The organism is Belnapia arida (assembly GCF_016773205.1).
Classification (GTDB): Bacteria; Pseudomonadota; Alphaproteobacteria; order Acetobacterales; family Acetobacteraceae; genus Belnapia; species Belnapia arida.
The window spans coordinates 1-51,399 of the sequence record NZ_JAETWB010000027.1; the positions used below are offsets into that span (position 1 = coordinate 1).

At 71.6% G+C, this 51,399-nt stretch carries 38 protein-coding genes and 1 other RNA gene; 30 read left to right on the top strand and 9 right to left on the bottom strand.

Features of this window, described 5'->3' with window-relative positions; translation table 11 throughout:
- Together JMJ56_RS34205 and JMJ56_RS25940 are read left to right on the top strand one after the other, a co-directional pair.
- The coding region (locus JMJ56_RS34205; protein ID WP_236038587.1) for a hypothetical protein at nt 1-255 on the top strand (255 nt) is incomplete at its 5' end.
- Nucleotides 252-2,609, top strand: a complete 2,358-nt coding sequence (locus JMJ56_RS25940) for an ATP-binding protein (protein WP_202834661.1) — start codon at nt 252-254, stop codon at nt 2,607-2,609. The genes JMJ56_RS34205 and JMJ56_RS25940, both read left to right, overlap by 4 nt.
- A gap of 24 nt (nt 2,610-2,633) precedes the next feature.
- Here the strand turns inward: JMJ56_RS25940 and JMJ56_RS25945 are convergent, their stop codons facing one another.
- Entirely contained in the window at nt 2,634-3,596 is a 963-nt protein-coding gene (locus tag JMJ56_RS25945) for a hypothetical protein (protein ID WP_202834662.1), read from the bottom strand.
- 446 nt (nt 3,597-4,042) lie between these two features.
- Here JMJ56_RS25945 and JMJ56_RS25950 point away from each other — a divergent pair, with 446 nt between their 5' ends.
- A complete protein-coding gene (locus tag JMJ56_RS25950; protein ID WP_202834663.1) occupies nt 4,043-4,351 on the top strand; it encodes a hypothetical protein in 309 nt (102 codons plus the stop codon).
- 119 nt (nt 4,352-4,470) lie between these two features.
- On the opposite strand, the gene JMJ56_RS25955 is transcribed toward JMJ56_RS25950, so the two are convergent.
- From JMJ56_RS25955 to JMJ56_RS25970, 4 genes are all read right to left on the bottom strand, one after another.
- Complete coding sequence (locus JMJ56_RS25955; RefSeq protein ID WP_202834664.1) at nt 4,471-5,007, bottom strand: EF-hand domain-containing protein; 537 nt, start codon at nt 5,005-5,007, stop codon at nt 4,471-4,473.
- A gap of 85 nt (nt 5,008-5,092) precedes the next feature.
- A complete protein-coding gene (locus JMJ56_RS25960; protein ID WP_202834665.1) occupies nt 5,093-6,493 on the bottom strand; it encodes a M20/M25/M40 family metallo-hydrolase in 1,401 nt (466 codons plus the stop codon).
- 176 nt (nt 6,494-6,669) lie between these two features.
- Nucleotides 6,670-9,495: an AsmA family protein gene (locus JMJ56_RS25965; RefSeq protein ID WP_202834666.1), complete on the bottom strand. Its 2,826-nt coding sequence runs from the start codon at nt 9,493-9,495 to the stop codon at nt 6,670-6,672.
- Entirely contained in the window at nt 9,495-13,133 is a 3,639-nt protein-coding gene (locus JMJ56_RS25970) for a hydantoinase B/oxoprolinase family protein (protein ID WP_236038589.1), read from the bottom strand. Before JMJ56_RS25970 ends, JMJ56_RS25965 begins: the two co-directional genes overlap by 1 nt.
- Nucleotides 13,134-13,233: 100 nt before the next feature.
- Here JMJ56_RS25970 and JMJ56_RS25975 point away from each other — a divergent pair, with 100 nt between their 5' ends.
- From JMJ56_RS25975 to JMJ56_RS26095, 25 genes are all read left to right on the top strand, one after another.
- Nucleotides 13,234-13,743 (top strand): winged helix DNA-binding protein, encoded by a 510-nt coding sequence (locus JMJ56_RS25975; RefSeq protein ID WP_202834667.1) that lies wholly within the window; start codon nt 13,234-13,236, stop codon nt 13,741-13,743.
- A 529-nt stretch (nt 13,744-14,272) separates the two neighbouring features.
- Nucleotides 14,273-15,076: a TerB family tellurite resistance protein gene (locus JMJ56_RS25980; protein ID WP_202834694.1), complete on the top strand. Its 804-nt coding sequence runs from the start codon at nt 14,273-14,275 to the stop codon at nt 15,074-15,076.
- A 47-nt stretch (nt 15,077-15,123) separates the two neighbouring features.
- Nucleotides 15,124-15,768 carry an N-acetylmuramoyl-L-alanine amidase gene (locus JMJ56_RS25985; protein WP_202834668.1) on the top strand — a complete coding sequence of 215 codons (645 nt, stop codon included), beginning with the start codon at nt 15,124-15,126 and terminating at the stop codon, nt 15,766-15,768.
- A 35-nt stretch (nt 15,769-15,803) separates the two neighbouring features.
- Nucleotides 15,804-16,230, top strand: an RNA gene (gene rnpB, locus JMJ56_RS25990) — RNase P RNA component class A.
- 402 nt (nt 16,231-16,632) lie between these two features.
- Nucleotides 16,633-17,070 carry a division/cell wall cluster transcriptional repressor MraZ gene (locus JMJ56_RS25995; protein WP_202834669.1) on the top strand — a complete coding sequence of 146 codons (438 nt, stop codon included), beginning with the start codon at nt 16,633-16,635 and terminating at the stop codon, nt 17,068-17,070.
- Nucleotides 17,067-18,047, top strand: a complete 981-nt coding sequence (rsmH, locus tag JMJ56_RS26000; protein WP_202834670.1) for a 16S rRNA (cytosine(1402)-N(4))-methyltransferase RsmH — start codon at nt 17,067-17,069, stop codon at nt 18,045-18,047. Before JMJ56_RS25995 ends, rsmH begins: the two co-directional genes overlap by 4 nt.
- Complete coding sequence (ftsL, locus tag JMJ56_RS26005; protein WP_202834671.1) at nt 18,044-19,111, top strand: cell division protein FtsL; 1,068 nt, start codon at nt 18,044-18,046, stop codon at nt 19,109-19,111. Before rsmH ends, ftsL begins: the two co-directional genes overlap by 4 nt.
- Nucleotides 19,108-21,270, top strand: coding sequence for a peptidoglycan D,D-transpeptidase FtsI family protein (locus JMJ56_RS26010; RefSeq protein ID WP_202834672.1), 2,163 nt, complete (start codon nt 19,108-19,110; stop codon nt 21,268-21,270). The genes ftsL and JMJ56_RS26010 overlap by 4 nt, the downstream gene beginning before the upstream one ends.
- Nucleotides 21,257-22,717 carry a UDP-N-acetylmuramoyl-L-alanyl-D-glutamate--2,6-diaminopimelate ligase gene (locus JMJ56_RS26015; protein ID WP_407927954.1) on the top strand — a complete coding sequence of 487 codons (1,461 nt, stop codon included), beginning with the start codon at nt 21,257-21,259 and terminating at the stop codon, nt 22,715-22,717. Before JMJ56_RS26010 ends, JMJ56_RS26015 begins: the two co-directional genes overlap by 14 nt.
- Nucleotides 22,714-24,081 carry a UDP-N-acetylmuramoyl-tripeptide--D-alanyl-D-alanine ligase gene (locus JMJ56_RS26020; protein ID WP_202834673.1) on the top strand — a complete coding sequence of 456 codons (1,368 nt, stop codon included), beginning with the start codon at nt 22,714-22,716 and terminating at the stop codon, nt 24,079-24,081. The genes JMJ56_RS26015 and JMJ56_RS26020 overlap by 4 nt, the downstream gene beginning before the upstream one ends.
- Nucleotides 24,078-25,166, top strand: a complete 1,089-nt coding sequence (mraY, locus tag JMJ56_RS26025; protein WP_202834674.1) for a phospho-N-acetylmuramoyl-pentapeptide-transferase — start codon at nt 24,078-24,080, stop codon at nt 25,164-25,166. Before JMJ56_RS26020 ends, mraY begins: the two co-directional genes overlap by 4 nt.
- On the top strand, nt 25,163-26,533 hold the full coding sequence (gene murD, locus JMJ56_RS26030; RefSeq protein WP_202834675.1) for a UDP-N-acetylmuramoyl-L-alanine--D-glutamate ligase: 1,371 nt from the start codon (nt 25,163-25,165) through the stop codon (nt 26,531-26,533). Before mraY ends, murD begins: the two co-directional genes overlap by 4 nt.
- Nucleotides 26,530-27,714, top strand: a complete 1,185-nt coding sequence (locus tag JMJ56_RS26035; protein WP_202834696.1) for an FtsW/RodA/SpoVE family cell cycle protein — start codon at nt 26,530-26,532, stop codon at nt 27,712-27,714. Before murD ends, JMJ56_RS26035 begins: the two co-directional genes overlap by 4 nt.
- Nucleotides 27,711-28,838, top strand: a complete 1,128-nt coding sequence (murG, locus tag JMJ56_RS26040) for an undecaprenyldiphospho-muramoylpentapeptide beta-N-acetylglucosaminyltransferase (RefSeq protein WP_202834676.1) — start codon at nt 27,711-27,713, stop codon at nt 28,836-28,838. The genes JMJ56_RS26035 and murG overlap by 4 nt, the downstream gene beginning before the upstream one ends.
- Nucleotides 28,838-30,274, top strand: a complete 1,437-nt coding sequence (gene murC, locus JMJ56_RS26045; protein ID WP_202834677.1) for a UDP-N-acetylmuramate--L-alanine ligase — start codon at nt 28,838-28,840, stop codon at nt 30,272-30,274. The genes murG and murC overlap by 1 nt, the downstream gene beginning before the upstream one ends.
- On the top strand, nt 30,271-31,164 hold the full coding sequence (gene murB, locus JMJ56_RS26050) for a UDP-N-acetylmuramate dehydrogenase (RefSeq protein ID WP_202834678.1): 894 nt from the start codon (nt 30,271-30,273) through the stop codon (nt 31,162-31,164). Before murC ends, murB begins: the two co-directional genes overlap by 4 nt.
- On the top strand, nt 31,161-32,084 hold the full coding sequence (locus tag JMJ56_RS26055) for a D-alanine--D-alanine ligase (RefSeq protein ID WP_202834679.1): 924 nt from the start codon (nt 31,161-31,163) through the stop codon (nt 32,082-32,084). The genes murB and JMJ56_RS26055 overlap by 4 nt, the downstream gene beginning before the upstream one ends.
- Nucleotides 32,074-32,973: a cell division protein FtsQ/DivIB gene (locus JMJ56_RS26060; protein WP_202834680.1), complete on the top strand. Its 900-nt coding sequence runs from the start codon at nt 32,074-32,076 to the stop codon at nt 32,971-32,973. The genes JMJ56_RS26055 and JMJ56_RS26060 overlap by 11 nt, the downstream gene beginning before the upstream one ends.
- Nucleotides 32,970-34,265 carry a cell division protein FtsA gene (gene ftsA, locus JMJ56_RS26065; RefSeq protein WP_202834681.1) on the top strand — a complete coding sequence of 432 codons (1,296 nt, stop codon included), beginning with the start codon at nt 32,970-32,972 and terminating at the stop codon, nt 34,263-34,265. Before JMJ56_RS26060 ends, ftsA begins: the two co-directional genes overlap by 4 nt.
- A 112-nt stretch (nt 34,266-34,377) precedes the next feature.
- Nucleotides 34,378-35,904: a cell division protein FtsZ gene (gene ftsZ, locus JMJ56_RS26070; RefSeq protein WP_202834682.1), complete on the top strand. Its 1,527-nt coding sequence runs from the start codon at nt 34,378-34,380 to the stop codon at nt 35,902-35,904.
- A 257-nt stretch (nt 35,905-36,161) separates the two neighbouring features.
- The gene (lpxC, locus tag JMJ56_RS26075) at nt 36,162-37,136 is read left to right on the top strand and encodes a UDP-3-O-acyl-N-acetylglucosamine deacetylase (protein WP_202834683.1); all 975 of its coding nucleotides are present in this window, start codon (nt 36,162-36,164) and stop codon (nt 37,134-37,136) included.
- Between the two features lie 75 nt (nt 37,137-37,211).
- Nucleotides 37,212-38,081, top strand: coding sequence for an outer membrane protein assembly factor BamD (locus JMJ56_RS26080; protein ID WP_202834684.1), 870 nt, complete (start codon nt 37,212-37,214; stop codon nt 38,079-38,081).
- Nucleotides 38,082-38,088: 7 nt separating this feature from the next.
- The gene (gene recN / locus JMJ56_RS26085; RefSeq protein WP_202834685.1) at nt 38,089-39,768 is read left to right on the top strand and encodes a DNA repair protein RecN; all 1,680 of its coding nucleotides are present in this window, start codon (nt 38,089-38,091) and stop codon (nt 39,766-39,768) included.
- Between the two features lie 2 nt (nt 39,769-39,770).
- Nucleotides 39,771-41,924: an NAD-dependent DNA ligase LigA gene (gene ligA, locus JMJ56_RS26090; RefSeq protein WP_407927955.1), complete on the top strand. Its 2,154-nt coding sequence runs from the start codon at nt 39,771-39,773 to the stop codon at nt 41,922-41,924.
- 58 nt (nt 41,925-41,982) lie between these two features.
- A complete protein-coding gene (locus JMJ56_RS26095) occupies nt 41,983-42,693 on the top strand; it encodes a hypothetical protein (protein ID WP_202834687.1) in 711 nt (236 codons plus the stop codon).
- Here the strand turns inward: JMJ56_RS26095 and JMJ56_RS26100 are convergent.
- Nucleotides 42,606-44,378, bottom strand: a complete 1,773-nt coding sequence (locus JMJ56_RS26100) for an aminopeptidase P family protein (RefSeq protein ID WP_202834688.1) — start codon at nt 44,376-44,378, stop codon at nt 42,606-42,608. The genes JMJ56_RS26095 and JMJ56_RS26100 overlap by 88 nt on opposite strands.
- A 173-nt stretch (nt 44,379-44,551) precedes the next feature.
- Between JMJ56_RS26100 and JMJ56_RS26105 the strand changes: the two genes are divergently transcribed.
- Complete coding sequence (locus JMJ56_RS26105; protein ID WP_202834689.1) at nt 44,552-44,830, top strand: DUF1127 domain-containing protein; 279 nt, start codon at nt 44,552-44,554, stop codon at nt 44,828-44,830.
- Between the two features lie 14 nt (nt 44,831-44,844).
- Here the strand turns inward: JMJ56_RS26105 and JMJ56_RS26110 are convergent, their stop codons facing one another.
- Entirely contained in the window at nt 44,845-45,732 is an 888-nt protein-coding gene (locus JMJ56_RS26110; RefSeq protein WP_202834690.1) for a 50S ribosomal protein L11 methyltransferase, read from the bottom strand.
- Nucleotides 45,732-47,951, bottom strand: coding sequence for an ATP-dependent helicase (locus JMJ56_RS26115; RefSeq protein WP_202834691.1), 2,220 nt, complete (start codon nt 47,949-47,951; stop codon nt 45,732-45,734). Before JMJ56_RS26115 ends, JMJ56_RS26110 begins: the two co-directional genes overlap by 1 nt.
- Nucleotides 47,952-48,224: 273 nt before the next feature.
- Between JMJ56_RS26115 and JMJ56_RS26120 the strand changes: the two genes are divergently transcribed.
- Complete coding sequence (locus JMJ56_RS26120) at nt 48,225-50,432, top strand: carbohydrate-binding domain-containing protein (RefSeq protein ID WP_202834692.1); 2,208 nt, start codon at nt 48,225-48,227, stop codon at nt 50,430-50,432.
- Between the two features lie 179 nt (nt 50,433-50,611).
- Here JMJ56_RS26120 and JMJ56_RS26125 read toward each other — a convergent pair whose 3' ends face one another.
- The gene (locus JMJ56_RS26125) at nt 50,612-51,316 is read right to left on the bottom strand and encodes a hypothetical protein (protein WP_236038593.1); all 705 of its coding nucleotides are present in this window, start codon (nt 51,314-51,316) and stop codon (nt 50,612-50,614) included.
- Nucleotides 51,317-51,399 lie beyond the last annotated feature (83 nt).

Genomic DNA, 51,399 nt, shown 5'->3' on the forward strand with positions numbered 1-51,399 from the left:
GTTACCTTGTGCCCGAAACCGAAGAGTGCCTTCACACGGCAAGGGTCACAGGTTCAATCCCTGTCGCACCCACCATCACCCGCTCTGGCAGCCCCATCCATTTCAGATCGTTTCACGGCGCTGATGCGCTGGCATAATAACCGCGGTATCCTTGAGCGTCTTGCCAGCCTGACGGGAGAGAGGAGCATGTCCATCGCAGAGGTGCCGTTGCCGCATCCGATGCGGCGTGACGTCATGGCGCCGAAGCCGGCATGACGCTGTCCACCCGCATCCTGCTGGTCATCGCCATCTGCCTGCTGCCGATCATCGCCCTCCAGGGGGCGTTCAGCTGGTCGCAATGGTCGCAGCGCAAGGCGCAGCTCGACACCGTCGCCATCCGCCAGGCCGAGCTGCTGGGCGGCACCATCTCCGGCATCGCCGAGGGGGCGCGCATCCTGCTCGGCGCCGCGGCGGAGTACCGGCAGGTGCGCATCTTCGGGGCGGACTGCAACGCGCGGCTCTCGGCCCTTCGCCAGTACGCCCTCGGCTATGCCTTCATCGCCTTGGTGGACGAGACAGGGCGCGTCCGCTGCGCCTCGGACCCGGCCCTGCTCGGCCTGGCGGAGCCGCCGGCCTGGGCGGAGGAGGCGCGGGCGGCCCGCAACTTCACCGCCGGGCGTTTCACCCGGCTGCCGCAGGTGCCGGGCGGCGTGCTGCCCTTCTTTCTGCCGGCCGTCGGGCCGGGAGATGCCCACCCGACGGTGCTGGTCGCCGCCCTCGACCTCGACTGGCTGGCCCGCAGCCTCTCCGGACTGAAGCGCAGCAGCGCCGCGCTGCTGACCAATGGCGTGCTCACCATCGCCGATGCGAATGGCGTGATCCTGGCGCGCGACCAGCGGCACGAGGAGTTCGTCGGCGCCCGCTTCCCGCCCGCCGCGCTGACCTTGCTGGGGGAGACGCGGCCGGGCACGCTGCGCATCCGCAGCATCGACGGCACCAACCGGCTGGTCGGCTTCGTGCCGCCGACGGCGGCGAGCCACAACCTCGCCGCCGTGGTCGGCTTCGCCGAGGCGGAGCTGATGGCGGATGTCGAGCGGAGCCTGCTGCAAAGCGCCTTGATGGTAGCGTCCGTGGCGCTCGTCGTCTTCCTGATGACGCGGCTGGTGGCGCGGCGCTTCATCGAGGCGCCGACGCGGGCCTTGCTTGCCGTGGCACATCGCTGGGGCCAGGGCGAGCTGGCGGCGCGGGCGCCGGAGCGCGACCGGCGCTCCGAATTCGGCAAGATCGCCGCGGCCTGGAATGCCATGGCGGCGCAGCTCCAGCGGCGCGAGGAGGAGCTGCGGCATCATGCCGATGCGCTGGAGGCGCGGGTCGAGGAGCGGACGCGGGAGCTGATGCGGACCAATGACCGGCTCAGCACCGAGATCGAGGAGCGGCGCCAGGCCGAGGCGGCGCTGCTCCAGGCGCAGAAGGTCCAGGCGGTGGGCCAGCTGGCGGGCGGCATCGCGCATGACTTCAACAACGTGCTTCAGGCGGTGCTCGGCGGCACCAGCCTGATCCGCCGGCGGGCGGAGGACCCGTCTGCCATCCGCCGCCTCACCGACATGGTGGAGGAGGCGGCGCGGCGCGGCGAGGCGGTGACGCGGCGGCTGCTCGCCTTCTCCCGGCGGGAGGAGCTGCGGGCCGTGCCGCTCGACCTCGGGCGGCTGCTGGCCGACCTGCGGGACGTGCTGGCGGCGACGCTCGGCGGGCGCATCCGCGTGGTGGCGGAGGCGGCGCCGGGCCTGCCCCCGGTGCTGGCCGACCGCAGCCAGTTCGAGACGGTGCTGCTCAACCTCGCCACCAATGCACGGGACGCCATGCCGGATGGCGGCACGCTGACGCTGCGGGCCGCGGCTGCCGTCATCGGGCCCGAGGGCGGCGCCAACGGGCTGGCGGCGGGCGACTACGTCCATCTGCTGGTGGAGGATACCGGCGAGGGAATGGACCAGGCGACGCTCGCCCATGCCACCGAGCCCTTCTTCACCACCAAGCCGCTGGGCCAGGGCACCGGCCTCGGCCTCGCCATGGCCAACAGCTTCGCCCAGGGCTCGCGCGGGGCGCTGGCGATCGAGAGCGAGGTGGGGCGGGGCACGCGCGTCTCGCTCTGGCTGCCGGTGACGCGGGCGGAGACGGCAGTGGAGCGGGTGGAGATGGCCGCCGCGGCCGGAGGCCCCTCCCCCGTCCGGGCCGGGCACCGGCCGCGGGTGCTGCTGGTGGATGACGAGCCGCTGGTGCGCCGGCTGCTGGCCGGCGAGCTGGCCGATGCGGGCTATGAGGTGGTGGAGGCGGCGGATGGGGCGCTGGCGCTCGGCCAGCTGTCGCGGGGCGAGTCCTTCCAGCTGCTCGTCACCGACCTGGCGATGCCGGGGATCGACGGCGTCAGCCTGATCAAGGAGGCACAGGAACGCCATCCCGGCCTGCCGGCGATCCTGGTGACGGGCTATGCCGGGGATGCAGCCAACCTGGCGGTGGGCGCGGTGGTCGGCGGGCCCTTCGCATTGATGCGGAAGCCGGTTTCCGGGGCGCGGCTGCTCGATCAGATGGCGGCGCTGCTTCCCGGGACACGGCTGCCGGCCAGGGTGGGATAGCGGGCTGGCCGCCCGCTCCGGACCCTATCGCAGCGAGGCGCAGCCCTGGCGGACATGGGCCATCTCCTGCGCGGTGAGGCTGGCGCCCTGCTGGAAGCGGAAGACGGCGTCGCTGCATCGCCGGTCGATCGGCAACGGCACGCGGACGGGGTGGCGCGCCGTCGCGGCGACGGCCACGGGCGGCGTTTCGGGCGGCAACGCCCCGGGGGCCGGCAAAGGCACGGGCTCGGCCAACGCAACCGGGCGAGGCTCGGCAAGTATGACCGGGCGAGGCTCGGCGAGCGCGACCGTGCGGGGCTCGGGCAGCGCCGGGGTGGCGACCTCCAGGGGGCCAGGCTCCTCAACCACGCGGGCGGCCTCGGCGACGACGCCGAAGCCGGTGCCCGGGCTGGGCAGTGCGGCGACCGGCTCCTGCGGCATCAGCAGCGCGGTGACGAAGCCGAGGCCGAAGATGCCGAGCACGCCGCAACCGACCATCCCGGCGCGCAGGACCCGCGCGGCGGGCGGCAGCATGCGAGGGCGCCAAGCGCGGCGGTCCGGCCCGGGCTCCGGCAACAGGCCGTCCAGCGCCTCCCAGGTCACGCTGGCCTGCAGGATGCGGCGCAGCACGCCAACCCACCGGCCGCGATCGGCGATGGTCAGCACCTGGTCATAGGTGAAGGCATCCTCGATCCGCGCATGCAGGCTGCCGAGTTCCTGCGGCGTGACCTCGCACTGGATGACCGGCAGGTAGCCACGGCACTGCGCGGAGAAGTCGACGGCGTTCAGCAGGCGGCGAAGATGCGCCTCGGCCTGCGGGGTGCGCATGGGCAGCAGGTCGACCAGGGCGACGCCGATCTCGGCATGGGCGAGGACGAAGCAGCCGCCGCCGACCGTCCCAGGGGCGGCACCCCTTACCTCGCCGGCGCGGCAGCGGCCGATCAACACCCAGTCGGGCGGCAGTGCGGCCTCGAAGGCGGGCTGGAAATCGAGCAGCTTGGGCTGCATGACCGCGGAGCCATCCGTCGCGGGCAAGGCAGCGCCTTCGGCCGGTCCATCTGGGCGCACAGCAACCTCTCAGGCATGGGCGGGGCAACCCCGAAAGGCGGCCCGCGCCAAGTGTTTAGGAGCGGAGACGGTGGCACGGAAGGCGAATAAGCCCTCTTCGCCAAAGCGTGTAGCAAGCCCGCGCTCCGGGGTGGGAGGCATGTCGGCAAAAGGGCCGCCGGTCAAGCATTCAAGGCGTTGCGGCTTGTCCTTGCCGGCTTGCTCCATGCCGGTATCGACCGATTGATGACTATGCCCCGTTCCTCCAGAAAAACACCTCTTGCCGGGCGCCGACGATCGTCGCCATGGTCTATGCCATGAGGGCAGGAACACGACACGGCGCATTGATGCACTGGCGGTGCGCGCTTCTCAACATATGCGCGATCCTGGGCGCCCTGTATACCGTCGTGCGCGAAGGTTGGGACCTCAATGCCGATGGGGTGATGAGCCTGCAGGAGCTGGCGCTGATCTTCGTCCGGCTGCTGGCCTTCCCGGTGCATGTGCTGATGCAGCTGATGCCGGCCTCGCTGCTCGGGCTGTTCGGCTTGCCGCCGGACGCCCCCTGGCCCTCTTCCGCCCTGCTCGCCGTCGGGCTCAGCCTGCCGCTCTGGGGCATCTTCGTCATCGGCGGGCTAATGGTTGAGGCCTGGCTGGAGCTGTCGGCGGAGGGTGCCGACAAGGGACAGGGGCCGGTGCGGGGAATGCCGCGGGTCTAGGGCTTCCCGCAAAACCGCTTCGCGGCTTTGCGGGGCCCCGAGTTGGCGCCTGCGTCCTGGGCCTCAGGCCCGGCACGGCTTTCCGCAGCGAAGCCCTGCAACGATACCGGGCCAAGCCCTTAGCGGGCCGGCGGCGGAGCCTCGGGCCTGTCTCCGTGCGCGCCGTGATGCGGGCCACGATGGTGGTGATGCGGGCGGAGCGGCAGTTCGTCCATGGTGATGCCGTTGTCGCCATTGGCGTCGATGGCGCGGAAGCGGGCCTCGGCCAGTGGGCGGACCTCGTCGAGCGTCACCCGGCCGTCGCGGTTGGCGTCCGCGGCGCGGAACATCATCGCCACAATGCGGGCCTGCATCGGGCCCATCTCGCGCGGCGGCGGGGCCGGCGGCGCGCCTGCGGCGGGGGGCGGCGGCATCAGCCGGGCGGAGGTCGCCTCCTCCAGCGCCAGGGCGCCGTCCTTGTTGCGATCGGCCTCGGCGAAACGGGCCTGGACGAAGGACCAGCCTTCCTCCTGCGTGATGCGGCCGTCGCCATTGGCGTCGATGCGGGCGAACATGCCGGGGGGGCCGCCCGGGGGCGGGGGCGTGGGCTGCGCGAGGGCCGGCAGGGCGACGGCGGCCAGCGCGGTCCCCAGCAGTGCCGAACGGATCGTCCTCATGGGTGCTCCTTCAGGCCGTGTGTGGCCTGAGGGAGCTTCGCCGCGCCCTGTAACCCGCGCATGACGGCAGGAGTGAGGAAACGTATCATTTGCGGCCGGGCGTGCCATCTTCGCCCAGGTCCCACCACATTCCGGCGAAGGCGAGCAGGCCCTCGCGGGCGGGGGCGATCAGCAGGTGCTCGTCCGGCCCGTGCTGCTTGCAGCCGTTGTAGCTGTGCGGCACCCAGACCAGCGGCACGCCGAGATGGTCGACGAAGACATCGCCCGGCAGGCCGCCGGAGCTGTTGGGAATGATCTGCACGGCCTTGCCGAGCGAGCGCTCCATGCTCGACTGCGCCCAGCGGACCCAGGGGTGGTCGGGGGCGGTGCGGCTGGCGGCCATGCGGATGCCCGCATTCTCGATCCGCACCTGCTGCAGGCCATGGGCATCGAGATGATGGCGGAGCGCGGCCTCGAAGCCGGCGGTATCCGAATCCACGGTGTAGCGGATCTGGCAATGGGCACGGGCGTCGGGGGCGACGGCGTTGACCGGGTTCTCCGGCCGGCCGCTGAGCATCGCGAGGACGATCAGGCTGTTCCAGCCATAGATTTTCTCAGCGGGCGTCAGGCCAGGCTCGCCCCAACCCTCGTCGATGGTCGCCGCCCCTTCCCCGCCGCCGACCGGGCAGCCTTCCAGCACGCCGCGCACGGAAGCGGGGACGCCGTTGCGGGGCAGCCAATCGCGCACCAGGATCTTGCCGTTGCGGTCCATGATGGTGGAGAGGGCATGGGCCAGGATGATCGCCGGGTCGGTGGTCAGCCCGCCCCAATGGCCGGAATGCACGCCCCCCTCGCGCAGCCTGACCAGCAGGTCGAAGTGGTAGGTGCCGCGGGTGCCGGTGGCGATGGTCGGCACCAGGGGATCGACGCGGGGGCCGTCGGAGGCGATCAACGCATCGGCGGCCAGCGCCTCGGCATGCGCCGCGACGAACTCGCGGAGGCCCTTGCTGCCGCGCTCCTCGGCCATCTCCAGCACGAGCTTGACGTTGAAGCCGAGGCGGCCGCCGCGTTCGGCGAGCACCGCCTCCAGCGCGGCCAGGTTGAGGGCGTGCTGGCCCTTGTTGTCGGCGGTGCCGCGGCCGTACCAGCGGTCGCCCTCCTCGGTCAGGCCCCAGGGTGCGAGGCCCGGGCGCCACTGGTCCTCGAGGCCGCGGACGGTGTCCCCATGGCCGTAGAGCAGGATGGTGGGGCGGGCGGGGTCTTCGATCCGCTCGGCGGTCAGGATGGGGCCGAAGCCGGGGAGCGGGTTCGCGTGGATGGTGGCGGCGAAGCCCATGCGCTCCAGCCAGGGGCGGATGGCCTCGGCGAGATAGGTCTCGAGGGCCGCCTCGGCGCCGGGCTCCTGCGAGGTGGAGGGATACTCCACCAGCCGGGCGAGCAGCGACCGGAAGCCGCCCTCGTCGAAGAAGCGGGCCGCGCGGGTCAGGGCGCCGTCACGGGATGGCATGGCAGGTCCTCGGCAAGGATCGGGGCAAGGGTCGGGGTACAGTGTGGCCGAGGATGCAGGCTTCGGACAAATTCCCCAAGCGGGTGATGCCACGGTGAGTCGGGTGGGGCCGATGCTGGGAGCTTCCGCGTCGATCTAAAAATAAACAGGACTTCCTGCCTGGATCGTCAAGCCACCTAGCGACTTGCCCGCCACAGGAGGAAGGGCGCCAGTTCCGGCAGGCGGCGGGGCTCCGTCAGCGGGCCGGTGAGGCGGAGCGCGATCTCGGGTGCCTCGGCGACGGGGCGGGTGGCGAGGCGGAGGTCGAGGGCGCTGCGGGCGAGGTCGATCGTGCCGCTTGCCGTGGCGGCGGCGCCGCCTTCGGTGGCGAGGTTGGCGCCGGCGAGGGTGATGCGGCCTTCGGCGAGGGAGGCCTTGGCTTCCAGCCGCTCGAAGGCGGTGGCGCCGGCGGCGAGGGCAGCGCGGAGGGCCCCCTGGTCGGGGCCGGTCGGGGCTAGGCTGTCCTGCAGGGCGGCGAGGTCGGCGCCGACCAGCACGCCGTCCTGCATGGCCAGCGCGAGGTTGCCCGCGAGCGTCGCGGTGAGCGCCGCCGCGCTATGTCCGGTGGCGTGCAGGGCGGCCTCGGCCGTCACCTGGCCGGCACCGAGATCGAGGGGGAGTCCGAAGAGCGGCTCGCCGATCGTGGCGCCGTCGAGCCTGGCCTCAAGGGCGAGGCGGGGCGGACTCGCCATTCCCTCCGCCAGCAGGTTGCCCCGGAGCGTGCCGCCGGCGAGCCGCGCCTGCACACCGTCGAGGCGGAGGGTGCCGGAGTCCAGCTTCAGCGTGCCGGAGAAGGCCTCCAGCGGGGTCCAGCCGAGGGGTTCGAGCCGGCCGGCCTCCACCGCGAGGTCGGCGTCGAGCAGGCCGAGGCGGTCGAAGCCGACGGGATCGCTGCCGCGCAGCGCGGGCGTCGGCAAGGGCAGGCGTTCGGCGGCGAGACGGCCGGTGAGGCGGGGGCGCGGCCTGGCCAGGGCCAGGGCGAGCTGGCTGCGCAGGCGGAGCGTGCCGGCGACGAGGTCCAGGCGATCGGCGGTGAGCGTGGGTGTGCTGCCAAGCTGGCCGGCGAGGCTGGCGATCAGCGAGAAAGACCCCTCCCCCAGCCAGTCCGCCACATCCATGCCAAGCAGTGGGGCGAGGAGACGCGGGGCACCGGGATGGCGCAGCGTCAGCGTGCCGGCGCCACGGCGGGCGCGGGTATCGAGCGTCGCCGCGGCCTCGACGCGGAGGCTGCCGACATCGCCCTCGGCCCTGAGCGCCACCGCCTCGGGCGCGCCGCCGCCGGAGAGGCGCAGCCCGACGGGCTGGGCGAGCAGCGGCGCCCAGCCGGGCGGCAGCAGCGGGGCCAGGACGGTGGCGTTGGAGCCGCTCGCCTCCAGCGTCACGTCGGAGGCGCGTGGGGTGGGGGCCAGCTGGGCGGCGCCGGAGGCGGCGAGGTCCAGCTCGCCGAGGCGGAAGGCGAGGCGGCGGAGCGCAAGCCGGCCGTCCTCGATGGTGGCGTCGAGGGTGGCGCGCTCGGCGGCGAATTGGTCGAGGGTCAGGCGGTCGGCGGCAAGGCGGAGATTGAGGTCGATGCCGCCGAGCTGGCCGGCCCCGGGCAGCAGGCCGTCGAGGTCGAGCCGGTCGAGGGTGAGGCCGAGGCCGACCTGCGGCCGGGCGCCGCCGAGGCGGAGCGATCCAGCGCCGGTGACGCGGGTCTCGTCCACGGTCGCCGTGATGTCGGAGAGGGTGGCCTGGCCGTTCTCGAGCGCGAGGCGAAGGCGGCCTTCGGCGGAATGGAGGCGGGCGGGATCGGTGCCGGCGAGCGGCAGGCCGAGGGCGGTCAGCGTCTCGCGCAGCGCCCGGCCGGAGAAGCGGAGGGCGAGTTCCATGCGCGGGCCGGCGGTGGCGCCGGCGACGTCCAGCTCCATTTCGCCGGGCAGCAGGGCGCTGACGTCGGAGAGGGTGAGGCGGTCGCCTTCGAGGAAGAAGCCGCCGCGCAGCCGCCGCAGCGGGATGCCGCCGAAGCCCGTCGCCTCGGCCGAGAGGTCGATGCTGACCGGAATGGGCAGAGCGCGGGCACTGCCGCGGGTCTGCCGGAGGGCGGCGAACCAGGCATCGAGGTCGAGCCGGCCGGCGGTGAGCGCGATGTCGAGCCGGGCTTCGGGCGCGAGGCGGAGGGTGGCGGCGCCGCGGGCGGGTTGGCCGGCAAGGTCGATGGAGAGGTCATCGGCGGCGAGGAGGTCGGCGGCGACGGTGAGGCGGCCGGTGGCACGGAAGGCGCTAGGTGGGGCGGGCAGCAGCAGGGAAAGGTCGGGGCCGGCGGACTCCATCCGCCCGTCGAAGCCGTCGGAGGCGAGGACGCCACGGGCGGTCAGCGTCGAGCCGGCCAGGGCGAGCGAGAGGTCGAGCGGGGCGACGCCGTCGAAGCCGGCGCGGCCGAGCTGGCCGGCGAAGCGAATGGCATAGCCGCGCCAGGCGAGCGTGCCCTCCGCACTCAGCGCCTCGGCGGCGGCGCCGGTCCGGAGCCGGGCGTTCAGCGCCTCGAATTGCAGGCCGCCGAGCTTCAGGCGGCAATCCTCGAGGCGCGCGTCGAGGGCGGAGAGCCAGGTCGGCGGGCGGAGGCCCGGCAGGGCGGTGGGCGGCCAGGGCATGGTGATCTCGCCGCCGACGAGCGCGATCTCGCGCGGCTCCAGATGGCCGGCGAGGAGGGCGCCGAGATCGAGGCGGAGGCGCATGGCGCGCGCCGTGATGGTCAGACCGTCGTCGTTGGAACCGATGGCGACAGCGGCGGCCTCGACGCGGGGCTGGGGCAGGAGCGTCAGGGTGATGCGGCCGCCGAGCGTCACCGGGCGGCCGAGCCGGGTGCTGGCGATCTCGGCGAGGCGCGCGCGGTAGGGCTCCCAGTCCAGCAGGCGGGGGCCGACCCAGAGCGCGGCGGCGAACAGCGCCAGCAGCGGCAGGAGAATGGCCGCGAGGCGGCGCATCAGGCGGGGGGCGGGCCCCAGCCGCCGCCGCCCGGGGTCTCCACCACCAGCGCGTCGCCAATGGCGAGGTCGGCGCTGCCGCTGTTGCCGGGGATGGGCTCGATGCTGCCATTGGCGCGCTCGACCCATTGCCGGCCGGGCAGGCCGTCGGCGCCGCCCATCATCCCGTGCGGCGCGACGTTGCGGCGGGAGGCGACGACGATGGCCTGCATCGGGCGGAGGAAGCGGATGCGCCGCCGGGCGCCGTCGCCGCCACGCCACTGGCCCGCACCGCCGGAGCCGCGGCGGATGGCGAACTCCTCCAGCCGCACGGGGTAGCGGAGTTCCAGGATCTCCGGGTCGGTCATGCGGGTATTGGTCATATGGGTCTGCACCGGGCCCCAGCCGTCGAATCCAGGGCCGGCACCGACGCCGCCGCAGACCGTTTCATAATACTGATAGAGATCGTCACCGAAAATCACGTTGTTCATGGTGGCCTGGGCGGAGGCGCAGGCGCCCAGCGCCGCGAGCAGGGCGTTGCAGGTCATCTGGCTGACCTCGGTATTGCCGGCGACGACGGCGGCGCCCCCTCCTTCACCATGGGGCAGCGGCGAGAGGAAGGTGCCGGAGGGGACGACGATCTCCAGAGGCTTGAGGCAGCCGTCATTCAACGGGATCTCCTCGCCGACCAGGGCACGGAAGCAATAGAGCACGACGGCGCGGCAGACGGCGGCAGGAGCGTTGAAATTCGACGGGCGCTGCGGGCCGGTGCCGGTGAAGTCGATCACGGCGCGGCGTCCCTCGCGGTCGACGCGGACGGCGACGACGAGGGGCGTGCCGTCATCGGTGGTGGTGCGGAACTCGCCGTCCTGGAGCCTCGCCAGGACGCGGCGGACGCTCTCCTCCGCATTGTCCATGACGTGGCGCATATAGGCGCGGACGGTGTCCAGCCCCTGCTCGCGGACGGCGCGCTGCAGTTCCTGCACGCCCTTCTCGTTGGCGGCGATCTGCGCCTTGATGTCGGCGACGTTCACGTCCGGGCTGCGCGCCGGGTATCTCGCCGCGGCGAGCAGGGCGCGGAACTCGGCCTCGCGGAAGCGGCCCTGCTTCACGAGAAGGAAATCGTCGATGACGACGCCCTCCTCCTCCAGCGTGCGGGACAGCGGGGGCGTGGATCCGGGCGTCAGGCCGCCGATATCGGCGTGGTGGCCGCGGCTTCCGAGGAAGAAGAGGATCTCCCTGCCCGCCGCGTCGAAGACGGGGGTGATGACGGTGACGTCCGGCAGGTGGGTGCCGCCGTTATAGGGGTTGTTCAGCGCCACCACGTCGCCGGGGCGGAGCGTCTTGCCGCGCTGGCGGATGACGGTGCGGACGCTCTCGCCCATGGCGCCGAGATGGACGGGGACGTGGGGGGCATTGGCGACGAGGCCGCCCTCGCTGTCGAAGATGGCGCAGGAGAAGTCGAGCCGCTCCTTGATGTTCACGCTGAGGGAGGTGTTCTGCAGGACGGCGCCGGTCTGCTCGGCGATGGACATGAAGAGGTTGTTGAACAGCTCCAGCATCACCGGGTCGGGGCGGCCGGTGACCTCGGTATGCGTCGCCTCGCGCGGCGTGGTGCGGCGGAGGATGAGGTGGTTGAGGGGGGTGAGCTCGGCGGTCCAGCCGGGCTCGACCACCGTCGTCGCATTGGCCTCGCGGATCAGGGCGGGGCCCGCGAGGCGGTCGCCGGCGAGCAGCGCTTCGCGGTCGTAGACGGGGGCAGAATGCTCGGCGCCGGCGGCGAAGAGGGGGACGGTGTCGAGCAGGGGGATCGCCTCGCCGGGGGTGCGGGCGGGGAGCTTGGCTTCCTCGACGGATTCGCCGGCGGCGGTCACCTCGGCGATGCAGGCCTCGACGACGACCTGGCGCTCGGGCGTGGCGAAGCCGAAGCGCGCACGATGGGCCGCGGTGAAGGCGGCAACCACCACGTCATGCGCACCGAAGGGGATGGGGAGGAAGCTGTCGGTGCCGGCATAGCGGAGATGCAGGCGACGGGCGGCGGCGATGCGGCCGGCCTCGGCACCCTGATGGAGAAGTTCGGCGCGGCCTTCCCCGGCAAGGCGGTCGAGGGTTTCGGCGAGACCTGCCATCGAGTCCGGCGAGAGCGGGGCTTCGACGGCGGCCTCGCGGATCACCGTCTGGTCGGCGAGGCCCATGCCGTAGGCCGAGAGCACGCCGGCGAAGGGGTGGATGAAGACCGTCTCCATGCCGAGCTCGTCGGCGACGAGGCAGGCATGCTGGCCGCCGGCGCCGCCGAAGCATTGCAGGGCGTGGCGGGTGACGTCATGGCCCTTCTGGATGGAGACCTGCTTGATGGCGTTCGCCATGTTGGCGACGGCGACGCGGAGGAAGCCTTCCGCGACCGCGCGGGGCTCGGGCGTCTCGCCGGTGGCGGCGGCGATCTCGGCGGCCAGTGCGGTGAACTTCTCCCGCACGACATCGGCGTCGAGCGGCTGGTCGGCATCGGGGCCGAAGATCGGCGGGAAGTGGCGCGGCTGGATCTTGCCGACCATGACATTGGCGTCGGTCACGGTGAGCGGGCCGCCGCGGCGGTAGCAGGCCGGGCCGGGAACGGCACCGGCGCTTTCCGGCCCGACGCGGTAGCGGGCGCCGTCGAAGGCGAGGACGGAGCCGCCGCCGGCGGCCACCGTGTTGATCGCCATCATCGGCGCGCGCATCCGCACGCCGGCGACCAGCGTCTCGAAGGCGCGCTCGAACTCGCCGGCATAGAGGGCGACATCGGTGGAGGTGCCGCCCATGTCGAAGCCGATGATGCGGTCGAGGCCCGCCATGCCGGCGGTGCGCGCGGCACCGACGATGCCACCGGCGGGGCCGGAGAGGATGGCGTCCTTGCCCTGGAAATGCCCGGCCTCGGTGAGGCCGCCATTCGACTGCATGAAGTAGAGACGCACGCCGGGGAGCTCGCCGGAGACCTGCTCCACATAGCGGCGGAGGATCGGGGAGAGGTAGGCATCGACCACCGTCGTGTCGCCGCGCGGGACGATGCGGGGCAACGGGCTGGCCTGGTGGCTGAGCGAGACCTGTGGGAAGCCGACCTCGCGCGCGATCTCGCCGAGGCGAAGCTCATGGGCGGGATGCGCCCAGGCATGCATCAGCACGATGGCGACGGCACGGATGCCGTCGGCGTAGGCGGCTTCGAGGGCGGCGCGGGCGGTGGCCTCGTCGAGCGGCTCCAGCTCCTCGCCGGTGACGGCGATGCGGCCGCCGATCTCGGCGACCTGCTCGTGCAGCAGGTCTGGAAGCCTGACCGCGAGGTCGAAGAGGCGCGGGCGGGCCTGGTTGCCGATGCGGAGCATGTCGGCGAAGCCGCGGTTGACGAGCAGCAGCACGCGCTCGCCCTTGCGCTCCAGCAGCGCGTTGGTGGCGACCGTCGTGCCCATCTTCACCGCCTCGATCATCCCCCGCGGCATGGCGGCATCGGGGGCGAGGCCCGCTTCCCGCGCCAGGATCTGGCGGATGCCGGCGACGGCGGCGTCGCGGTAGCGGCCGGGATTCTCGGAAAGCAGCTTCGCCGTGGTGAGGCGGCCGGCGGGGTTGCGGGCGACGATGTCGGTGAAGGTGCCGCCGCGATCGATCCAGAACTGCCAGCCTGCGTCCATGATCGCCTCCATTCGCGCCGTGATGGCGCCCCCTCGCCCGACGCGCAAGGCCGCCGCCGCCTCGTTGACGATTTATCGATATTTTGTCAATGTTCCTGGCATGGCCGAACCCCGTCCCGTCGTCTCCTCCGCACACCTGGCCGCCGGCGCCTCGCCAGGCCTGTCCGAGGTGGAATACGGGCTGATCCTCGCCGGCCATGCCTTCCAGCGCTGGATGGTGCTGTGCGCCGCGGCGGCGGGAGCGGCGGGGCTATCGCCGGTCGAGGTGCTCATCCTGCACTCGGTGCATCACCGCGGGCGGGCGAAGCGGCAGGCGGAGATCCTCCTCGCGCTCGGCATCGAGGATGCGCATATCGCCACCTATGCCATCCGCAAGCTCGATGCAGCGGGGCTGGTGACGACGAGCCGCCAGGGCAAGGAGAAGCTGGTCGCGGCGACGCCGGCGGGGGCGGCCTTCTGCGCGCGCTATGCCGAAGTCAGGGAGAGGCTGCTGGCCGGGGCGGTGCGTGACAGCGGGCCACCGGCGGCGGCGCTTTCGGAAGTGGCGGGGCTGCTGCGGACCCTGTCGGGCTTCTACGACCAGGCCTCGCGGGCGGCGGCGACGCTGTAGCGCGGTCGGCCCAGGCTCCCGTCTGCCAAAGGAGGCCTACTTCGGCACTCTCGGCCAGCCAGTTCCGCTTGAAAAGAAGACAGCCCTGTCAAGCCACGCCAAGACGGGAGGCGATGGACGGTGTCCGGGAACCGGAACTGGTGCAATCACCGGCCAAAGTCGGCTGTAACTCTCGATATCGCGAGCGGGATGGGCAGCAAGCCGTACCGCCCTGACAGTCTCCGAGTCGGCCGGCCCAATATTGATTGCCATTCGTCTAGTTCTCGCCATGAAAAACCACGCGAATTGCATTGCGGAGGCTGATTGCTGCTTTCGGTATTCGGGCCGGTCCGGGGCCTCCACGGCGGCGGGGGCGGCATCGGCTGGCGGCGACCCGGGCGGCCGTCGTCCCGGGCTCGGGCGGCGGCCAACCTTTCGCGCCCGGCAGCGGCAACCCATCTAGCGGGCGAGCGGGGCCTCTCCCCGTCTGCCTCCGGCATGGTAAGGCTGACCTGGCAAAGGCTGGGGCGAGAGCAATGGGGTGCGGCGCTTGACCCTCTGGGGCAAGATCATCGGCGGGGTGACGGGCTTCATGACCGGCGGGCCGCTCGGCGCCGTGGTCGGGGCGGCGCTCGGCCATGCGGCGGACCAGGGCGGGCGAGCGGCGGGCAACCCCTTCGGTGCCTTGTTCGGGCGTTCCGCGGTGCGGCAGGCGGCCGACGCGGCCGCGCTGCTGGGCAGCAAGGAGCAGCTCTTCGCCATCACTGTCGTCGTGCTGGCGGCCAAGCTCGCCAAATGCGACGGGCCGGTGAAGCGCGAGGAGATCGACGCCTTCAAGCGGATGTTCCGCATCCCGCCCGAGAACCTGCGCGAGGTGGCGGCCCTGTTCGACCAGGCGCGGGACAGCGCCGACCCGCCGGAGCCCTTCGCCGAGAAGCTCGGGGAGAGCTTCGCCGACAACAAGGGGATGCTGGAGGACGTGCTCGGGGCGCTGTTCCAGATCGCCAGGGCGGACGGCCCGCTGACCAAGGCGGAGCTGGCCTTCCTCCAGGGGACGCAGCGCGGGTTCGGCCTGGATGCGGCGGCCTGGGAGCGGGCGCGGGACGGGCGCAGCTCCCGCGCGGCGGGTGATCCGGCGGCGGCGAGCGGGCCGGACCCCTACACCATCCTCGGCGTGGCGCGGGACGCGCCGGACGATGCCGTGCGCCAGGCCTGGCGGCGGCTCATGCGGGAGAACCATCCCGACAGCCTGGCCTCGCGCGGCGTGCCCGCGGAATTCGTCAAGCGGGCGACGGAGAAGGTGGCCGAGATCAACGCCGCCTGGGACCGCGTCAAGCGGGAGCGGAAGCTCTGAGGGTCGTCGATGCGCCGAGCCCGAATCAGGACGAGCGGCCGGCGGGCATGCCGGCCAACATCCTCATGCTCCACTACACGGGCATGCAGAGCGGCCGGGCGGCGATCGAGCGGCTGCGGGATCCGGTGGCGAAGGTTTCCTCGCATTACGTGGTCGAGGAGGACGGCACGGTCCTCCGGCTGGTGCCGGAGGAGCGGCGGGCCTGGCATGCCGGCATCTCGCACTGGCGCGGCCGCGCCGCGCTGAACGACCGCAGCATCGGCATCGAGATCGTCAATCCGGGGCATGACTGGGGGTATCGCCCCTTCCCTGCCCTGCAGATGGCCGCCCTTTGCGACCTCTGCCTCGACATCCTCGCGCGGCATCCGGTCGCGCCCTGGGATGTGGTCGGGCACAGCGACGTGGCGCCGGACCGGAAGCAGGACCCCGGCGAGCTCTTCGACTGGGAGGGGCTGGCGGCGAATGGCGTCGGCCTCTGGCCCGCGGCGGAGGCGGAGCCCGTGGAGGCGGGGCCGGAGGCGCTGCTGGCGGCCATCGGCTACCGGAGCGACCTGCCGCTGCCGGTGCTGCTCACCGCCTTCCAGAGGCGCTGGCGGCCGGAGCAGGTGGACGGCATCGCCGACGCCGGCTGCCTGGCGCGGCTGGCGGCCGTCGCCGCGATGATTCCGCCCGCGCCGCCGGAAGCCGGTTGACGCGGGGCTGACCGGGGGCGCATGACGCCGCCGCGTCAGGTGGCCGGGCGGCCGCTGGCGGGGTTGCAAGGCCCCGCTGGAGGAAAGTCCGGGCTCCACGGGAATACGATGCCGGCCAACGGCCGGCGGGGGTCGAACCGCAAGGGGCGGCCTTCAGGGAAAGTGCCACAGAGAAGAGACCGCCGGGCCGCCGCGAGGCTGCCCGGCAAGGGTGAAACGGTGCGGCAAGAGCGCACCGCGCCCCCGGCAACGGGGGCGGCAGGGCAAACCCCATCGGGAGCAAGGCCGAATAGGGGCGACCGGCGCGGGTGGGCTTCGGCCCGCCTGGCGCGGGGGCATTCCCGCCCCGTCGCCCGGGTTGGCCGCGTGAGGCGCACCGCAAGGTGCGTCCCAGAGGAATGGTCGCCTCGTCCCCGGTTTTCCGGGGGCGGACAGAACCCGGCTTACAGGCCACCTGGCGCATTTTCCCCACAGCTTCATCCACGGAACCGCCCACATCCGGCCGGTGCGGATAAGGAACAAACCGGGTAAGTATAACATATTGCTTTCGATCGCAGATGATTTCTCATGCGGTAGCGATGCCGGCCTCTAAGGCCTTAGGAATCGGGCAATTTGTCGGGCGCATTTAGTGGGTCGAAACGGTATTCGTGCTTGTGGTCCCACGAAATCCCGTGCTATCCCAAGTCATCCCGACGATGGGTCCAAAGCTCGGGGGGGCGAGGGATCCAAAGCGGGATGGTCGGGCGAGCCGGCGGGGTCGGGGGGCCCCGCCGGCCCGCTAACCCCAGGGGCCGCAAGCGTCCCTGAGCGCATCCTCCCGAAGGGCAAGTCAACAGGCGGTCACTGGGGGGCGGTCGCTGGGCGATGTCCGAGTTCATAGGCACCGTAGGCGGGGGATACGACGCGAAGAAGGGGCGCATTTCGGTGCCTTCCCTCTTCCGCAGTCAGATTGCCGGCCCGGGTGCCCTGGAGATCATCCTGCGCCGGTCGCGCCACAAGCGCTGCATCGAAGTTTGGCCCAAGGCGGATTACATGGCCGAGGTGGATGCCCGCGTCGAAGGGCTCAGCAAGCTCTCCGCGGAATACCAGTCGGTGATGCGCAAGCTGGTCGGCAAGATCCATACCCTGACGCTTGATCCCGATGGCCGCGTGGTGATGCCGAAGGAGCTCGCCGAGCATGCGGGCTTCGAGGGCGAGCTGCAGTTCAGCGGGCGCGGCGCCTATTTCGAGATCTGGAACGCCGCCGACTTCGCCGAGGAAGAGGCGCGGCTCGATGCCGAGGACGAGGGGGGCGACGTATGAGCGGCGCGAGCCCCCTTGGGGGACATGTCCCGGTGATGCTGGCCGAGGTGCTGGAGCATCTCGCGCCGCGTGACGGCGCCACCTATTGCGACGGCACCTTCGGCGGCGGCGGCTATGCCGGCGCCATCCTCGATGCGGCGCGCTGCACGCTCTTCGCCATCGACCGCGACCCTGAGGCGATCGCGCGCGGCGCGGCGCTGGCGGCGCGGCATGCCGGGCGGCTGCACCTGGTCGAGGGGCGGTTCGGCGAGATGCTGGCGCTGCTCGCCGCGCGCGACGTCGCGCGACTCGACGGCGTGGTGCTCGACCTCGGCGTGTCCTCCTTCCAGCTCGACGACGGCGCGCGCGGCTTCTCCTTCCGCGGCGACGGTCCGCTTGACATGCGGATGTCGAAACATGGGAAGTCCGCCGCGGACCTCGTCAACACGCTGGACGAGTCGGAGCTGGCCGACATGCTCTATCAATTGGGCGAAGAGCGGTATTCGCGGCGCATCGCGCGCGTGATCGTCGCGGCACGCCGCGAGGAGCCGATCACCACCACGGCGCGGCTCGCCGCCCTGGTGCGCGGCTGCATCCCCCGCGACCCGTCGGGCATCGACGGCGCGACGCGGAGCTTCCAGGCGCTGCGCCTCGCGGTGAACGACGAGCTGGGCGAGGTCGAGCGCGGGCTCGCCGCCGCGGCGGCGTTGCTGGCGCCGGGCGGGCGGCTCGTCGTCGTCGCCTTCCACTCGCTCGAGGACCGGCTGGTGAAGCGCTTCATGGCGGATGCCGCCGGGCGCCGGGCCGGGGCCTCGCGGCATGATCCGGCCTCGCTCGCCGGCCGCGCCGCGCCGGCCGGGTTCCGCCTGCTGACGCCGCGGGCGCTGCGCCCCGGCGCGGCCGAGACCGATGTCAATCCCCGCGCCCGGTCCGCCCGGCTGCGCGCGATCGAACGCCTGCCCATCGACCACCCCGTCGCATCCCGGGACGCCGCATGATCTTCCGCCCCTTCACCTCGCTTTGCCTTGTCGCCTTCCTCGGCGCCGGGATGCATGTCTACAGCACCAAGCACGAGGCTGCGGTGATGGACCGCGAGCTGCGCTCGATCGCCCGCAAGGTCGAGGAGGCAGAGGCGCGGACGCAGACCCTGCAGGCGGAGTGGGCCTGGCTGAACGAGCCGGAGAGGTTGCGCGCCGTGGCGCAGCGGCACCTGCCAGAGCTGGAAGCGATGCAGCCGGCGCAATTCGTCCGCGCCAGCGAGGCGGAGCGCCGGCTGCCGGCGGTTGCGGCCTATGAGGGGCCGGTCGCACTCTTCGCGCCGCGCGAGCCGGCGCTGCCGTCGGGGAACACGGCGCTTGCCCTGCTGCCGCGCGTGGCGGAGCCGGTGCAGGTGGCGGTGGTGGCGCCGAAGCCGCTGGCGGCGCCGATGGCCGCGCCGGCGCCGGTCGTGGCCCCTGCCTCGCTGCTGGCCCTGATGCCGGCGGTGCCGGAGCTCGACCTGGCCGCGCTGCCCCTGCCGCCGCCGGAGCCGGTGGCGCCGCCGCCGCTGGTGCGGCTCGCCCTGCCGGTGGCGCCGCCGCCGCTGGTGCGGCTCGCCCTGCCGGTGGCGAAGCCGGTGGAGGCGGCGCCGCCGCGGCCGGCACTGGTGGACCTGGCGCGGGCGACGCTGCCGCGGCCCGCCGAGGCGCGGCCGGTGGAGCTGCCGCGGGCTGCCGAGCCGGCGCGCCCGGCGCAGCTCGAGCTGGCGCGGGCGACGCTGCCGCCGCCGCGGCCGGCGCCGAAACCGGTGGCGCGGCCTGCCGAGATCGCCGCGCTGCCGCCGGTCGCCGCGCCGGCACGGGCGCCGATGGCGAGCCCGGTGACGCAGGTTGCGGTCTCGGCCGCGCCGCGCGTTGTGCCGATGCAGCCGGCCGTCGCGCCGGCGCGGGCAGCGGCGGTGCCGGCCTATCCGGCGCCCGGCGGCTCGGCGCTCGGGCTCGGTGGCGGGCAGCCGTTGCTGCCGCCGCCGGTGCCCTTCGGCAGCGCCTCGGCGGCAACGCTGAACGGGGGGATGGGCCGGTGAGCGGGCCGCAGGACGAGCTGCGGCTGCCGCCCTCGCCGGATCAGGCGCCGGCCGGGCGGCCCAGGGGATCGACTACCGGGGCGAGCCTCGCCACCTCGCCCGCGCGGGCGCTGGTGCGCATCGCGGCGCCGGAGCTGGCGAAGCGGGCGCAGTTGGAGAAGACGCGCGGGCGGCTGGTCATCGCCGCCGGCGGCTTCGCGGTTCTGTTCGGCGCGGTGACGTTGAAGCTCGCCTTCGCCACGCTGATCGACCCGATGACGCCGAAGCCGCGCGCCGCGGTGCGCATGCCGACCGGCGAGTCGACAAGCGGCCGTGCGGCGATCACCGACCGCAACGGCGAGGTGCTGGCCGTCTCGCTGCAGGTGACGGAGCTCTATGCGAATCCGCAGGAGATCAACGACCCGGCGGAGGCGGCGGAGCGGCTGCTGACCGTGCTGCCCGGGCTCGACCGCGAGCGGCTCATCGCCCGCATCACCCCGCGCATGGTGCCGGGCACGGAGCGGCCGGTGGAGTTCGCCTATATCGCCCGCAACCTGCCGCCGCGGCAGCAGCAGGCGATCAACGACCTCGGCATCGCCGGCTTCCATTTCCGCCCGGCCGAGCGGCGCTTCTATCCGCAGGGCTCGGCGGCGGCGCATGTGCTCGGGCAGGTGGATGTCGACGGGCGCGGCATCGCGGGCGTGGAGCGCAGCTTCGACGAGCGGCTGCGAACGGAGCGCGGGCCGCTGCGGCTTTCGGTCGATGTGCGGGTGCAGGTGGCGCTGCGCGAATCGGTGCAAAAGGCGATCGCCGACTATAACGGCATCGGCGGCGCGGGCGTGGTGATGGACGTCAACACCGGCGAGGTGCTGGCGATGGTCAGCCTGCCGGATTACGACGCCTCCGACCCCGGTGGGCTACAACGGCGCGAGGGGCAGGGCCAGGCGGCTGGTCAGGCAGCGGCTGGTCAGGCAGGGGCGGGGCAGCCGCTGCTGCGCCAGGCGGTGGCGCGGCCGATGGCCGCCGCCGGCACGGTGAAGCAGGACCAGGACCCGCATTTCAACCGGGCGACGGTCGGGCTCTACGAGCCGGGCTCGACCTTCAAGCTGCTGACCGCGGCGATGGCGCTCGATGCGGGCACCGCGAATATCTGGAGCACCTACGACGCCAGCCGCCCGATCCGCTACGGGCGCTTCACCATCAGCGACTACAAGGGCAAGAACCGCGTCCTCAGCCTGCCCGAGGTGATGGCCTATTCGTCGAACCTCGGCGCGGCGCATATGGCGGTCGCGGTGGGGCCGGCGCGGCACCGCGAGTTCATGGGGCGGATGGGGATGCTCCAGCGGCTCGGCGTCGAGTTGCCGGAAGTGGCGCGGCCGCTGGCCCCCACGGCGAATGGCTGGCGCGACATCAACACCATGACCGTCGCCTTCGGCCATGGCATCTCGGTCTCGCCGTTGCACGTCGTCACCGGCATCGCGGCGCTGGCCAATGGCGGCATCCTGCGGCCGCCGACCGTGGTGGCGCAGCCGGCGGACGCGCAGCGCGAGGGCGTGCGCGTCATCTCCGAGCGGACCTCGGAGACGATGCGGCGGCTGATGCGGCTGGTGGTGACGGACGGCTCGGGCAAGGGTGCCGACGTCCCAGGCTACTTCGTCGGCGGCAAGACCGGTACGGCGCAGAAGGTCGGGCCGCGCGGCGGCTACCTCCAGGACAAGCGCATCGCCGCCTTCGTCGGCGCCTTCCCCCTGAATGCGCCGCGCTATGCGATCTACGTGATGGTCGACGAGCCGAAGCCGAATGCGCAGAGCCATGGCTATGCGACGGCGGGTTGGGTGGCGGCGCCGGCGGCGGGGGCGGTGATCCGCCGCGTTGCGCCGATCCTCGGGCTGGTGCCGGAGACGGGCGAGCGCATCCCGCAGATCCAGCAGACGCTGGCGATTCCCATGCAGCCGGGGCGGCCGCCGCGCGCCGCGCCGCCGGTCGCCGCGGCGCCCGGGCCGCGCGGGACGCCGGCCGCGGCGCCGCCGACGGCGCCCACCACCGGCGTCGCGCCGGGACCGAGCCTCGTGCCCCCTGCCCCCGCGCTGCGCCGCACCGACGCGGAACCGCCCTCCGGGCTGCTCCGCTTCGCGCTCGGACCGGCCTCTCCGCGCGAGGCCGGCCTTGCGCCTCGATGAGCTCATCAAGGCTGGCGGGCTGGCGCCGGAGGCGGCGGGCGATGCGGCCGGGCGGCTGATCAGCGGCGTCACCGCGGATAGCCGCGCGGTGGTGCCGGGGATGCTGTTCGTCGCGCTGCCGGGCGCGCGCCAGGACGGGCGGGCCTTCGTCGCCGATGCGGTGGCGCGGGGCGCCGTCGCGGTGCTGGCGCCGGAAGGCACGCCGGCTGCGGCAGGGGTGCGGGTGATCGGCGCGGCCGACCCGCGGCGCAGCCTTGCCCTGATGGCGGCGGCGCTGGCGGGGGCGCAGCCGGCCACCGTCGTCGCGGTGACCGGGACCAACGGCAAGACGAGCACGGTCGATTTCCTGCGCCAGCTCTGGACGCTGGCGGGGCGGCGGGCGGCCTCGCTCGGGACGCTCGGACTGATCGCGCCGGGCTTCCCCGGCGGGGCGGGCCTGACGACGCCCGACCCGGTGGCGCTGCATGCGCAATTCGCGGCGCTCGCCCAGGCCGGGTTCGGGCATGCGGCGATCGAGGCGTCCTCGCATGGCATCGGGCAGCGGCGGCTGGACGGGGTGCGGCTGGCGGCGGCGGGCTTCACCAACCTGACGCGCGACCATCTCGACTATCACGGCACGATGGCGGCCTATCGGGCGGCGAAGCTTCGGCTCTTCGACACGCTGCTGGAGACGGGGGCGGCGGCGATCGCCTCGACGGAGATGGAGGCGGAGACGCTTGAGGCGCTGCGGGGGATCGCGCTGCGGCGGGGGCTGGAGCTGCTGACGGTCGGCGAGGCGGGCGATGCGGTGCGGCTGCTGGCGCATCATCCGCTGCCGGATGGGCAGGCACTGGAAATCGCGGCCTTCGGCCAGCGGCAGGCGGTGCATCTGCCGCTGCCGGGGCGGTTCCAGGCGGACAATGCGCTGATGGCGCTGGCGCTCGGCGTCGCCACCGGGATCGAGCCGGGCCGGGCGATGACGCTGCTGCCGCGGCTGGTTGGCGTGCGCGGGCGGATGGAGCTGGCGGCGCGGCTGCCGAACGGGGCGGCGGTCTATGTCGACTACGCCCATACGCCGGATGCGCTGGAGCGGCTGCTGGGCGCGCTCAGGCCGCATGTGGCGCAGGGCGGGCGGCTGCATGTCGTCTTCGGCGCGGGCGGCGACCGCGACCCCGGCAAGCGGGCGCTGATGGGCGCGGCGGCGGCGCGGGGCGCGGACCGGGCCTGGGTGACGGATGACAATCCGCGCAGCGAGGACCCGGCGGCCATCCGCGCGGCGGTGCTGGCGGGGTGCCCGGGCGGCGTCGATGCCGGCGAGCGGCGTGGGGCGATCGCGCGGGCGCTTGGCGATCTTGGGCCGGGGGATGTGCTGGCGGTCGCCGGCAAGGGACACGAGAGCGGGCAGACCATCGCGGGCGTGACCACGCCCTTCGACGATGCCGCGGTGGTGCGGGAGCTCGCAGCATGAGCCTCTGGACGGGCGATGCGCTGCGGGCGGCGACGGGAGGGAGCCTCGCGGCCGAGGTCGCGGTGGGCGGCGTCTCCATCGACAGCCGGAGCGTCGGGCCGGGCGAGCTTTTCGTCGCGCTGCGCGACCTGCGGGACGGGCATGACTTCGTCGCCGATGCGCTGGCGCGCGGGGCGGCGGCGGCGATGGTCGACCGCGACCCGCCGGGCGTGGCGCCGGGGGCGCCCTTGCTGCGCGTCGGCGACACGCTGGCGGGGCTCGCGACGCTCGGGGCGGCGGGGCGGGCGCGCTGTGCGGCGCGGGTCGTCGCCGTCACCGGGAGCGTCGGCAAGACCGGGACCAAGGAGATGCTGCGGCTGCTGCTCTCCGGTGCGGGCGAGACCCACGCCGCCGTCGCCTCCTACAACAACCATTGGGGCGTGCCGCTGACGCTGGCGCGGATGCCGGTGGGGAGCGGCTTCGCCGTCATCGAGATCGGGATGAACAATCCGGGCGAGATCGCCCCCCTCACCCGCCTTGCCAGACCGCATGTGGCGATGGTGACGAATGTGGGGGCGGCGCATATCGGGCATCTCGGCAGCCTCGAGGCGATCGCGCGGGAGAAGGGCAGCATCGCGCTCGGGTTGGAGCCGGGCGGCGTCGCGGTGCTGCCGTCGGATGACGCGATGCTGCCGGTGCTGCGCGAGGCGGTGGGTGCGGGGCATCGTGTCATGACCTTCGGCGCGGGCGGCGAGGTGGAGGCGCTGGAGGTGCGCGCCGATGCCGAGGGGAGCGATGTCGTCGCCGCCATCGGCGGGCAGCGGGTCGGGTTCCGGCTCGGGGCGCCGGGGCCGCATCTGGTGCGGAATGCGATCGGCGCGCTGGCGGCGGTGCAGGCGCTCGGCTGCGATGCGGCGGCGCTGGCGCCTCGCCTCGCCGGCTACCGGGTGATGCCGGGGCGCGGCGCGCTGGAGCGCATCCCGACCGCCGACGGCGGCACGGCCACGCTGCTCGACGAGGCGTTCAACGGGCAGCCGCCCTCGGTGCGGGCGGCGCTCGCCGTGCTGCGGATGCTACCGGCGCGGCGGCGGGTCGCGGTGCTGGGGCAGATGGGGGAGCTCGGGGATTTCAGCGTGGCGGAGCATGCCGCGCTGGCGCCGCATGTGCGGGAGGCGACGGATGCCGTCTTCCTTTGCGGCAAGGACATGCCGCACCTGGCCGCGGCGCTGCCGCCGGGGCTGGTGCTGGCGGTGACGGAGAATTCGGCTGAGCTGGCGCCGCTGGTCGCGGCGGCGCTGCGGGATGGGGATGCGGTGCTGGTCAAGGGAAGCAAGGCGACGCTGATGGGCAAGATGCTCTCGGCGCTTCGGGGGACTCGGGCGTGATCTTCAACCTCTTCGCGCCCTATGCGGAGGATTTCCCCCTCTTCAACCTGATCCGCTACACCACCTTCCGGGCGGGAGCGGCCTGCCTGACCGCGCTGGTGCTGTCGCTGGCCCTCGGGCCCACGGTGATCAACTGGCTGCGCGGCTTCCAGCGCGGCGGGCAGCCGATCCGCGTCGATGGGCCGGCGAGCCACCTCGTCACCAAGAAGGGCACGCCGACCATGGGGGGCGTGCTGATCCTGCTCGCCCTCGTGCTCGCCACGCTGCTCTGGGCCGACCTGCGCAACGGGCTGGTCTGGGCGGCGCTGTTCGTCACCGTCGGCTATGGGGGCCTGGGCTTCGCCGATGACTGGCTGAAGGTGACGAAGCGGAACACCAAGGGTGTCTCGGCGCGAGGCAAGCTGGTCTGGCAGGCGGGCGTCGGGCTGGCGGGGGCGATCTGGATCGTGCTGCTGCTGCCGCCGGCAGTGGCGACGGGCCTCGCCTTCCCGGTGTTCAAGGAGACGCTGCTGCCCTTCGGCTTCCTCTTCCCGCTGGTCGGGATGCTGGTGCTGATGGGCGCGTCGAACGCCGTCAACCTGACGGACGGGCTGGATGGGCTGGCCATCGTGCCGGCGATGATCGCGGCGGCGGTGTTCACGCTGATCGCCTATCTCGTCGGCAACCGCGTCTTCTCCGAGTATCTCCAGCTGCATTCGGTGCCGGGCGCCAATGAGCTCGCCGTGTTCTGCGCGGCGCTGATCGGGGCGGGGCTCGGCTTCCTCTGGTTCAACGCTCCGCCGGCCGCCGTCTTCATGGGCGATACCGGGTCGCTGGCGCTGGGCGGGGCGCTGGGCGCGGTCGCCGTCGCCACCAAGCATGAGATCGTGCTGGCGATCGTCGGCGGGCTGTTCGTCGTCGAGACCGTCAGCGTCATCATCCAGGTCTTCTGGTACAAGCGCACCGGGCGGCGCGTCTTCCTGATGGCGCCGCTGCACCACCATTTCGAAAAGAAGGGCTGGGCCGAGGCCACCATCGTGATCCGCTTCTGGATCATCGCCATGGTGCTCGCGCTGGTCGGCCTGTCGACGCTGAAGATCCGATGAGCCGCTTCACCCCCTTCGCTGGCGAACGCATTGCCCTGGTGGGGCTCGGCAAGGCCGGGCTGCCGGCGGCGCGGCGGCTTGCCGAGTGGGGGGCGGAGGTCTCCTGCTGGGACGACAAGGAGGAAGGGCGCGTCGCCGCGAGGGAGGCCGGGCTCGCGGTCGAGGATCCGTCGCAGGGCGCCTTCCGCTGGGATGCGCTGCTGCTCTCCCCGGGCATTCCGCACCGGCTGCCGCGGGTGCATCCGGCGGCGGCGGCGGCGACCGCGGCCGGGCGCCCGGTGCTGTGCGACGTCGACTACCTCTACCGCGCCGTCCGCGCTTCGGGGTCGGCGGCGCGCTTTGTCGGCATCACCGGGACGAACGGGAAGTCCACCACAACGGCGCTGCTGCACCACCTGCTGCGCGCGGCGGGGCGCGAGGCAGAGGCGGGTGGGAATCTTGGGCCGGCGGCGCTTTCCCTCAATATCTTGGGAAGGGATGCCGTATACGCACTCGAGATGTCGTCATACATGTTGGAGAGAATTCAGAGCGTGCGCTTCAACCAGGGCGTTATGCTGAACCTCTCGCCAGACCATCTCGACCGGCATGGCGGCATGGCGGGCTACCTGGATGCGAAGGCGCAGGTCTTTGCGCGGCAGACGCGCGAGGACCTCGCAGTGCTCGGCATGGACGATGGCTGGAGCACGCAGTTGCGCGAGCGGCTGGCGGCGCGTTTCTGCCCGATCTCCGGTGAGGCGCGGCAGGCGGGCGGCCTCTGGGCCGAGGGACGTATGTTGCGCGACGATGACGGGGCTATCCTCGACCTCGGCGAGGCCCCTGCCCTCCCCGGCAGCCACAATGCGCAGAATGCGGCGGCGGCGGCGGCCTGTGCGCTCGATCTCGGGCTGACGCGGGCGGAGGTGGCCGAGGGGCTCAGGAGCTACCCGGGGCTGCCGCATCGGCAGGAGCGGGCCGGCACCTGGCGCGGCGTCGCCTTCGTCAATGACAGCAAGGGCACGAACGCGGACAGCACGGCGCGGGCGCTCGCTAGCTATGACCGCGTCGTCTGGATCGCGGGCGGGACGGCGAAGGAGGGGGGCATCGAGAGCCTCGCACCTCTCTTCCCGCGCGTGGCGGAGGCGCTGCTGATCGGGCGGGATGCGCCGGTGCTGGCGGCGACCTTGGCCGCGCATGGCGTGAAGCATCGCGTGGTTGGCACGCTGGACGTGGCCGTCGCCGAGGCGGCGGCAAGCGCCGTGGCGGGGGCGGCGCCGGTCGTGCTGCTGTCGCCGGCCTGTGCGAGCTGGGACCAATTCAGCGGTTTCGAGCAGCGGGGGGAGCGGTTTCGGGCGCTCGTCGCCGCGCTGGCCGAAGGGAGGGCCGCCTGATGGCCATTTCGCGCTCAGACAATTCCGTCCTTGGCCGCTGGTGGTGGACGGTGGACCGCTGGACGCTGGCGGCGCTGCTGATCCTCATCGGCTTCGGCTACGTGATGATGCTGGCGGCCAGCCCGGCGGTCGCGGAGCGCGTCATCGGCAGCGGATCGCGCGAGCTGCTCTTCGCCAAGCAGGTGGTGTTCCTTGTCATGGCCGCGGCGCTGATGGTGATGGTCTCGCTGCTGACGCCGCGGAACATCAAGCACCTGGCAATTCTCGGCTGCCTTGGGGCCCTGGCGCTGACGGCGGCGACGCTGGTGATCGGCTTCGAGACCAAGGGCGCGCGGCGCTGGCTGGCCCTGCCGCTGATGGGGACGATGCAGCCCTCCGAGTTCCTCAAGCCCTGCTTCGCGGTGGTCGTCGCCTGGATGCTGGCCGAGGGCAAGGCGGCGGCGGCGCGGCGTGCGGCGGCGGGCGAGCGCGGGATGGCGCTGCTGCATCCCCAGCGGCTCTGGCCGGTGGCAGCCTTCGGGCTGCTCGGCGTGGTCACCATCGTGCTGAAGTCGCAGCCGGATTTCGGCATGCTGATGGTCGTGGTCTGCATGTTCCTGGCGCAGTTCTTCGTCGCCGGGCTGAACCTCGCCTTCGTCGGCGCGCTCGGGGTAGGCGGCGTGGCGCTCGCCATTGGCGCCTACTTCACGCTGGACCATGTGCGGAGCCGCGTCGATCGCTTCCTCGACCCGTCCTCGGGCGACACCTTCCAGATCACCAAGGCGATGGAAGCCTTCGGCAACGGCGGCTTGTTCGGCCGCGGCCCCGGCGAGGGGCGCGTCAAGAACGCGCTGCCGGATGCGCATGCCGACTTCGTCTTTGCGGTCGCCGGCGAGGAATTCGGCTTCATCGTCTGCCTGGTGATCCTGGCCCTCTTCGCCTTCGTCGTGGTGCGGGGGCTGATCCGGCTGCTGGGCGAGGCGGAGCTCTTCGTCATCCTGGCCGCCACCGGGCTGCTGGCGCAGTTCGGGCTGCAGGCCTTCGTCAACATGGCCTCCTCGCTGCACCTGATCCCGACCAAGGGGATGACCCTGCCCTTCGTCTCCTATGGCGGCTCCTCGGTGCTCGCCATCGCGCTGGGCATGGGGATGCTGCTGGCGCTGACGCGGAAGCGGGCGTCCCGGATGGACGTTGTCGAATGAGAGGACCGGCGGTGCATCCGATCATCATCGCGGCCGGCGGGACGGGCGGGCATCTCTTCCCGGCCGAGGCGCTGGCGGCGGAGCTGCTGGCGCGCGGCGAGCGGATTGCGCTGATGACGGATGCGCGCTCGGCCGCCTTCGAGAGCGCGGCCTTCGCCAATGCGGAGCGCTTCGTGCTGCGGGGCTCCGGCCTTTCGGGACGCGGGGCGGTGAGCGCGGCGCGCGGGGCGGTGGCGCTGGCGGCGGGGACGCTGCAGGCGCGGCGGCTGGTGCGGCGTCTCGGTGCCGCGGCGGTGGTCGGGTTCGGCGGCTATCCGAGCGTGCCGCCGTTGCTCGCGGCGCTCAGCATGGTCGGGTCGCGGCCGGTGACGGTGCTGCACGAGCAGAACGCCATCCTCGGCCGGGCCAACCGGCTGTTGAGCCGGCGGGCGGATGCGCTCGCCCTCTCCTACACGGCGACCGGGCAGGTGCCGGCCGGCGCGCCGGTGCATGTGGTCGGCAACCCGGTGCGGCCGGCGCTGGCGGCGCTCGCGGGCCAGGGCTATCCGGGGACGGAAGGGGCGCTGCGCTTGCTGGTGGTCGGCGGCTCGCTCGGCGCGCGCATCTTCGCCGATGTGGTCCCGGCCGCGGTGGCCGCGCTGCCCGAAGGGCTGCGCGGGCGGCTCGTCGTCGCGCAGCAATGCCGGGCGGAGGACCTCAACCGTGTGCGGGAGGCCTATGCGGCGGCCGGCGTGCCAGCGGAGCTCTCGTCCTTCTTCCCCGATGTCGCGGGGCGGCTGGCGACGGCGCATCTGGTCATCGCACGGGCCGGCGCGGGGACGGTGGCGGAGCTGGCCTGTGCAGGGCGGCCCTCCATCCTCGTGCCGCTGCCGCATGCGATCGACGACCACCAGAAAGCCAATGCGCGCGCCATCGCCGAGGCCGGCGCCGCCACCGTCATGCCGCAGGGGGATTTCACCCCGACTGCGCTTTCGGCCCAGCTTGCGTCCCAGTTCGGCGACCCGGCCGGGCTGGCACGCGTCGCCGCCTCGGCCGCCCGCCTCGCTCAGCCGGATGCGGCGAAGCGGCTGGCCGACCTCGTCCTCTCGCTCGTCAGGGCGCGTGCCGCCCAGGAAACCCGTTGATGCGTGCGCTGCCCCTGACCATCGGTCCCATCCACTTCGTCGGCATCGGCGGCATCGGCATGTCCGGCATCGCCGAGGTCCTGCATAACCTGGGCTACCAGGTGCAGGGCAGCGACATCGCCGAGGGCTACAACACGGCGCGCCTGCGCGGGGCGGGGATCCCCGTCGCCATCGGCCATGCGGCGGAGAATCTCGGCGGGGCGCAGGTCGTCGTGGTCTCGACGGCAGTGAAGAAGGACAACCCGGAAGTGCAAGCGGCGCGCGCCGCGCTGATCCCCGTGGTGCGGCGGGCGGAGATGCTGGCCGAGCTGATGCGGCTGAAATGGTCGGTTGCGGTCGGCGGGACGCATGGCAAGACGACGACGACCAGCCTCGTCGCCTGCGTGCTCGAGGCGGCGAAGATCGACCCGACCGTCATCAATGGCGGCATCGTCAATGCCTATGGCACCAACACCCGCCTCGGCGAGGGCGAGTGGATGGTGGTCGAGGCGGATGAGAGCGACGGCAGCTTCCTCCGCCTGCCCTCCGTCGTCGCCATCGTCACAAACATGGACCCCGAGCACCTGGACCATTGGGGGACGGCGGAGGCGATGAAGGACGGTTTCGCACAATTCGTCTCGAACATCCCCTTCTACGGCTTCGCGGTGCTCTGCCTCGACCATCCCGAGGTGCAGGCGATGATCCCCCGGCTCGACCGGCGGATCGTCACCTATGGCTTCTCGCCCCAGGCGGATGTGCGGGCGGAGCGGGTCATCACCGACCGGATGGGGGCGACCTTTGAGGTCGTGGTGCAGGACCGGGCGACGAAGCGCAGCCGGACGATGAAGCCCTTCCGCCTGCCGATGCTTGGGCAGCACAACGTGCAGAACGCGCTGGCGGCGATCGCCGTCGGCGTCGAGATGGAGATCGACGAGGCGACGATCCGCAGCGCGCTGGCCGGTTTCAAGGGGGTGAAGCGGCGTTTCACCCGGGTCGGCGAGGCGGGCGGCATCACCGTCATCGACGATTACGGGCACCATCCGGTCGAGATTGCGGCGGTGCTGAAGGCGGCGCGGCAGGCCGGCGCCAGGGATGTCATCGCGGTGGTGCAGCCGCATCGCTACAGCCGCCTCGCCACGCTGTTCGAGGACTTCTCAAAGTGCATGAACGATGCGGGGACGGTGATCGTCGCCGATGTCTACGCCGCGGGCGAGCAGCCGATCCCCGGCATGGACAAGGATGGGCTGGTCGAGGGACTTCGCTCGCATGGGCATCGCAGTGTCGTCGCGCTGCCGGGGCCGGAGAGCCTGGCCGAGATGATCCATGCCATCGCCAAGCCGGGCGATTACGTCGTCTGCCTCGGGGCGGGCAACATCACCGCCTGGGCGCATGCGCTGCCGGAGCAGTTGGCGGCCTTGCAGCCGGGCTTCCGCGCGACGCCGCTGAGGCGGGCATGAGCGCGCGGGCGATGCAGCACGCCATCCCGCATCTCCGCGGGCGGGTCCGGGCGGGGGTGGCGCTGGCGCCGCTCACCTGGTTCCGCGTCGGCGGGGCGGCGGAGTGGCTGGTGAGGCCCGCGGATGCGGAGGATCTGGTCACGCTGCTCGCCGGCGTTACGCCGGGGATGCCGGTGACGGTGCTCGGGGCAGCGTCGAACCTCATCATCCGCGATGGCGGGTTGCCGGGGGTGGTGCTGCGGCTGGGCGGGGCCTTCGGCGAGGTCGTCGCCGAGGCGGATGGCGTCGTCGCAGGGGCTGCCGCGCTGGATGTCACCGTGGCGGAGCATGCGGCGGCGGCGGGGCTGAGCGGCCTCGAATTCCTTTGCGGGATTCCGGGGAGCATCGGCGGGGCCGTTGCGATGAATGCGGGCGCCTACGGCAGCGAGCTGCGCGACGTGCTGGACTGGGCCGAGGTGGCGACGGTCACCGGCCTCGTACGGCTGAGCGCCGAGGCGCTGCGGCTCTCCTACCGGCATGCGGTGCTGCCGGAGGGCGGTGTCGTCGTGCGGGCGCGGTTCCACGCGAGGCCCGGGGACGCGGCGCCGCGCATGACGGAAATCCGCGCGGCGCGCGAGGCAACGCAGCCGGTGCGGGCTCGAACCGGCGGCTCGACCTTCAAGAATCCGCCCGGCCAGAAGGCCTGGGCGCTGATCGATGCGGCAGGATGCCGTGGCCTCACGCGCGGTGGTGCGCAGGTCTCGGAGAAGCACTGCAATTTCCTGCTCAATACCGGCAATGCCACGGCGGCGGAGCTGGAAGCGCTCGGCGAAGAGGTCCGCGCCCGGGTGCTCGACCACAGCGGCATCTCCCTCGATTGGGAGATCAAACGGCTTGGAGTTGCGGCATGACCCATGTGGTGGTCCTGCACGGTGGGATTTCGGCGGAGCGCGAGGTCAGCCTCGCTTCCGGCCAGCAATGCGTAGCGGCGCTGCGCGAGGCGGGGTTCGAGGTGACGGCGATCGATGTCGGGCCCGATCTCGCTGCGACGATCGCGGCGATCCGGGCTTCGAGACCGGATGTCGTCTTCAACGCGCTGCACGGGCGGTTCGGCGAGGATGGTTGCATCCAGGGCGTGCTGGACTGGATGGGCATCCCCTACACCCATTCGGGACTGCGCGCCTCGGCGCTGGCGATGGACAAGGTGGCGGCGAAAGCCGTGTTCCACGCAGCCGGCCTGCCGGTGCCGGCGCATCGGCTGCTGGAGCCGGAGGAGCTGGAGGCGGATGACCCCCTACCCCGGCCCTATGTCGTCAAGCCGGTCAATGAAGGCTCCTCGGTCGGGGTGCATATCCTCAGGAAGGGCGACAACCGCCGCGCCGAGATCGCGCAGGGCTGGCGCTTCGGCCGGACGGTGCTGGCGGAGGAGTTCATCCCCGGGCGCGAGCTGACGGTCGGCGTGCTCGGCGACCGGGCGCTTGCGGTGACCGACATCATCGCGGATGCGGGCGAGTTCTACGATTACTCCTCGAAGTATGCCGAGGGTGGCTCGCGGCATGTGGTGCCGGCGGCGGTGCATCCCACGATCCGCGAGCAGGCGATGGAGGTGGCGCTGGCCGCCCATCGCGCGCTCGGCTGCCGCGGGGCAACGCGGGCGGATTTCCGTTACGACGACACGGCGGGGGAGCCGGGGCGGCTGGTGCTGCTCGAGGTGAACACCCAGCCGGGGCTGACGCCGACTTCGCTGCTGCCGGAGCAGGCGGCCCATGCCGGCATCAATTTTCCCGCGCTTTGCGCCTGGATGGTGGAGCAGGCCCGCCATGGCTCTTGATACGCCGCGCTCCCGCAACAAGGCACCGGTTCGTCGCAGCAAGGCGGAGACCGCGCCATCTCGCCCGAGCCGGCTGCGGCTCTGGCTGCGGCGACGGCGCGGGCTGCTGCGGCCGGCGGGACTCGCCATCGGCATCGGCGGGCTGCTGACGGCCGCCGCGCTGGCGACGATGGCGGCCGACCCCTATGGACGGCTGACGGCGCTCTGGGACGGCGCGGCGGAGATCGCCGGGAATGCCGGGCTGACCGTGCAGGAGGTGATGCTCGAGGGCAGCCGCAACACGCCGCCGGAGCTGGTGCTGGAGGCGCTCAACATCCGGCGCGGCGACCCGATCCTCGCCTTCGACCCGCAGGTCGCGAAGGAGCGGCTGGAGCTGATCGCCTGGGTCGACTCCGCCCATGTGGAGCGGCACCTGAACGGCACCATCCGGGTGCGGATCACCGAGCGGCAGCCCTTCGCCATCTGGCAGCGGGACGGGCGCTTCTCCGTGATCGACGAGAAGGGCGAGGTGGTCGCCAACGAGAATGTCGGCGCCTTCGGCCGGCTGCCGCTGATCGTCGGCACGGGGGCCAACCGCATGGCGGCGCCGATGGTCGCGCTGCTCCGCACGGTGCCGGAGGTGCAGGACCGCACCCATGCGCTGGTGCGGGTGGCGGAGCGGCGGTGGAACCTGCGCCTGCGCAACAACGTCGACGTGCTGCTGCCGGATGGGCAGGAAGCGGCGGCGCTGGCACGGCTCGTCGAGCTGCATCAGAAGCAGGGGCTGCTCGACCGGCCGCTGGCTTCGATCGACCTGCGCCTGCCGGACAAGCTGGTGCTGCGCCTGCCGTCGCAGGCGGCGCCGGCGCCGGAACCCACCGTGCAGCGCGTGAGGAGCGGCCGCGGATGAATCAGCTCGTGCGCCTTGGCCATCATGAGGGGCTGCCGGTGCAGGGGCGGCGCCGGCGCGGCGCGCGCAGCGGCATCTTCGGCGTGCTCGATATCGGCACGACGAAGATCGTCTGCGTCATCGCCCGCATCGAGAACGATGGCGAGCCGCGGGCGCTCGGCTTCGGCTGGCAGAGGGCGCGCGGGATCAAGGGCGGCAACATCGTCGACCTGGAGGAGGCCGAGCGCGCGATCCGCGCGGCGGTCGGCCAGGCGGAGGAGATGGCGGATACCCAGCTGAAGGGCGCCATCGTCAACCTCTCCTGCGGCCAGCCCGAATCGCGGCAGCAGAACATCCAGTGGCCGATCGGCGGACGGGCGATCACCGAGGCCGACCTCCGCGCCATCATGGGCGAAGGGCGGCGGCGCAGCGCGGAGGACGGGCGGGAGACGGTGCATGCCTTCCCCCTTGGCTTCACGGTCGATGCGACGCCGGGCGCCGAGGACCCGCGCGGGATGATCTGCGAGACGGTGGCGGCGAAGCTGCACATGGTCGATGCGGCGCAGGCCTCGCTGCTCAATCTCGGCGCGACGCTGCTGCGCTGCGACCTGATGGTCGAGGAGCTGGTCTCGGCGCCCTTCGCGGCAGGGCTGGCGACGCTGGTCGATGACGAGAAGCAGCTCGGCGCCACGGTCATCGACATGGGCGGCGGGACGACGAGCATCTCGGTCTTCGCCGAGGGGCATCTGCTGCACACCTCCCAGATTCCGGTGGGTGGCTGGAACGTCACCAACGACCTGGCGCGCGGGCTGTCCACGCCGATCGCCCATGCGGAGCGGCTGAAGACGCTGCATGGCGGCGTGCTCGGCGCGCCGGACGACGAGCGCGAATGGCTTCCCGTGCCGCAGGTGGGCGAGGAGGAAGACCAGATCGCCCGCATCCCGCGCGCCATGATCATCGGCATCATCCGGCCGCGGCTGGAGGAAACCTTCGAGCTGGTGAAGGACCGGCTGGAGGCGGCAGGGCTCAGCCAGGAGATGGGGCGCCGCGTGGTGCTGACCGGCGGGGCGAGCCAGCTCGTCGGCGTGCGCGAACTCGCCGCGCGCGTGCTGGAGCGGCAGGTGCGGCTCGGCCGGCCGCATCCGGTGCGCGGACTGCCGGAGACGGCGACGGGGCCGGCTTTCGCCGCGCCGCTCGGGCTTCTCGCCTGGGGCGCGGGCGAAGGACGGCCGCTGCTGGAACTGATGCCGGGGCTCGAACGTCCTGCAAGCAGGTTCCGCCGATTCGTCAACTGGCTGCGCGATCTCGCATGAGCCCGTCGATTGAAATTCTTTTGTGGATAACCGGGGCAAATCGCGGCGGCGCGATGAAGTCCCGGTGCATGAATCGCCCCTCTCGTTTACGTTGCCGCGAGGAGATCCCCGCATGACCCTCAACCTCACCCTGCCTGTCGTCCAGCACACCGATTTCACCCCGCGCATCACCGTCATCGGCGTCGGCGGTGGTGGCACGAATGCGGTCAACAACATGATCGCCATGGGCCTCGAAGGGGTCGAGTTCGTCGTCGCCAATACGGATGCGCAGTCGCTGGTGCATTCCAAGGCGGAGAAGCGCGTGCAGCTCGGCCCGCACCTGACGCAGGGGCTCGGCGCCGGGGCGAAGCCGGAAATCGGGCGCGCTGCGGCGGAAGAGGCGACGGAGGAACTGGCGCGGCATCTCGACGGTTGCCACATGGTCTTCATCACCGCCGGCATGGGTGGCGGCACGGGCACGGGCGCCGCGCCGGTCATTGCCCGCATGGCGCGCGAGCGGGGCGTGCTGACGGTGGGCGTGGTGACGAAGCCTTTCGACTTCGAGGGGCCGAAGCGCAAGCGCGCCTCCGAGTCGGGCATCGAGGAGCTGCAGAATTTCGTCGACACGCTGATCATCATCCCGAACCAGAACCTGTTCCGGATGGCGACGGAGCGCACGACCTTCGCCGAAGCCTTCAAGCTGGCGGACGAGGTGCTTTATGACGGCGTGCGCGGCGTCACCGACCTGATGATCAAGCCGGGCCTGGTCAATCTCGACTTCGCCGACATCCGCACCGTCATGGCGGAGATGGGCAAGGCGGTGATGGGTACCGGCGAGGCCGATGGCGACGACCGCGCGGTGAAGGCCGCCGAGCGCGCGATCAGCAACCCGCTGCTGGACGATGCCTCGCTGCGCGGCGCGCGCGGCGTGCTGATCAACATCACCGGCGGCTATGACATGACCCTCTTCGAGGTCGACGAGGCCGCCAACCGCATCCGCAAGGAAGTGGACGAGGATGCGCAGATCATCTTCGGCACCTCGGTCGAGGAAGACCTGAACGGGCGGCTGCGCGTTTCGGTCGTCGCCACGGGCATCGATGCGCAGGTGACGCAGGCGGCGGCGCCGGTCGCCGTGCAGGCGGCGCCGGTTGCGACGGTCGCACCGCAGGCCGGCCTGACCATGTTGCCGGGCGGGCGCCCGGGCCGGCCGGCGATGACGGCCGCGGCAGGGGTGGCCGGTCCGCTGGGCGCGCCGCGGGTGATGCCGACGCGTGGCGGGGCGCTGCGGACGGCGGTGGCGGCGGCGCCCGTCGCCTCGGCGCCCTCCCCGGCCGCGCCGAACCTCCAGGTGATGGTCCAGGCCGAGGACGAGCCGGTCGCGACGGCGGCGCCCGTGACGGCGCCGGTCGCCGTGTCGCCGGTGGCCGCGGTGCAGGCGCCGCCCGTTCCGGCCCGGCCGGCAGGCACGGGCGGCATCCGCGGCCTGTTCGGCCTCGTCACCGGCGCGGCGCAGAACGGCATGCGGCGGACGCTGACCGAGCCGACCCCGGCGCCGGTCGCCCCGCGGCTCGACCAGCCGGTGGCGCAGCGCCCGGCCGAGGCGCCGCAAGGCCAGGTGGATTTCGAGATCCCGACCTTCCTGCGACGCCAGTCGAACTGACGCCAGGACATACTCTGTCGCCTGAAGCGGGCCGCCCTGACCGGGGCGGCCCGTTCTGCATCCGCGCTCATCACGGCTTGCGTGTGCAATGTGCGGCGCAAAAACCTCGTAAAATCAATATGTTATGCCGTAATATGAAGTAATAAGCCTTGACTCGCGGAACCCCCGTGGCGGTGCCAGGTATTGGGCTGGGCAGACGCCTCAACGACATCCCGGCCGCTCCCTCCATGGGCGCCGGGTTTCCAACAGGGGTAGGCATGGACGGATACTTCCCGCTTGAGACAGGCCGCCGCCGGACGCTGAAGGCCGCCATCGGCTGCGTCGGCATCGGCCTGCACAGCGGCAAGCGCGTGAGCCTGACCCTGCGCCCGGCCGAGGCCGGGGCCGGCATCCGCTTCCGCCGCACCGATCTCGGGATCGAGATCCCGGCTCTCTACGACCATGTGGTCGATACCCGGTTGTGCACCGCGCTCGGCCTGGCCGAAGCGCCGGAGGTGCGGGTCGGCACGGTCGAGCATGTGATGGCGGCGCTGGCCGGCTGCGGCGTCGACGACGCGATCGTCGAGCTGGATGGGCCGGAGGTGCCGATCCTCGACGGATCCGCGGCGCCCTTCGTCTTCCTCATCGACTGCACCGGGCTCGTTGCCCAGGCCGGGCTCGGCCTGCCGGAGGCGATCGAGGTGCTGCGCCCGGTGCGGGTGCAGGAGGGCGAGGGCCCGAACGCCGCCTGGGCGATGCTTGAGCCGACCGGCGGCGACCGGCTGGAAGCGGCGCTCACCATCGACTTCCCGGGCACGGCGATCGGCCGGCAGTCGCTCGCGGCGCAGATCTCGCCGCGCGAGTTCCGCGCCGAGTTGGCCGAGGCGCGGACCTTCACCCTGGCGGAGGAGGTGGCCCGGCTGCGCGCCGCCGGCCTCGCCCAGGGCGGCAGCCTCGCCAATGCGGTGGTGGTCGACGGGCCGCTGGTGCTGAACCCGGGCGGGCTGCGCCAGGCGGACGAGTTCGTGCGGCACAAGCTGCTCGACGTGGTGGGCGATCTGGCGCTGGCCGGCGCACCGATCCGCGGGCGGTTCAGCGGGCATCGCTCCGGCCATGCGCTGAACAACCGGCTGCTGCGGACGCTCTTCGCCGACCCCGCCAACTGGCGCGCGGTGCCCTCCTTCACCCTGCCGCAGGCGCTGCCGGCGGCCGAGTATGTGGCTACCCGGCAGCCGGCGATGGCGGTGGCCTGAGACCGCTACCCGGGCCCCTGTGGACCCGGGCGGCTGGGTGCTATAAGCCGGGCCCTCCCCTTCGACCGGTCCGTGATGATCCGACGCCTTCCCCCTCTGCTCTCCCTCTGGCTGGCCCTTGCGGCGCTGCCGGGCTGCTCGCTCTTTGGCGGCAACTGGGACGGCAAGCAGTCGACCCTCGACAACGAGCGCCAGACGGCCGCACGGGTCAACAACGTGCTCGACCGTTCGCCCGAGGGGCTTTACGCGGCGGGGATCGAGGCCTTGCAGGCGCGGCGCTACCAGCCGGCGGTCGACCTGTTCGACCAGGTGGAGCGGGACCATCCGCTCTCGGCCTGGGCGACCAATGCGAAGATCATGTCCGCCTATGGCGAGTACATGCGCAACCGCTACACCGAGGCGATCGGCGCGCTCGACCGCTTCATCCAGCTGCATCCGGCGCATCGCGACATCGCCTATGCCTATTACCTGCGCGCGCTCTGCTACTATGAGCAGATCGCCGAGGCTGACCGCGACCAGCGCACCACGGAACAGGCCATGGCGGCGCTGCAGGATGTGGTGAACCGCTTCCCCGACAGCGCCTATGCGCGGGATGCGCGGCTCAAGCTCGATCTCGGCCGCGACCACCTGGCAGGCAAGGAGATGAACATCGGCCGCTTCTACCAACGGCAGAAGCTCTACGGCGCCGCGATCGGGCGGTTCAAGAAGGTGGTGGAGGACTACCAGACCACCAACCACGTCCCCGAGGCGCTGCACCGGCTGACCGAGATCTACCTGACCCTTGGCCTCGTCGATGAGGCGAAGAAGACGGCGGCGGTGCTCGGCCACAACTTCCCCGGCAGCCCATGGTACCAAGACAGCTACGCTCTGCTGGTCGGTGGCGCGACGCCCGCTCCGGGCGACCGGCCCGGCTTCGCGCGGCGGGCCTGGAACTGGATTTTCTAGTCACAGCATGCTCGCCTCCCTGGCGATCCGCGATGTGGTGCTGATCGAACGGCTCGACCTGTCCTTCGGGCTCGGGCTGACGGTGCTGACCGGCGAGACGGGTGCCGGCAAATCGATCCTGCTCGACAGCCTCGGCCTTGCCTGCGGGCAGCGGGCGGAGGCGGGCATGGTGCGGGCCGGGCAGGCACAATGCTCGGTCGCCGCCGGCTTCGTGCCGCCCGAGGGGCATCCGGCCTACGCCATCCTCGCCGAACAGGACATGGACCCGGAGGAGATGCTGGTGCTCCGCCGCACCGTGCAGGCGGACGGGCGAAGCCGCGCCTTCGTCAACGGCCAGCCTGTGTCGGTCGGGCTGCTGCGGCGGCTGGCGGCGACACTGGTGGAGGTGCAGGGGCAGCACGATCAGGTGGGGCTTGCCGATCCGGCGACCCATGCCGGGCTGCTCGATGCCTTCGGCGGGCTCGAGGGCAGGCGGAACACGGTGGGTGCGGCCTGGCGGGGCTGGCGGGAGGCGGAGCGCGGCCTTGCCGCGGCGCGCGAGGCGATCGCCGCGGCGCAGCGGGACGAGGAGTTCCTCCGCCATGCCGTGCAGGAACTCTCCGATCTCGCACCAGTGGAGGGCGAGGAGGAGGAGCTGTCGCAGGAGCGGCAGCGCCTGCAGCAGGGCGAGCGGCGCGGCGAGAGCATCGCCAGCGCCTTGGCCGAACTGCAGCCGAAGGACCGGCGCCGGGGCGGGCCGGCGGAGGCGCTGCGCAGTGCAGCCCGCTCGCTGGAGCGGCTGCCGCCACCCAATGAGGAAGCCCAGGCCATCGTCGCCCTGCTGGGCGCTGCGCAGGACTCGCTCGCCGAGGCGGAGACCCTGCTGCAACGGCTGATGCTGGAGGACGGGCCCGATCCGCGCCGGCTGGAAGTGCTGGAGGACCGGCTGTTCGGCCTGCGGGCGGCGGCGCGGAAGCATGGCGTGGCCGTGGTCGAGCTGCCGGGGCTTCTGGTGTCGTTGAAGGAGCGGCTCGGCGCGCTGGATGCCGGCAGCGGGCAGGTGGCGCGGCTGGAGCAGGCGGCGGGCGAGGCGCGCCGGGCTTATCTGGCGGCGGGCGAAGCGCTGTCCTCGGCGCGGCGCGAGGCGGCGGGGCGGCTGGAGCGGGCGCTCGCCAAGGAGCTGCCGCCCTTGAAGCTCGACCGGGCGCGCTTCTTCGTCGAGGTCGCAGCGCGGGACGAGAACGGCTGGGCGGCGGACGGGATGGATCGTGTCACCTTCCTCGTCTCGACGAATCCAGGCCAGACGCCGGGACATTTGCAGAAGATCGCCTCGGGCGGCGAGCTGTCGCGGCTGATGCTGGCGCTGAAGGTGGTGCTGGCGCGCGGCTCGCCGGTGCCGACGCTGATCTTCGACGAGGTGGATGCGGGCATCGGCGGCGCCACGGCGGCGGCCGTCGGCGAGCGGCTGGAGCGCGTGGCCGAGCGGCTGCAGGTGCTGGTGGTAACGCATAGCCCGCAGGTGGCGGCGCGCGGGGCGCAGCAGCTGCGCGTGGCCAAGCAGGTAAAGGGCGAGCGGGCGACGACGGTGGTGGAGCCGCTCGACAAGCGCGAGAGGCGCGAGGAGATCGCGCGGATGCTGGCGGGCGAACGGGTGACGGATGCGGCGCGGGCGGCGGCGGACAGCCTGCTGACGGGTGGCTTGCTGTGAACCTGCGCACCTTGCCGCCCGAGAAGCTGACAGAGGAGGAAGCTGCAGCCGAACTTGCCGCGCTCGCGGCCGAGATTGCGGCGGCCGACATCGCCTATCACCAGAACGACGCACCCGAGATTACCGATGCCCAGTATGATGCGCTGCGGCGGCGCAACGCGGCGATCGAGGCGCGCTTCCCCGAGCTGAAGCGCAGCGACAGCCCGAGCGAGGCCGCGCCCGGCGCAGCGCCGGCGGCGGGCTTCGCCAAGGCGCGGCACGGCACGCCGATGCTGAGCCTCGACAATGTCTTCAACCCGGAGGAATTCGCCGAGTTCACGCGGACCATCCGGCGCTTCCTCGGCCTGCCGCAGGAGGAGGTGCTGCGCTTCGTCGGCGAGCCGAAGATCGACGGGCTCTCGGTCAACCTGACCTATGAGAACGGTGTCTTCGTCCGCGGCGCGACGCGGGGCGATGGCACGCAGGGGGAGGACATCACCCGCAACCTCGAGACGCTGCGCGAGGGCGAGCTGCCGCGGCGGCTCGGGCCGGATGCGCCGGCACGGATCGAGATCCGCGGCGAGGTCTTCATGGCGAAGGCGGATTTCATCGCCTTCCGCGACGAGCAGGCGCGGCTGGCCGAGGAGCGGGAGCAGAGGCGCACGCGCGGCGAGAAGGTGGGGCCGGAGATCCGCATCCCGGCCAATCCGCGCAATGCGGCGGCGGGTTCGCTGCGACAGCTCGATCCGGAGGTGACGGCGCGGCGGCCCTTGCAGTTCTTCGCCTATGCGCAGGGGGCGTCGAGCACGCCGGTGGCGGAGACGCATTCCGGGTATCTGGATGTGCTGAAGCGCTGGGGCTTCCGCGTCAACCCGCTCTCGGCGCTGCTGCCGGATGAGCATGCGGCGGCCGAGTTCCAGGCGCGCATGGGCACGGAGCGGGCCGGGCTCGACTACGATATCGATGGCGTCGTCTACAAGCTCGACCGGCTGGACTGGCAGTCGCGGCTCGGCTTCGTCGGCCGGGCGCCGCGCTGGGCGGTCGCCTGGAAGTTCCCGGCGGAGCGGGCGACCACTACCCTGCTGCGGATCGAGATTCAGGTCGGGCGGACGGGGGCGTTGACGCCGCGGGCGGTGATGCAGCCGGTCAATGTCGGCGGAGTCATGGTGCAGCACGCGACGCTGCACAACGAGGACGAGATCGCGCGCAAGGATGTGCGGCTCGGCGACACCGTCGTGCTGCAACGGGCGGGCGACGTGATCCCGCAGATCGTCTCCGTGGTGCTGGAGAAGCGGCCCGAGGGCGCCGAGCCCTTCGCCTTCCCCGAGCGCTGCCCGGCCTGCGGCAGCCATGCGGTGCGGCCGCCGGGGGAGGTGGTGAAGCGCTGCACCGGCGGGTTGATCTGCCCAGCGCAGACCGTCGAGCGGCTGAAGCATTTCGTCGCGCGCAACGCAATGGATATCGAGGGGCTCGGCGAGGAGAACATCCAGACGTTGCATGACGAGGGGCTGGTCGGGGGCCCCGCCGACATCTTCCGCCTCGCCGGGCATGCCGACCGGATGCGGCGCTGGGAGGGCTGGGGCGCGCGCTCCAAGCGGGCGGAGGAGTCGAAGAAGGTGACGAACCTGCTCGCCGCCATCGAGGCGCGGCGGGCGCCGCCCTTCGACCGGTTCATCTTCGCCCTCGGCATCCGCCGCATCGGCGAGGCGAATGCCAAGCTTCTGGCACGGCACTACGGCACGCTGCCCGAATGGCGGGAGCGGATGCTGGCGGCGCGCATCGTCGGCTCCGAGGCGCGGGAGGAGCTGGGCTCGATCCAGGGGATCGGGCCGGCAATCGCGCAGGAGCTGGTCGACTTCTTCGAGGAGCCGCGCAACCTCGCGGCGCTCGACGACCTGGCGCGGGAGGTGGCGCCCGTGCCGGTGGCGAGTGCCGCGGCGGACAGCCCCTTCGCAGGCAAGACGTTGGTCTTCACCGGCACGCTCGAGACGATGACGCGGCCGGAGGCGGAGGCGCGGGCGGAGACGCTCGGCGCCAAGGTGACGAAGAGCGTCTCGGCGCGGACGGATTTCGTCGTGGTCGGCGCGGATGCGGGCAGCAAGGCGAAGAAGGCGGCGGAGCTTGGCCTCCGCGTGCTGACCGAGGCGGAGTGGCGGGAGATGGCGGGGTTCGGGTAGGAACCCTTCCTTAACCCTCGCGGGGGCAAGCTGGGCGGGCAAAACGCACCGTAAGGCCATGCTCAGCGCAGCGGACCTCAGCTTCTGGGCCAGGCAGGCCTATGCCCAGGCAACGCCGCCCGCCATCGGCGGCACGGCCGCCAGCGCGGCTGGCACGCCATCTGCCGGAAGTGGCGGGGTGCAGAACAGCATCGAGCTCTCGGCGCAGGCACGGCTGCTGCTCGGCCTGATTCAGGCGACGAATGGCGGGCAGGCGCAGCCTTCGGCGCCGCTGGTCTACGGGCCGCCGAGGATCAGGCTGACGGCGCCGGGCTCGAGGACGCTCGGCGGGGCGGGCAACCTCTCGGCGGTGTCGGGCAGCGGCGGGCCGCCGGCGATTGCCAGAGTGCAGGTCGATCCAGCCTCGACGGACAGCATCGTCTCCACGACCGCCATCACCCCCACTGGCGGGGCGATGACGGAGGTCACGGCGGGTGGCGGGGACATCATGATCACGGCCTATGCGCTGGTCGCAGACCGGGCGCGGTCGGCGGCGCTGCGGATCAGCGCGGGCAGCGGCAAGGATCTCGTCGCGGCGGAAACGGCCAGACAGCTCAGCCTCGATGCCGGGGCGGGTCAGCTTCATCTTCGACGACCGGGCCCATGGCGGGGGGCTGACCGGGTTGCGGAGCCTGCCGGGCATCAACTGAGCGGGCGGCAGGCCTCCTCCAGCCAGGCCGAGGTGGCGGCGTCGCAGCCCGGGGCGATCAGGGCGAGGACGCGGGCGTGATAGGCGTCGATCCAACCCCGCTCGGCCGCCGAGAGCAGGGCGGGTTCGATGAGGGCGCGGGCGTAGGGGGCGAGGGTCAGGGTCTCGAATTCGAGGAAAGGCTTGACCTGGTCGGGCTGCGGCTCGGCGTCGCGGACAAGGAGGAGGTTCTCGATGCGGATGCCGTACTGGCCGGGCAGGTAGTAGCCGGGCTCGTCGGAAAGGATCATCCCGGCGGCGAGCGGCACGGGCTTCGCCGCGCGGCTGATGGAGGCGGGGCCCTCATGGACGGAGAGGAAGCTGCCGACGCCATGCCCCGTCCCATGGTCGAAATCCAGGCCGGCCTGCCAGAGCGCGCGGCGGGCGATGGCGTCGATATGCGGGCCGGCGACGCCTTTCGGAAAACGCAGCGTGGCCAGCGCGACATGGCCCTGGAGGACGCGGGTATAGCGGGCGCGCAGCGCCTCGGGCGCCGGGCCGGGGCCGGTCCAGAGCGTGCGCGTCACATCGGTCGTGCCGTCGAGGAACTGGGCGCCGCTATCGGTCAGATAGCACTCGTCCGGGCGGATGGGGCGGTTGGTCTCCGGCGCCACGCGGTAATGGATGACGGCGCCGTTCTCGCCGGCGCCGCTGATGGCCGGGAAGCTCTCGGCCTGGAAGAGCGGCACCTCGCGGCGGAAGGCCAGCAGGTGCTCCGCGGCGCTCATCTCCGTCTCGCGGCCGGTGGGCGCCGCGGCGGCGAACCAGGCGAGGAAACGGGCGAGCGCCACCGCGTCGCGGCGGTGGGCGCTGCGGGCGCCCTCGCGCTCCACCGTGTTCTTGCAGGCCCGCGGCAGGCGGCAGGGGTCGTCGCCCTGGGCGATGGTGGCGCCGGCCTCGCGCAGGTGGGCGGCGAACCAGGCGGGCGTCGCATCCGGGTCGAGGCGGACCGTCTTCCCCGCAAGGCCAGCCAGGGCGGCGGGAAGGTCGGAGCGGGGGCGGACCACCACGTCATTGCCGAGATGGCTGCGCGTCTCGGCCGGGACCTTGGCTGGGTCCATGTAGAGCTCGGCCGAGGCATCGGCGCGCAGCAGGGCGAAGCCGAGGGCGAGCGGGGTGTGGTCAAGGTCGCCGCCGCGGATGTTCAGCAGCCAGGCGAGGGAGTGGGGGTCGGCGAGCACGGCGGCATCCTCGCCGGCGGCACGTAGGGCCGCTGCAGCATTGGCGCGCTTCTCGGCGGCGGCGACGCCGGCATAGCGCAGCGGATGCGGGCGGGCCTCGGCCATCGGCGGCTGTGGACGGTCGGTCCAGACGGCGTCGAGCGGGTTGGCCGGCAGGGGGACGAAGGAGAAGCCGGGGCGCTCCAGCCGGCCAAGGGCGGCCTCGGCATGCAGCCAGGGATCGTAGCCGATGCGCCGTCCGGCGGCGTGCTCGGCGAGCCAGTCGGCAGCGGGCTGCTCGGTGATGTGGCGCTGCTCCCAGAGCGTGGTGTCGGTCTGCTGGGCGGCCTGGGTGGTGTAGCGGCCATCGGTGAAAAGGGCGGCACGGTCCGCCAGCACGACGGCGAGGCCGGCGCTGCCTGTGAAGCCGGTGAGCCAGGCCAGGCGCTCGCCGGAGGGGGGGACATACTCACCCAGATACTCGTCGGCGCGGGGGACGAGAAAGCCATCCACCCCGGCGCGAGCGAGTTCGGCGCGGAGGGCGGCGAGGCGTTCGGCGGGATTCATCAGCAACCCTCACGAAATGGTAAAACAAAAATGCAGGGAATGTGACAGCACCCCGCGCCGCATGCATGGCTCGGCTGTGCTCTTCGCACGAGCAACAATCTGCTTTCGTGCCTAATTGCTGCAGTGCGAAGCGAGACGGAAAAGACCGCCTCGCAAGGATTGGAACCCAGACAATGGACGCCCGCATGACCAAGGCGGAGGCGGCTCTGCTCCTCCCCCTGCCCCGCAACCCCGCTGCCGAGCGGATCGCCTCGCTGCGCGAGGCGGCCGGCCGCGCGAACCAGGCGGCCCTGCTGCGCGGCCTGGCGCGGATCGCCGATGCGATCTTCGGCTGGCCGGCCCGGGCCCGGCTGCGCGCCGAGCTGGCCTCGCTCTCCGAGCGCGAGCTGACGGATATCGGCCTGACCCGCGGCGATCTTGACCGCGTCGCCCACGGCGAGATGAGGCGCTAAGGCACGGGGCATCGCTACCGGCGCAGGACCAACGTGGTCCAGGCGCCGATATCGATGCGCCGCTCGAGCCTGAGGCCCTGGCGGCGATGCGCCGCCAGCACCATCCGTGCCTGGTTGCCGAGCAGCCCGGCAAGGATGGCGGTGCCGCCCGGTGCCAGATGCGCCGCCAACTCATGCGCCATGGCGCAGAGCGGCCGGGCCAGGATATTGGCGAAGATCAGGTCGTAGCGCCGGGCCTGCATCGCCCGGCTCTTCCAGCCATCCGCCAGGCGCGGATGCAGCAGGCGCTGCACCCCGTTCAACACCGCATTCTCCCGCGCGACGCGAACCGACCAGGGGTCGATATCCGTCGCCAGCACGGGGCGTTTCAGCCATAGCGCCGCGGCCAGGGCGAGGATCGCCGAGCCGGTGCCGAGATCGAGCACGCGGCGCGGGCGGCGATGCGCCATGCCCTCGAAGGCCATGAGGCATCCCTGCGTCGAGGCATGCTCGCCGCTGCCGAAGGCGAGACCGGCATCCAATCGCAGGACGATGCGGCCATGCTCCCGCGGATTCGGCAGGTGGGTCGGGCGGATCAGGAAGCGGCGGCCGATCGGCGCCTCGGGGAAGCTCTCGATGGTACGGGCGAGCCAGCCCTCGGCCTCGATCGGGCCGGCCTGGAGCGCGGGCGTGTCGATGCCGGAGACGAGGGCCGCTAGGGCGAGCGCCCCTTCCAGCTCATCATGATGGGCGCCGGCCTCGCGGACGCCCTCGAGGCGCCAGGTCTCGGCCGGCTCCTCGCGAAAATAGGCAACCGTGGCGCAGACGGTCTGCAAGGCGGCCTCGAAGGCGGGGATGGCCGCCTCGGGCAAGCCCTCGATGATGAGCACTTCCAGCGGCTCGGCGCGGCGGCGGGACAGCATCAGGCACGCTCCAGGAAGCTGTCCAGCACCCGCTTGGGGTCGGATTTCTCGAAATCGACCTCGATGCGGTTGTCGTCCACCGCCGTCACCCGGCCATAGCCGAATTTCTTGTGGAACACGCGCTCGCCGGGCTTCAGCGGCTGGGCGTGGGAGGGGCGGGACTGGACCTCCCAGGCGCCGGCCTCGATCACCCGCGGCTTGCGGGATTGCAGCCCGCCGGCGCCGGTGAAGACGGAGGGCATCTCCGCCACGCGCTGCCGGGCCATGCTGGCGCTGCCCTCGCGCTGGATATGCGCGGCCGGCAGTTCCTCAAGGAAGCGGCTGGGGACGGAGGCGGACCAGTTGCCATAGATACGGCGGTTGGCGGCGGCGGAGATGATGGCCTGCTTCCGGGCGCGCGTGATGCCCACGTAGGCGAGGCGGCGCTCCTCCTCGAGCCCCTTCTCGCCGCCCTCCTCCATGGCGCGGGCATGGGGGAAGAGGCCCTCCTCCCAGCCGGGGAGGAAGACGGTGTCGAACTCCAGGCCCTTGGCGGCGTGCAGCGTCATCAGCGAGAGGCGGTCGCCTTCGGAATTCTCGTCGTTCTCCATCACCAGCGCGACGTGTTCGAGGAAGCCGGCGAGGCTCTCGAATTCGCCGAGCGCCCGGATGAACTCCTTCAGGTTCTCGAGCCGGCCAGGAGCTTCGGGCGACTTGTCCTGCTTCCACATCTCCGTGTAGCCGCTCTCGTCGAGCAGGGTGGCGGCGGTGACGACGTGGCCTTCCTTCGACAGCCCCTCGCGCCAGCGGGCGAAGCCGTGCAGCAGCTCGCCGAGGGCGGCCCGGGGCTTGGCGGTGAGGTTCGGCAACAGGCGATGCGCGGCGGCGGCGAGCGGGATGCTCTCGGCGCGGGCGATCTCGTGCATGCGGCGCATGGCGGTGTCGCCGAGGCCGCGCTTCGGCGTGTTGACGATGCGCTCGAAGGCGAGGTCGTCCGCCGGCTGGGCGAGGACGCGGAGATAGGCCATGGCGTCGCGGATCTCGGCCCGCTCGTAGAATTTCAGGCCACCGATGACGCGGTAGGGCAGGCCGAGGGTGATCAGCCGCTCCTCGAAGGCGCGGGTCTGGAAGCCGGCGCGGACCAGGATGGCGATCTCGGCGAGCTTGTGGCCGCTGCGCTTGAAGGCCTCGATCCGCTCGCCGACCATGCGGGCCTCCTCCTCGGAATCCCAGAGCGAGACGACGCGGACCTTGTCACCCTCGGCATCGTTGCGGCCAGCCCGCAGCGTCTTGCCGAGGCGGCCGCTGTTGTGGGCGATGAGGTGGGAGGCGGCGGCGAGAATCGGCTTGGTGGAGCGGTAGTTGCTCTCGAGGCGGACGACCTTGGCGTTCGGGAAATCCTTCTCGAAGCGGAGGATGTTCTCGATCTCGGCGCCGCGCCAGGAATAGATCGACTGGTCGTCGTCGCCGACGCAGCAGATGTTGCGGTGCGACTGCGCCAGCAGGCGGAGCCAGTAGTACTGGACGAGGTTGGTGTCCTGGTATTCGTCGACCAGGATGTAGCGCAGGCGCCGCTGCCAGTCGGCCAGCACCTCCGGCCGGGTGCGGAAGATCTCCGTCACATGGAGCATCAGGTCGCCGAAGTCGCAGCAATTGAGGTCGCGCAGGCGGGACTGGTAGGCGGCGTAGAGGCCGCGTGCCTTGCCCGCGGCGTAGTCGGTGTCCTCGGCCGGCGTCACGCGGTCGGGGGCGAGGCCGCGGTCCTTCCAGCGCTGGATCTGGCCCATCAACCCCTGCGCCGGCCAGCGCTTCAGGTCGATGCCGGCGGCCTCCATCACCTGCTTCAGCAGGCGCATCTGGTCGTCGGTGTCGAGGATGGTGAAGGCGCTGGTGAGGCCGACGAACTCCGCATGGCGGCGAAGCATCCGCGCGCAGAGGGCATGGAAGGTGCCGAGCCAGAGCCCCTCGGCCGGCTGGCCGAGAATGGCGGAGACGCGCTCGCGCATCTCCCGCGCCGCCTTGTTGGTGAAGGTGACGGCGAGAACCTGGCCGGGCCAGGCGCGGCCGGATTTCAGCAGATGGGCGAAGCGCGTGGTCAGCACGCGGGTCTTGCCGGTGCCGGCGCCGGCCAGGATCAGCACCGGGCCATCGAGCGTCTCGACCGCCTCCCGCTGCTCGGGGTTGAGGCGGGCGAGGTAGTCGTCGCCGGGCGAAGAGGGAGTGGGGAGTGGTGCGGACACCCCTCAGCTATAGAACCTTCGACGAACCTCTCCAACCGCATCGGCACCCCCTGCCCTTGCCTGCCTCCTCACCTCGTCCGGGCTTCATGGTACGGCGCCGCCGGATTGACGGGGTGCGGCTGGTGCGAGCGGGCAGATCCTGACCGGCACTGGATGTAACTCACGCTGTTTGGTTGCAATTCACGGGGTTTTAGTTTGACGATCACATCAATTTGAAGTTGTATAAAGGGAACCGAGGGGCGCTCCCCGGTTGTCAGTAGCGAGATCCCCCCCATGCCCGTCATCACCGGTACCTTTGGCAACGACACATTGAAGGGAGCAGCAGGCGTCGACACCATCACCGGCGGCACGGGCGCCGATCTGATGACTGGCGGGGCTGGGGCAGACCTCTTCGCGTTCAGGGCCGGTGACGGAGCGGACATCATCAACGACTTCCAGCTCGGCGTGGACCGGTTGTCCATCGCCAGCGGCACCTACAACCCCTGGGTGTATCAGACGACCGTCAACGGCATCCCAGGCGTCAGCGTCGTCTATAATGGCTCCAAGAGCGATTCGATTTTCCTGGCCGGCCTGACCAATGTGAAGCTCGAATGGCTGACCAACCCGTCGCTGGTTCCGGCGGCGAATGTGGCGCAGACGGCCTTCAACCCCCTCTCCCTCACCGCCGGCAGCGGGCCGGACAGCCTGGTGCTGAAGCTCACCCAGGATCACTGGCAGGGCAGCGCGCAGTACACGGTGAAGGTCGATGGCGTACAGGTCGGCGGCACCTTCACCGCCTCGGCGCTCCGTGGTTCGGGCCAGTTCGACACGCTGACCCTGAAGGGCAACTGGGCGGCCGGCGCTCACAAGGTCGAGGTCAATTTCCTCAACGACGGCTGGGGCGGGACGAGCGACACCGACCGCAACCTCTATGTCGAGAGCGCGACCTATGCCGGGCTGGCGGTCGGCGGCGCGGCGCTCAACCTCGGCCGGTCCGGCGCGCAGAGCTTCTCCTTCACCGAGCAGCCGCCGGCGGACCCCTTCCCGTCCTTCAACCTCGTCGCCGGGACGGGCTCGGACAGCCTGGTGCTGAAGATCACCCAGAATGCCTGGAGCGGCAGCGCGCAGTACACGGTGAAGGTCGATGGCGTGCAGGTCGGCGGCACTTTCACCGCCTCGGCGCTCCGTGGTTCGGGCCAGTTCGACACGCTGACCCTGAAAGGCGACTGGGCGGCCGGCGCCCACAAGGTCGATGTCAACTTCCTCAACGACGGCTGGGGCGGCTCGGTGGCGCAGGACCGCAACCTCTATGTCGAGGGCGCGAGCTACGGCGGCGTCGCCGTCTCGGATTCGAGCCTCTTTCTCGGCTCGACCGGGATGAAGAGCTTCTCCTTCTTCGAGGCACCGCCGCCTTCCGACAACCTCACCCTCGCCGGCACGGCGGGCAACGAGGTGCTCACCGGCAAGCTTGGCGCGGACACGATCAACGGCGGCGGTGGCGCCGACACGATCACCGGTGGCCTCGGCAATGACAGCTTGACCGGCGGCGCCGACGCCGACGTCTTCGTCCTCAAGCCCGGCGACGGCGCTGATGTCATCACCGATTTCAGGTTGGGCGAGGACCGCCTCTCCATCGCCACCGACGGGACCTTCGCCGTTTGGCAGGAGGCGGCGACGGTGGGCGGCATCAGCGGCACGCTGGTGCATTACGGGCCAGGCTCGGGCGATACGGTGATGCTGGCAGGCGTCATCGACGCGGCGATGAACACGCTGGTCGACCCGTCCTGGACCTATGCGCCCTCCGCCGGCTCCGGCGAGTTCGGCAACCTGATCTTCAATGACGAATTCAGCGGCACGCGGGTCGACCCGACGAAGTGGCCGATCAGCTATGGCGGCTCGACCTACTGGAACGGCGCCTTCCGCTGGGACAACTCGCAGGTCAGCGTCGGCAACGGGATGCTCGATATCGGCATCACCAAGATGGCCGACGGGAGCTGGGCGACGAGTGGTGTCTCGACCACGCCGAACCAATGGAACCCGGGCTTCGCCTTCACCTATGGCAAGGTGGAGATCATGGCGAAGATGAGCGCCGAGGTGACGGGGATGGGGCCGTGCTTCCTGCTCTGGCCGGCGGCGAACGGCGTGTGGCCGCCGGAGCTCGACATCCTCGAGACGCCGAAGGGCGACGGAATGGTCACCCAGCACTGGCCCGACCCGGTGACCGGCGGCGACGTGTATGAGAGCTACAACTACGACATCGACCTGACCCAGTGGCATGTCTACGGGCTGGAATGGACGCCGGACCGGGTATCGATGACCGTCGATGGCCAGGTGATGCACACCTACACGCAGAACATCCCGACCATGAAGATGACGGTCGGGCTGCAGGGCCATGTCGGGGCGTCAGCCGACACATGGTATGGCGGCGTGCCGGGGGCGGACGCGCCGGGCCGCTACGACATCATGGTCGATTTCGTCCGGGTCTATGACTGGCTCGGGTGAATAACGCGGCGCCCCGGTCCCACACAAACGGGGCCGGGGTAGGGCTAGGTCAGCCCTGGACGAAAATCTAAATGAAGGCGCCGAGCGTGAAACGCTTGCGGCTCAGGTTTTCGTTCAGAGAAGTACCAAGGTGTGCAGAAGTAGTTTTGGAAGACGGTTGATTACCAAAAGCGGCACCGCTACGCTTTCCCTAGCGACGACGCTATGTCTAATGCGGATGCGGCGGACCAATCATTGAAGACGGTCGGCAAAAACCGCTCGATGCCAATCGAGAGCACGACGTTGGGTTTGACATTGTCGATGTAGGCGAAATCGACAGTGGCACTGTGAACTAGGTGCAGTTCTAAGAACTGCTCGCGGAGAAAGCGCCGCAAAACGTTGAAGGTGAAGCTGTCGCAGAAAACAACAGCGCGCCCCCGACCAAGATGGTTATCCCAGATCTCTATGCGGCCGCGGTTTGTAATTTTGTTGGTAGATCGTAGTTTTGCATTCGCTCCGAGGTTGACGGCTTTGGTTTCGAAGTACGCAGCATCGGAGCCGATATACTTCTCAAACCCTTCCGCACGCTCCTTCGCCTCGTAGTGCAATGCAGTTACGTCAAGCAAAGGCTCATAGATAGGGCATTGCTTGGCGAGGTGCGCCATGATCGCTGTATAGGCGAACGATGCCCCCAGATCATTCCAATAAGAATTGTTACGATTATATAGGTGCTCGGACGTCGATTTTCTCGCAGCGCTAAGGACATCCTCGAGGAAGATGACCCATGGCAGCCAAAACTCTCGAATCTGGGTGACGATCTTTCGTGGCGCCAAAGGCATCGTCTCCGCGATTAGGTCGGAATAGACGGTTTCTTTATTGGGCACAACGGCGTGCACATAATGCATGCCCCTTAAGACCCCGTTTGAGAATGGTTAGGGGTGGGCGATGCGGCGGAGCAGGAGGGCGCCGAGGCTGACGCGGATCATGG

What these genes read in the sequence shown, in the direction of transcription:
- JMJ56_RS25940 (WP_202834661.1), top strand. Translation starts at nt 252, where the DNA reads ATGACGCTGTCCACCCGCATCCTGCTGGTCATCGCCATCTGCCTGCTG.
- JMJ56_RS25945 (WP_202834662.1), bottom strand. Translation starts at nt 3,596, where the DNA reads ATGCAGCCCAAGCTGCTCGATTTCCAGCCCGCCTTCGAGGCCGCACTG.
- JMJ56_RS25955 (WP_202834664.1), bottom strand. Translation starts at nt 5,007, where the DNA reads ATGAGGACGATCCGTTCGGCACTGCTGGGGACCGCGCTGGCCGCCGTC.
- JMJ56_RS25960 (WP_202834665.1), bottom strand. Translation starts at nt 6,493, where the DNA reads ATGCCATCCCGTGACGGCGCCCTGACCCGCGCGGCCCGCTTCTTCGAC.
- JMJ56_RS25965 (WP_202834666.1), bottom strand. Translation starts at nt 9,495, where the DNA reads ATGCGCCGCCTCGCGGCCATTCTCCTGCCGCTGCTGGCGCTGTTCGCC.
- JMJ56_RS25970 (WP_236038589.1), bottom strand. Translation starts at nt 13,133, where the DNA reads ATGGACGCAGGCTGGCAGTTCTGGATCGATCGCGGCGGCACCTTCACC.
- JMJ56_RS25975 (WP_202834667.1), top strand. Translation starts at nt 13,234, where the DNA reads ATGGCCGAACCCCGTCCCGTCGTCTCCTCCGCACACCTGGCCGCCGGC.
- JMJ56_RS25985 (WP_202834668.1), top strand. Translation starts at nt 15,124, where the DNA reads ATGCCGGCCAACATCCTCATGCTCCACTACACGGGCATGCAGAGCGGC.
- JMJ56_RS25995 (WP_202834669.1), top strand. Translation starts at nt 16,633, where the DNA reads ATGTCCGAGTTCATAGGCACCGTAGGCGGGGGATACGACGCGAAGAAG.
- rsmH (WP_202834670.1), top strand. Translation starts at nt 17,067, where the DNA reads ATGAGCGGCGCGAGCCCCCTTGGGGGACATGTCCCGGTGATGCTGGCC.
- ftsL (WP_202834671.1), top strand. Translation starts at nt 18,044, where the DNA reads ATGATCTTCCGCCCCTTCACCTCGCTTTGCCTTGTCGCCTTCCTCGGC.
- JMJ56_RS26020 (WP_202834673.1), top strand. Translation starts at nt 22,714, where the DNA reads ATGAGCCTCTGGACGGGCGATGCGCTGCGGGCGGCGACGGGAGGGAGC.
- murD (WP_202834675.1), top strand. Translation starts at nt 25,163, where the DNA reads ATGAGCCGCTTCACCCCCTTCGCTGGCGAACGCATTGCCCTGGTGGGG.
- murG (WP_202834676.1), top strand. Translation starts at nt 27,711, where the DNA reads ATGAGAGGACCGGCGGTGCATCCGATCATCATCGCGGCCGGCGGGACG.
- murC (WP_202834677.1), top strand. Translation starts at nt 28,838, where the DNA reads ATGCGTGCGCTGCCCCTGACCATCGGTCCCATCCACTTCGTCGGCATC.
- murB (WP_202834678.1), top strand. Translation starts at nt 30,271, where the DNA reads ATGAGCGCGCGGGCGATGCAGCACGCCATCCCGCATCTCCGCGGGCGG.
- JMJ56_RS26055 (WP_202834679.1), top strand. Translation starts at nt 31,161, where the DNA reads ATGACCCATGTGGTGGTCCTGCACGGTGGGATTTCGGCGGAGCGCGAG.
- JMJ56_RS26060 (WP_202834680.1), top strand. Translation starts at nt 32,074, where the DNA reads ATGGCTCTTGATACGCCGCGCTCCCGCAACAAGGCACCGGTTCGTCGC.
- ftsA (WP_202834681.1), top strand. Translation starts at nt 32,970, where the DNA reads ATGAATCAGCTCGTGCGCCTTGGCCATCATGAGGGGCTGCCGGTGCAG.
- ftsZ (WP_202834682.1), top strand. Translation starts at nt 34,378, where the DNA reads ATGACCCTCAACCTCACCCTGCCTGTCGTCCAGCACACCGATTTCACC.
- lpxC (WP_202834683.1), top strand. Translation starts at nt 36,162, where the DNA reads ATGGACGGATACTTCCCGCTTGAGACAGGCCGCCGCCGGACGCTGAAG.
- JMJ56_RS26080 (WP_202834684.1), top strand. Translation starts at nt 37,212, where the DNA reads ATGATCCGACGCCTTCCCCCTCTGCTCTCCCTCTGGCTGGCCCTTGCG.
- recN (WP_202834685.1), top strand. Translation starts at nt 38,089, where the DNA reads ATGCTCGCCTCCCTGGCGATCCGCGATGTGGTGCTGATCGAACGGCTC.
- JMJ56_RS26095 (WP_202834687.1), top strand. Translation starts at nt 41,983, where the DNA reads ATGCTCAGCGCAGCGGACCTCAGCTTCTGGGCCAGGCAGGCCTATGCC.
- JMJ56_RS26100 (WP_202834688.1), bottom strand. Translation starts at nt 44,378, where the DNA reads ATGAATCCCGCCGAACGCCTCGCCGCCCTCCGCGCCGAACTCGCTCGC.
- JMJ56_RS26105 (WP_202834689.1), top strand. Translation starts at nt 44,552, where the DNA reads ATGGACGCCCGCATGACCAAGGCGGAGGCGGCTCTGCTCCTCCCCCTG.
- JMJ56_RS26110 (WP_202834690.1), bottom strand. Translation starts at nt 45,732, where the DNA reads ATGCTGTCCCGCCGCCGCGCCGAGCCGCTGGAAGTGCTCATCATCGAG.
- JMJ56_RS26120 (WP_202834692.1), top strand. Translation starts at nt 48,225, where the DNA reads ATGCCCGTCATCACCGGTACCTTTGGCAACGACACATTGAAGGGAGCA.
- JMJ56_RS26125 (WP_236038593.1), bottom strand. Translation starts at nt 51,316, where the DNA reads ATGCATTATGTGCACGCCGTTGTGCCCAATAAAGAAACCGTCTATTCC.